Below are 57,671 nucleotides of genomic sequence, written 5' to 3'. Positions count from 1 at the left end.
GAACAGACGAGAGGTGTCGGCATGAAGGAAGAAGGGAACGGCCCGAATCGAGAACAATATCGCGCGGATAATGCTCTGACAGGAGCGGGTATATCGAGCGGGAATGCCGCGGACGGGGATGGCCATGGCCGGTTCCCCATATGGCAGCCCGGTCAGCCGCTGGCTCCGTTCATTGATCATACGCTGCTGAAGGCCGAAGCGAGGGCAGCCGACTTCGCGAAGCTGTGCGAGGAAGCGCTGGAGCATCGGTTCTATAGCGTCTGCGTGAATGGCCGCTGGGTTCGCCAATGCCGCGAGCGCCTGAGCGGAACGGACGTTAAGGTGTGCGCGGTCGTCGGTTTTCCGTTAGGCGCCGGCGCCACCCGGGCGAAAGCGTTCGAAGCGGCCGCTGCCGTCGAGGACGGTGCCTCCGAGATCGATATGGTCATCTCGCTCGGCAAGCTGTTGGATGCGGATCTAGCTGGCGTCGAGAAGGATATCGCTTCAGTTGTCCAAGCGGTGCAAGGCGGCGCGCTCGTCAAAGTCATTCTGGAGACCGGAGCGCTGTCGGATGAGCAGGTCGTGAGCGCATGCCGGATTGCCGAAGCTGCGGGGGCGGATTACGTCAAGACGTCGACCGGCTTCGGGCCGGGCGGCGCAACAGAGGCGCACGTGCGGCTCATGCGCGGCAGCGTCTCGGCGCAGCTCGGCGTCAAGGCGTCGGGAGGTATCCGCGGCGAGCAAGATGCCGTACGGATGCTGCTGGCCGGCGCGAGCCGGATCGGCACGAGCGCCGGCGTCGCCATCGTTAGCGGCGGCGCAGCAGCATATAGGCAGCCGGCAGCGCCAGCAGCGAGCAAGCAATATTGAACATCGTCTGCGCATGCGCGATCTGCGCAGCCGGATCGCCGGGCGCGATCCAGGATGCCGCGGCGAGCAGCGCTCCCCGCAGCGGATAGAACAGCAGGGCGCCGGATATGTTGAGGACGATTTGCGCTAGCGCGACGAACCGTCCGCCTCTGCCGCCGCTCAGCGATGCCAGCAGCCCGGTGAAGCAAGTGCCCACGTTGGCGCCGAGCATAATTGCGACGCCAGTCGCCGGCGACATGACGCCGCCGTCGGCCAGTCCCATGGACATGGCAATGACGGCCGAGCTCGAGTGGACGGCGGCGGTAATCGCCGCGCCGCCAAGCAAGCCCCAGACCGGCGAGCTCTCGGCATGCGTCATCATGTCCATGAACATGTCGCTGGTCTGCAGCGTCGGTCCGACCGATTGCAGCACGGCGAAGCCGAATAGCAGCAAGCCGAAGCCGGCTAGCGCCGCGGATCCGTATCGCAACGGCGGCGCGTAACGCCTAGGCAGCGCCGGAAGCGCGCGCATCTCGCCGGACAGCGCCGTCCACAGCCAGATGACGAATGCCGCCGCGAGCATCGGCAGCGCATAGCGATGAAGCCGCAGGCTCATTAACTCGGTCGTCAGGCACGTGCCGACGTTCGTTCCGAGAATGATGCCGAAGCTGTTCGCGAGCGGAAGCAGGCGGGCATTCACAAGGCCGATCGTCAGCACCGTCACAGCAGTGCCGCTCTGCATAAGCGCGGAAGAGAATGTGCCGGCGAGGAAGCCCTTGAACGGCGTCGACGTCGTGCGCTCCAACGCGGCGGGCAGCCGGCTGCCCGCCCATTGCCGGAGTGCGACCTCCATCAGCTTCATGCCGCCGAGCAGCAGCGCGAGACCGAAGACGGATGCCGAGACGATATACATAATCATAAGTCAGGCGCTCCTTTACCAAACCTTATCGAACCTAATACAAGCTCCATTCCCAAATCTATGCGATCATCGGACAAGTCATGTCCGGAAAGGCGGATCATGCCATGAACAACAACTCAGCAGCCCAAGCGGCCATGTTCCTGAACCGCTCTCGCCGTCCGCGGCTGGAGCAAGGACACCCTTGGATTTATGCGAATGAGATCGAGCGCAAGGAGGGCGAGGCAGAGCCCGGCGATCTGGTTGAGGTGCGCGACCACAAAGGGCAATACCTCGCGACCGGCTATTGGAATCCCGCATCGCAAATTACGGTGCGCATCGTATCCTACCAGCCGCTGGCGGCGATGGACGCGGACTGGTTCCGCGGGCGCTTGCGGCAATGCGCGGCGTTCCGGCAGCGCTTCGTTGGCGCGGAGAAGTCGTGCCGGGTCGTGTTCGGAGAAGCAGACTTCCTCCCCGGGCTTGTCGTGGACCGGTTCGAGGACGTGCTCGTCGTGCAGGTTCTGACGCTTGGCATGGACAAAGCGCGGGAGCAATGGCTTGAAGCGCTGGTTGACGTCTTCTCCCCGAAGGGCGTCTATGAGCGAAGCGATGTCGGCGTGCGTACGCTGGAAGGCTTGGAGGAGCGAACGGGCGCGCTGTACGGCGAGTGCCCGCGCTTCATCGAGATCGAAGAGAACGGCCTCAAGGTCGAAGTAGATATCGAAGGCGGTCAGAAAACGGGGTATTTCTTCGATCAGCGCGAGAATCGCGCTTCGATTCAGCCGCTCATGAAGGGCTGGGGCGTGCGCAGCGGCATTACGTTAGAGGAACGCGAGACGGAGGAAGGGAGCAAGCTTGTGCCCGTCAACGCGAAGGGCAACGAGGTGACGTTCCCATATTGGGACGGCGCGACGGTGCTCGAATGCTTCGCCCACACGGGAAGCTTCACGCTGCATGCCTGCCAATACGGCGCGAAGAAGGTGACGTGTCTGGATGTGTCGGCGCATGCGATCGAGACGGCTCGCCGCAATGCGGAGCGCAACGGCTTCACGGACCGTGTCGAATTCGTGACGGCGGACGCGTTCGAGTTCTTGCGCCAGCAGGTGCAAGGCCGCGAAGAGCGGGCTGCGCGCGCCGGCAGCGCTCCGGGCAAGAAGGTTGATACATCCAAGCCGCTGGCGGCGGAAGGACGGACTTGGGACGTCGTCATTCTCGATCCGCCGGCTTTCGCGAAGACGAAGCGAGCGGTGCCCGGCGCGATTCGCGGGTACAAGGAGATCAACCTGCAAGCGATGAAGCTGATCAACGAGGGCGGGTATCTGGTGACCGCGAGCTGCTCCTATCATGTGCGCCCGGATCTGTTCATGGAGACGATTCTGGAGGCGGCGGCCGACGCGGGCAAGACGCTTCGCCGCATCGTCTGGCAAGGAGCCGGCAAGGACCATCCGCAGCTGGGCGGAGTCGAAGAAGGCCACTATTTGAAATTCGGCATTTTCGAAGTGCGGAGCCGCAAGGAATTATGACATTGTTCGACACAAATCGAAATGTTAAGAAAATGTGAGTGTCGAAACCTGTAACTTTTTTAACGTCTTTCCGATACATTTGGTGTAGAGAGAGATTCCAAATGACGGAAGGAGATGTTGATGATGGATGTCCTATGCTTCGGACGGCGCGCCGTACCGCTGCAGAACAGGGCGAACAGGCTGGAGAGCCGCAAACTGCTGAACGACCGCATGAAGGAAATGGCATTGGATCTTGATTTTAGGCGCAAGTGGAAGACGGTAACCAACGTGGAGCTGATGACGCAGGCGGCGATCTTCCAATTCTCGGACGGCACGAAGCTCTATCTGAACATCTCCTGAGAGCGAATCATTTGTTCGACATATATCGACGTTTGCGGAGGGCGGGGCGCTGTTACAGTGCCTCGCTTGTTTGCCTGCAGGCGACTGACAGCGTGAACAACTCGTCCGGTTGCCTGTGGTCATTAGACAGCGCGAACAGCTCGTTGGTTGCCAGTGGGTATCAGAAAGCGCAAACAGTTCGTATGGTTGCCAGTGGTCATCAGACAGCGCGGACGATTCGCCTATGCCTGGGCTGCGTTCTGTGGAATCGCATCGCAGTTCCGCAGATACGCGACTCCGAATCAATGGGTCCCGATCCGCTCCGCCGCTGCCTTGTTGTATTTTGTACAACTAGATTTCTCGAATTAGCGGGTTTACGCTGCTCTAGTTGCAAATCTGCACTTAGTTCCTCTCCAAGCCTCCTAAATGGCGGTCCGCCTCTAAACTAAGTGTACTTATGCAACTAGCTAATCGAATCACTTCTGGATAGAGAATCTAAGTGTACAAATGCAACTAGACTATCGACCGCACGATCAACCACCGTACCATCCAACTCCCACACCATCAACTCCCTCACCATCAACCACTGCACACCCCCCGCTCTAGACCTCCTCACCTGGGCACCCTCCCCCTGCGCACCCTCCCCCTCTCGCATCATCCAGCGCCCGCACTCCGCCCCGCTCATTCTGTCTAGTCGAGGTAGAACGCTAAGCCTTCCTTCGCCAGCGCGTACCAGACGATCCGCTCTCCGTTACCGGTGGCGACGGGTCTGACCCAGCCTTTAACGACTAGACTGTTCATGTGCTTCATCGTCGTGCGATAGTTGATGCTCAAGTGGCGGGTGACGTCGACGGGGCGGAACGGCCTTGCCAATCGGATCGCCATTCGAATGATTTCTCTCTCGGCGAGCGCGTCTAACTTAACAGGAAGGACGTCCCCCTGGAATTGGCTCGGCAGCAGTCGAAGCAGGGTGATGACCAGCTCAGGCCGGCCCTCGACATCGTCATAAGCGAACGAGGCGACACGATAGCCCAGCCCCTGCAGGAACAATTCGCGGTTCAGCTCGCCCGAATAACCGTTGCGGTCCATGTCCCTTACATGCTTGGCGAAGCCTTTGATCTCCCACAGGAAGACGGGAGCCCCGGACGGCGTCCACGCGAAGTCGGCAAAGTACGACCGTCCTCGCCAATCCATGATCTCGTATTCGGGATGGAGATCCTCCAGATTCCCCTTCAAGGGCCACCACACGTTGCGTAGAAAAAGCTTCTCGGCATGAAAGTTCCGGCTTAGCAGCCTTCCTTTCCGCTCGCCCGTCCTTCTCTCGATATGACGGGTCAAGAACGATTCATAAGCCTGCTCGAATTCCATAGTCACACCTCCATGTACACAAAGCCAAAAACGCCCCGAACCCTACTGCCGCAACGGGCAAATGGGTCGGGACGTTCTTCGTCTCTTGGCTAATATGATAACTTGTCATTCGGAGCTTGTCATCCCGAATATTCGCTTGCGAGCGATTCGCCGATACCACTGCGTTCTGCGCTCGTCCAGCCAACGTTCTACGTCCAAGTTTCTTCGCTTTCCGCCTTCAATCCGCCATTGCTTCGGAGTTGCCGCCTTCATTTTTGCCAAATCGAACAAGTGTGCGCATTAGCCCGGATATGGTACAATGGAGAGACAAACAACGAACGGTCGGAGGGGTTGGAAGAATGGCGCTTAGACTCATTGTCGGCAGATCCGGAAGCGGCAAGACCAGAGCATGTCTCGACGAGATTCGCCAGAAGCTGGCGGACAATCCCGAAGGGCCGCCGCTGATCCTGCTCGTGCCGGAGCAGGCGACGTTCCAGGCCGAGTACGCGATGGCGACTACGCCCGGCCTTAAGGGCTTCATGCGCGCGCAGGTGCTCAGCTTCCGCCGTCTCGCTTATCGCGTGATGCAGGAGACGGGCGGCCTTGCGGCGGTGCCGATTAACGAGAATGGCAAAGCGATGCTCGTACATAAAGCGCTCGTGCGACGGCGCGAGGAGCTTAAGCTGTTCAAGGGCTCTGCGGAAGCCGTCGGACTGACGGATAAGCTTGGCGAGCTTTTCACCGAGTGGAGAAGGTACGGGACGGACAGCGATCGGCTGGAACGCCTCCGCTACGCGGCCGAGTCCTCCTCGGCTTCCATTCTGCTGAAGGACAAGCTGCACGATTTGACGCTCTTGTTCGGGGACCTCGAACGCGAGCTAACCGGGAAGTGGCTCGACGGAGAGGACGCGCTCGCCCGGCTCGCGGAAGGCATTCCGCATGCGCCGCTGCTGAATGGCGCAGAGGTGTGGATGGACGGCTTCCACGGCTTCACGCCGAACGAGTACGCCGTCATCGATGCGCTGCTGAAGCGGGTATCCCGCGTCTCCGCGGCGCTGTGCCTTGACCGGCCTTACGGAGCCGGCGAACGGCCGGACGAGCTGGAGCTGTTCCATCCGACGGCGGAGACATCCGTCCGCTTAAGCGAGCTGGCGCTCGCCGCAGGAGTAGAGCTGGAGCCTCCGGTTGTGCTGAATCCGCCCGTGCTTCCCCGGTTCGCCCGGAGCCCTGCGCTGGCCCATCTGGAGATGTCCTACGATAATGCCCGCTTATCGTGGAGAGGCGATCTGTCGGCGCTTACGCCGGAAGGCGGATTGTCGCTGCATGCGGCGGCGAACCGCCGGGCGGAAGCGGAAGCGGTCGCCCGCGATATGCTCCGCCGCGTAAGGGAAGAGGGCGGCCGCTGGCGGGAGATGGCGGTCTTCGTTCGGCGTCTGGAGGATTATGCCGACCTGCTCGGACAGGTGTTCGATGACTATGGCATTCCTTACTTCCTGGACGGCAAAGCGTCTGCGTCGCATCACCCGCTTGTCGAATTCGTCCGATCAGCGCTGGAGACAGTGGTATCGGGCTGGCGCACGGACCCTCTTCTGCGCTGCGCGAAGACCGATCTGCTGCAGCCGGAGAGCGGCATCGTCACACGGGAAGAAGTCGACCGGCTGGAGAATTACGTGCTAGCCGCGGGCATCGACGGCTGGCGCTGGCATGACGACCGCTCCTGGCGCCCGCTCGGCGGCGGTGATCTCGAGGCGGAGGACGACCCCGAGCGCGGCGCCCGCGCGATGGAGCGGATCCGCCGTACGCGGGACGCCTTGGCCGGCCCGCTGCGCCGCATGGAGCAGCGCTTCAAGAAGGCTGGCTCCGTGCGGGATCAGTGTGAAGCGCTCTATCTGCTGCTGGAGGAGTCCGGCGCCGCGGATACATTGGAGCGTTGGAGCGCCGCGGACGAAGCTGCCGGCGAGCCCGGCAAGGCGCGAATGCACCGCCCGCTGTGGGACGGCGTGCTCGATCTGCTCGACCAGATGGTCGAGATGGTCGGCGGCGAGAAGCCGGATGTCGCCTTGTTCGCCGGCATGGTCGACGCGGGCCTTGAGCAGCTGAAGCTGGGCGCGGTGCCGCCGTCGCTGGACGGCGTGCTCGTCGGAAGCCCGGAGCGGACCCGCTCGGACCGGATCGAGGTGCTCTACCTGCTCGGCGTGAACGACGGCGTCATGCCGATGGCGGTGCGCGAGAACGGCGTGCTGTCGGAGGAGGAGCGCGAGGACTTGGCGGCCGCGGGCATCGAGATGGCGCCGGGCGCGAAGCGCAGGCTGCTGGATGAGCGATTCCTCGCTTATTGGACGCTGACGACGCCGTCGCGCCATCTGTGGATCAGCTATCCGCTCGCCGACGAAGAAGGCGCGGGGCTTATCCCATCCGAGATTATTCGTCGGTTGAAAAAGCGTTTTCCCGGGCTGCCGGAGCATCAGCTGTCGGCGGAGCCCGTCCCCGAAGAGACGGACGACCGTCAGCTTGCTTATGCCGTTCATCCCGGACGGGCCTTAACATCGCTCGTGACGATGCTTCGCCACTGGCGGCAAGGAGGCCATCTCTCGCCCGGCTGGTGGTCGGTCTATCGCTGGATGACCGAGCGCGGCGAGTGGAGGGAACGTCTCGCCCGGCTGCTCTCCTCGCTTCAATACCGGAACGAGGAGCGCCCGCTGACCGAGCGGACCAGCCTGCTGCTGTACGGCGACCGTCTGCTGTCCAGCGTGTCGCGGATGGAGCGGTTCGTCGCCTGCCCGTTCCGGCACTTCTCCTCGCACGGCTTAAGGCTGCGGGAGAGGCAGCTGTATCGGGTGGACGCGCCGGACATCGGCCAGCTGTTCCATGCCGCCTTGCGCCAGACGACGGAGAAGCTGCTCGCGGAAGGGCCGGCTGGAGCCGATGCCGTCCGCTGGCAACTGGAGGCGGCCGCCGCTGTCGAGCGGCTGCTGCCGAAGGTGCAGTCGCAGATTCTGCTGTCGTCCCATCGCCATCAGGCGATGGCGCGCAAGCTGAAGGATATCGTCGCGCGGGCTTCGACCATGCTCGGCGAGCATGCGCGCGTATCGGCGTTCAAGCCGGTCGGGCTCGAGATCGACTTCGGGCCGTCCGGCACGCTGCCTCCGCTCTCGCTGAATCTCGGCCGTGGCCGATGGATGGATATCGTCGGCCGAATCGACCGCGTCGACGCCGCGGATACGCCGGAGGGGCTGCTGCTGCGGATCATGGATTACAAATCCGGCGATGTCAAGCTGAAGCTGGACGAGGTCGCCCACGGCTTGTCGCTGCAGATGCTGGCGTACCTGGATGTCGTCGTCAGCCATGCGCCGCATTGGCTCGGCCGTCCGGCCAGCCCGGCTGGCGTGCTTTATTTTCACGTACACAATCCGCTCTTGAACACCTTGAACGGCATGTCGCGCGCGGACGCGGAGCAGGCGATGCTGAAGGAGTTCCGCATGCAGGGCCTCGTCTTGGCCGACGGCGACGCGGTCACGCTGATGGACGGCTCGCTCGCTTCCGGCGGCAAATCGTCCGTCGTGCCCGTGGAGTTCAAGAAGGACGGCTCCTTCTCGTCCCGCTCTCAGGTGGCGGACGCCGGCCAATGGGATGTGCTGCGCCGTTCGGTGCGCGGAAGCATGAAGCGGATCGGCCGCCGGATCGCGGACGGGGACGTGGCGATCGCGCCGTACCGAATGGACAAGAAGAGCCCTTGCACGGTGTGCGAATTCCGTCCGGTGTGTCAGTTCGACGGCCAGCTGGAGGGCAATCGCTATCAGATGCTCGCTAAGCCGAGCGATAAGGATCAGGTATGGCAATGGCTGGACAATCGGGCCGAAGGGGAGGAGGAAACGCTATGACGCGCTTCGGAATGGAAGCGACCCATCATAAACCGGCGGGCAGCAAGTGGACGGACGAGCAGTGGGCCGCCATCGCTGCGGAAGGCACGAATATTCTCGTCGCGGCTGCCGCAGGCTCCGGGAAGACGGCCGTCCTCGTCGAGCGGATTATCTCCCGCATCGCGGATGAGGAGCGGCCGCTGGACGTCGACGCGCTGCTCGTCGCCACCTTCACCAAGGCGGCTGCCGCCGAGATGAAGGAGCGGATCCGCATCGCCCTCGAGGACGAGCTGGAGAAGAGGCCGGACTCCGCGCACCTGCGCCGCCAGCTGGCGCTGCTGCCGCGAGCTTCGATCACGACGCTGCATTCCTTCTGCATGGAGGTTATCGAGAAGTACGCGCCGCTCATCGGGCTTGACCCGGGCTTTCGGATCGCGAACGAGACAGAGGCCGAGCTGCTGCGCATGGATACGCTCGACGCGCTGTTCGAGGAGCGTTACGAGGCCGAAGGAGAGCAGGGTACGCTGGCGGGGCTCGCGGACCGCTTCGGCGGCGAGCGCAGCGACGAGCCGCTGCACCGGCTCGTGCTGGAGCTGCATGACTTCGCGGGCAGCCATCCGTGGCCCGAGTGGTGGCTGAAGGAGACGGCCGCCCGGTTCAAGGTGGCGGACGCGGACGAGCTGTCCCGAAGCGAATGGGTGGACAGCATGCGCAAGGACGTGCTCCTGTCGCTCGAAGGCGCGCTGCAGCTGCTGGATACAGGCATCGGCATCGCGGATAGTCCCGGCGGACCCGTACCTTACGGAGCTACGCTGGCGGACGACCGCAGGCTGATCGCCTCGCTGCTCGATGCGGTGGCCGGCGAACCATGGGAGAGCTGGAACGCGGCGTTCGCCGCCGCCCAGTTCGGCCGGCTGAAGCCGTGCCGCGGCGACGACTACGATCCGGAGCTGCAGGAACGGGTCAAAGGGCTTCGCGACGAAGTGAAGAAGACGGTGTCGCGGCTGGCGGAGGAGTGGTTCGTTCGCACGCCTGAGCAGTATGCAGCCGAGCTTCGCCGGATGGCGCCGGACATGGCCGCGCTGGCGGAGCTGGCCGCCGCCTTCGGCGAGCGGTACGAAGCGGCTAAGCGCGGCAAGGGACTGCTCGACTTCGGCGATCTCGAGCATTACGCGCTGCGGATTCTTCGCGATCCGGCTTCGACGCCGGAGCGGTCCGTGCCGTCTGCCGCCGCGCTCGATTACCGCAATCGGTTCGCGGAAATCTTGCTGGACGAATACCAGGACACGAACGAGGTGCAGGAAGCGATCGTCTCGCTGATCGCCCGGCATTCCCCGGGCAATGTGTTCATGGTCGGCGACGTGAAGCAGAGCATCTACCGGTTCCGCTTGGCGGAGCCGGGGCTGTTCCTAGCCAAGTACAAGTCGTATGACGTCTGGACGGCTACAGGCGGGAGCACGTCTGCTGATGAGCCGGCGGCGGCGGAGCGCACATCCGCATCCGTAGCCGCATCCGCTTCCGGCGGCGCTGGCGATGGTCTGCGTATCGACCTGGCGCGCAACTTCCGCAGCAGGCCTCGCGTCGTCGATGCGGTGAACCACGTCTTCCGCCTTATTCTGCGGGAGAAGGTCGGCGAGATGAATTACGATCGCCGGGCCGAGCTCGTGTACGGGGAAGGCTATCCGGCTGAAGCCCAATCCGAATCAGGCGTTCTGCCGGCGTCTTCGCCATACGCGACGGAGCTGATCTTGATCGACGCAGGAGCTAAAGTCGAGGCTGGCGCTCCCGAAGGAGGCGCGGCGGCGGAGTCCGGCGACTCCGAGACCGAGCCGGACGCGGCCGGCATGGAAGCGGCTGAAGCCGAGTTGGAGTCGGCGCAGCTGGAGGCGCGCTGCATCGCAGCCGAGATCAAACGGCTGATGGGCCAGGACGGCAGCGGCGCCGAGCCGTTCGCCGTCTATGACGGGCGCAGCAAGATGTACCGTCCGCTCGCCTACCGGGACATTGTCATTCTGCTCCGCGCGGCGACGTCTCTGGCTCCTTCGGTGCTGGAAGAATTTAAGGCGGCGGGCATCCCCGCCTATGCGGAGCTGGCGACGGGCTACTTCGCGGCGACGGAAGTGGATGTCATGCTCTCGCTGCTGCACTTGATCGACAACCCGGATCAGGACATTCCGCTGGCGGGCGTCCTTCGTTCGCCGCTGGTGGGGCTTGATGCGGAGCAGCTTGCCTTGATCCGGCTGCGCCGCCGCCAAGGCTCGTATTGGCAGGCGGTGTGCGCCGCCGCTTCGGAAGCGAGCAACGAAGCTCGCGCCATAGTGGACACGCAAGCAGGGACGCCTGCGGATGCGATGGATCCGGCCGAAGCGGCTCCTCTTGACCGGCAATTAGCCGATCGGCTGCGTGCGTTTCTGGCCAAGCTGGAGTCGTGGCGGAGCTTCGCAAGGCGGGAACCGATCGGCGAGCTGCTGAACAAGCTCTACCGTGACACGGGCTACTATGACTTCGTAGGCGGCCTGCCCGGCGGCATTCAGCGGCAAGCCAACCTGCGCGCGCTGGTCGACCGCGCGCGGCAGTTCGAACGCAACGCCACCTCGCGCGGCCTCTTCCGCTTCCTTCGGTTCCTCGGACGCATGAGAGATACCGGCTCCGATCTCGGCGCTGCCAGAGCGCTTGGCGAGCAGGAAGACGTCGTGCGCGTCGTCTCCATCCACAAGAGCAAAGGGCTGGAATTCCCGGTTGTCTTCGCGGCGGGTCTGGGCCGCGGATTCAACAAACAGGACTTGAACGGCTTGTTCCTGAAGCACAAGAAGCTGGGCTTCGGTCCCAAGATCGTCGATCCCGAGACGCGCGTCGCTTATCCATCGCTGCCTCAGCTGGCAATTCGCCGCCGCTTGAAGGCGGAGATGCTCGCGGAGGAGATGCGAGTTCTGTACGTAGCGCTGACGCGGCCGAAGGAGAAGCTTATTCTCGTCGGGACGACGAAGAATGCGGAGAAGGACCTGAACAAATGGCGGGAGCTGGCGGAGACCGGCGGCGACGGTCTGCCCGATTACGCCATTGCGGCGGCGAATCGCTACTTGGATTGGGTCGGTCCCGCTGCGGCGTTGACGGGAGCGGAATGGGATCTTCGCGAAGCTGGCGGCGCAGCGGCGGCCGATGAAGCGGCAGTTGCTTCTGCAGCCGCAGCCGCACCCTCAACAGGGGGTTCGTCTTCTGCTTCGCCATATAGTACGCCGCGTTGGCGCTGCCGCGTGCTGCCGGCTTCCGTTCTGACGCAAGGTTCTCAGGAGCCGGAGACGCAGCAGGACAGCGGGGATACGCTGTGGAATCTGGCGCTGCAGCTCTCGCCGGTATCGGTAACGGAGACGGCTGCTGGGCTGCGAGCATATGAAGCGCTGAGCTGGCAGGATCCGAACGCCGAAGCGTCGCGGCTGGCCGCCAAGACGTCCATCACGGCGCTGAAGCGGCAGCAGGCCGAGCGGGAAGCCGCCGAACGCGCGCGCCCAACGCATGCGGGCGCAGGCGGTATGGGCATGGTGGAATCAAGCGTGCCGCCGATCGAATCGGAGCCGGAATGGGATGAAGCGGAACGGACTACCCGCTTCGATACGGAGGAGCTCCCCGAGACCGCGTCACGCACGTTCCGCCTTCGCCGTCCGCGTTTCTTGGGCGACAAGAAGCTGACGCCGGCCGAACGGGGCACAGTCGTTCACTTGGCGATGCAGCATCTGCCTATCAAACCCGGTACCGATATAGGTGAAGTGGAAGAGATGCTGAATCAATTGGTGGAGCGGAGAATATGGTCGGCCGAGCAGCGCCAAAGCGTTGCTGCCGAAGCGATAGCGGCGTTCTGCCGGACGGAGCTGTACAGCCGGATGTGCGCGGCGCGAACCGTGTGGCGGGAAATTCCGTTCAGCTACGGCATCCCAGCCGGGGATGCCTATTCGGACGCCGGCGCTGCGGCAGAGGAGATCGTGCTCATTCAAGGCGTTATCGACTGTTTGTTCCCGGAAGAAGACGGCTTAGTGCTCGTCGATTATAAGACCGACCGCGTGCCGCTTGGCAACTGGGAAGAGGCGGCTGAGAATCATCGCTTCCAGATTGAGCGCTACGCGAAGGCGATTGGCGATATTCTCGGACAGCGGGTGAAGGAAGGCTATATCTACTTCATAGAAGGCGAACGAACGGTTCGTTTGCTATAATAACGAGATCGGGAGGTGAACATTTCCATGGATAAGAAACGTACTTACACCGTTCCGGTGCTGCTTATTATAGCGACGCTGCTCTTCTTCGTCATCGTGGTGCTATACTCCAAGCTGCTGCTGACCGAACAATCGGCCAAGACGGACAAAGGAATACGGCTAGCCTCAAGCTACACCTATTGCATGCTGCTAGCGTCAACCCTGAATGACGATGTCGGCCGCTTGTCCGGCACCGTATCTGCCGAAGAAAGGCTGCCGATCAAAGGCGATATAGGCAAGCTCGAGCTGGAGATGGGCGAATGCGGATCCAGCGTGATGGTGAAGGCGCAAGAGTTGAACGGTTCGACGCCTGAGCAAGCGATGCTCGCTTTGAACGGCGTTGCGCAGCCGCTTGAAGCCAAGCTGCGGAATCTAGGTGACCATGACGGTCCTCTAACGGCTGAAGAATCAGCGATTGTTCAAAAGGTTCAAACAGCCGGCGCCGAGATCCAGAAGACGCTGCAAGCGTACACCGTGCCGACCGGCGACGACCGGTATCGGCAGATGGCTTCGGGCGTCGAATGGCCCGATATCGCGCTTCAAGCATTTAAGCAACTGCAAGATTTGGCCGCTGCGCTTCAATAACCTTTCGCCCAGGAACCACTCCTTCCTCATAGGCATATGCTGAGTCAGCGAGATTCGCATATGCGATTCAGGAGGATGAACGATGGAGAAGAATGAAATGAAGCGGCTCTGCGAGAAGCACATGCACCGTTACGTGGAGCTTCAAGCGGCGGACGGCACGCGTTACGACGGTATTGTGGAATATGTCGATGAGCATACGGTATGCCTGGCAGTGCCCGGGGCTTATCCCGATTCGAGGGCATTCTTCCCGGGGCCGTTCTATCCGGGATTCGGTTACGGGTTCGGCTCTCCGTTCTTCCGGCCGCGCCGGTTCGCCCGATTCGCGTTCCCGCTGGCGGCGCTTGCCGGCTTGTCGCTGCTGCCGTATTACTGGTGATTGAATGACAGGCTGCGCTTACTGCCGTGTGCATAGGCTGCAGCCTGTTTTCGTTCTGAACAGCTGTCGGACGGGCTTTAAACGGAATGCCGAAGAACGATTTGGGATCGTTCCTCAATTTCCGTATGGGCATAAGTTGACACTCCCTTCGCCGATAACCTATAATGAGGTTTGATAACCGTGTGTTGTGGTCTGTTCCGGAGGGAGGGAAAACTGGTGTCCGAAACGAAAGTTCGCAAAAATGAATCACTCGACGCTGCACTCCGCCGCTTCAAGAAGTCCATCGCAAAAGACGGCGTTCTCGCGGAACTGAAAAAACGTAAGCACTACGAGAAACCGAGCGTCAAACGGAAGAAGAAATCCGAGGCTGCTCGTAAACGGAAGTTCTAGGAGGAGTTTGAGCAACATGAGCCTCGCGGAACGTTTGAATGATGACATGAAGCAAGCGATGAAGGCACAGGACAAGTTCCGGCTTTCCACGATTCGAATGGTTCGTGCGTCGGTCAAGAATCAAGAGATTGAATTGCGCCGGCCGCTTGAAGATAACGAAGTGCTCGATATTCTGAGCCGCGAAGTCAAACAACGCAAAGATTCCCTCCAGGAATTTACGAAGGCGGGCCGCGACGATCTGGCTAAGGATTTAGAGGCAGAGATCGCAATCATTGCCCAATATCTTCCCGAGCAGCTGAACGAAGAAGAAATCAAAGCAATTGTTACGCAGACCATTCAAGAGACCGGTGCTTCTTCTAAAGCAGATATGGGGAAGTTGATGGGGGCTTTGATGCCGAAGGTGAAGGGACGCGCCGATGGCAAGCTCGTCAACCAAATCGTCCAGCAACTTTTGCAATGATTTTCCCGAGACAACAAGCAAAGCACTCCCTTCGGGGAGTGCTTTTTGCGTTGTTTAGGCTATGATCCGGGGGCTCGTCTACTTTTTGGGGGTGCGTTATTTTCCGTGTCCCGATTGCATATGTTTTAGCGTAAAGGAGGGAGGCGCGTCATGCCGCGAGTCGTCCGCAAGCTTCGGAATTGGACCGCTCGAATCCTCGACCTGCCGCAAGATGTCGTGCTTGACCTCCCGCGGGTGACGATGATCGGAGGCATCCAATTGACGGTGGAGAACCATCGTGGCGTGCTTCATTTCGCGCCGACCTCTTTGCGTCTTGCGATGGAGAAGGGCGAATTGGAAGTGACGGGACACGAATTGGTCATTCGCAATATCGGAACCGACGATGTATTGGTGGAAGGCGAGATTACGGGAGTGCTGATCAAGAGATGAACTCTCCGCCCCGATGAAGCCGATCGGCGGCGGAAAAGCCGCGTCGGACGAGCAATTGGCGGACAAGCTTCATGCCGAAAGGATGAGTCTCATGAAGGGTAACTGGCTTCAATACATAAGGGGCATCGTAACGGTTAAGCTGATAGCCGGCGACGCGGACGTGTTCCTTCGGGATGCGGTCGCGGAGCTGGAGCTTTGGGATATCGGTTATGCGCCGGGCGGCAAGCTCGTATTCCGAGTGACGGTGCCCGACTTCTTCCGCATGCGGCCGGCTCTTCGGCGTGCGGGAGCCCGCATTCGGATCATGGATCGCAGCGGTCTCCCGTTCCAGATGGCGCGCTTGTCCCGCCGCAAGACATTCGCCGCAGGCATGCTCGGCTTCATTGTCTCGCTGTACCTTCTGTCTACTCTCGTGTGGGACGTGCAGGTCGAAGGAACGGAGCGGATTCCGGCGGATCAGATCCTTCAAGCGGCGCGGGCAGAGGGCATCTATCCTTACCAGTGGTCGTTCCGGCTGAAGGATTCGTCGGAGCTGGCGAGTCTGCTGGCGCAACGTATTCCCGGGATCTCCTGGGTTGGCATAGACAAGCAGGGCACGAAAGTCACGATTACCGTCGTCGAGTCGGCCAAGCCCGAGCAGCTGCCGCCGAACACGCCGCGCGATCTTATCGCGAAGACGGATGCGGTCGTCTCCCGGATCGTAGCCGAGGGCGGCAAACCCAAAGTCATTCGCAATGAACGGGTGCGCAAGGGGGATGTGCTGATCTCGGGCATCGTCGGCGAAGGCGACCGAACGCAAGCCGTTGTCGCCAAAGGCGAAGTGCTCGGAATCGTCTGGCACGAATATCGGATCGTCTCCCCGATGACCACCCGGGTCAAAGGGTATACCGGCCTAGAGCAAGAACGAAGCTACTTGCTGCTCGGGAACCGTGCGCTGCAGATCGGAGGATACGGCCAGCCGGAATACGATCAGTTCGAAGTGATGCCGGACACCCGTCGGCTGACCATCGGCGGCTGGACGCTTCCGTTCGGCATTTACAAGGAGCTGGAGAAGGAGGTCCAGGCGGAGGATCATAAGCTGACGGAAGCCGAGGCCAAGGAAGCCGGACTTCGGCAGGCACGCGCAGAAGTGCTTCGGAAGAGCGGCATGGGGGCCGTCATCAAGGCGGAAAAACTTTTGCATGAACAAACGGAGAATGGTAAAGTGATCTTAAATGTTCTATTTGAAGTTGAACAATCTATCGCGGTCGAACGTCCAATTGTTAACGCGGTTCCATCCGTTCCTGCGCCTCAAGCCGGCACGGAAGGGAACGATGGCCGGTAATGGGCGCTGCGGCCGGCAGGACTAGCATGCAGGGGGAATGAGGCTTTTTGGCGGAAACCAAGCAAATCATCACGATACCGCTCCGCAATGCGGCTGAGGGAATGGCGTTATTCGGACCGCAGGACAAGCACCTTCGCTGGATTCAAGAGCAATCGGAATCGCTGATTCATTCCCGGGAAGCGGAGATCGTCGTGGAAGGCCCTGAATCGGAGGTCCGCAGCTTGCAGCAATTGTTCGAGACGCTGCTGCAGTTGATCCGCAGCGGGCTGCCGCTCGGCGAACGGGACATCCGATATGCGCATGATCTGGCGCTGGAGATGAAGGCTGACCAGCTGCTCGCGCTGTTCCAGGGCGAGATCACAACGACGTTCCGCGGCAAGCCGATCGTTCCCAAGACGCTTGGACAGCGTCATTACGTGACTACCATTCGCAAGAAGGATATTGTCTTCGGCATCGGTCCAGCCGGCACGGGCAAGACCTATCTGGCCGTCGTGACGGCGGTGGCCGCGCTGAAGGAAGGCAAGGTGAAGCGCATTCTGCTGACCCGGCCGGCAGTTGAAGCAGGCGAGAGCCTCGGCTTTCTCCCCGGAGACTTGCAGGAGAAGGTCGATCCGTACCTGCGGCCGCTGTACGACGCGCTTAACGACGTGCTCGGCGCGGAAGGCGTAGCCAAGGCGATGGAGCGCGGCATGATCGAGATCGCGCCGCTCGCTTATATGCGCGGGCGCACGCTGGACGATTCGTTCGTGATTCTGGACGAAGCGCAGAATACGACCGGCGAACAGATGAAGATGTTCTTGACGCGCCTCGGTTTCGGCTCCCATATGATCATTACCGGCGACGTCACGCAGATCGACCTGCCCAAGGGCAAGAGGTCTGGGTTGATCGAAGCGCAGCGCATCCTGAAGGACATTCCGGAGATCGGCATCGTGACGTTCACCGAGCAAGACGTCGTACGCCACCCTTTGGTGCAGAAGATCATTCTCGCCTACAACCGCGACGATCAAGAACAACCAACGTAAAGGAGAGGACGCCGGATGAATCGGAAACGAAGGGGCCCGGCGGAGGCTGCGTCATCCTTTTCGGCAGGGGGCTGGAAGCACAGCGGGGCAGTGAAGCTGTTATTGCTGCTCGTGTTTGTGCTGCTTTTTTATTTCAGTCTCGCTACCAGGCTAGTGCCTGAGACTTACGATATTACGCTGGGCGGCAAGAGCCCCAGCGACATCAAAGCGCCTATACAGGTCACAGACGAGAAAGCGACGCTGGAGGCACAGGAGAAGGCGGCCGAACGAGTCGGTCCCGTCTATTCCACCGTCGCGCTGCATAACGAGGTGCTGATCGACGAGATTCTCGTGCGGATCGCCCAATTGAACCAGGACGATCAGGTGACCGAGCAGAATAAGGTCGATATCTATCGCAACGAGATTCCTTCCCGCCTGGATTCCTTCATCTCGCATTTTATATCGGCTAATGCCGGTTCCTCGACTTATTCGGCAACGCTGTTCGAGGAGATGAGGAGTGTCGTCGAGGATCAGAAGTATACGATCCCTCAGGAGACATTCTACAAGCTCCCGCAGCTAACGAGCGAGGAGATCGGCGAGATGCGGCCCGTGGCGACGAGCGTCGTGCGGCAGTTGATGAGCGAATCGCTGGCGGACGCGGAGACGGCGCGCATGAAGGTGGCCGAGCTGGTCAACGGCAGCTCTTTGTCCAAGAAGGCGCAGCGAGAGACGGTCCAGGAGCTGGCGAGATTCGTGCTGACGCCGAATCGGTTCTATGACAAGGACGCAACCGAAGCGGCGAAGCTGGAAGCGAAGCAGAACACGCCGCCTGTCGTCATCAAGCAAGGCGAGATTCTTGTCGAGAAGGGCGTAACGATCACGCAGGATTTGTACGATCGACTGGATAGCTTGGGGCTTCTGAAGGAACAGAAGAACTACCTGCCGCAGCTTGGCGTTCTGCTGCTGTCGATTCTATTCGTACTGGCGATTTACGTCTACGGCGAGATGACGAACGGCGGCGCATCCGGCGGCAAGTCGGACGGCACGTCGAAGCGCACTAACGTTCATCTGCTGATGCTGCTCATTATTTTCGCGATTAATTTGCTTATGATGCATCTGGTTGCGCTTGCGCACAATGACAGGTGGCCGGATATCGAATTCCTGGCGCCGGTCGCGCTGGGCTGCATGCTGGTCACGCTGCTGTTGGACATGCACCTGGGTCTCTTATGCGGGCTGCTGTTCACGATATTCTCGAGCATCATTCTGAACGTTGGCCAGCAATCGGTATTTGATTTTCGATACGGATTCATCGCAGCGGTCGTCTCGTTCACGTCCGTGCTTGCGATCCATCGGGCCAGCCAGCGCTCTTCGATTCTAAAAGCCGGCATCATGATCAGCTTGTTCGGTTCGGTCGCCGTCTTTGCGCTTATGCTTGTCGAGACGGATATCGACCGTGTTCGGCTGCTGGAATCGGTCGGCTTCATGTTCGCCAGCGGCCTGTTGACGGCGGTGCTCGTCATCGGCATGATGCCGTTCTTCGAATTGACGTTCGGCATCTTGTCCGCGTTGAAGCTGGTCGAATTGTCGAATCCGAACCATCCGTTGCTGCGCAAGCTGCTGACGGAGACGCCGGGAACGTATCATCACAGCCTCATGGTCGGCAACTTGTCAGAAGCGGCGGCGGAAGCTGTCGGCGCCAATGGGCTGCTGTGCCGCGTCGGATCGTTCTATCACGACGTCGGCAAGACGAAGCGCCCGAACTACTTCATCGAGAATCAGAACGGCGGCGTTAACCCGCACGACAAGCTCGATCCGAAGGTGAGCGCGTCAATTATTATCGCCCATGCGAAGGACGGCGCGGAGATGCTGAAGCAGCATAAGCTGCCGAAGCCGATCCGTGATATCGCCGAACAGCATCACGGCACGACCTTCTTGAAATTCTTCTACTACAAGGCGGCGAAGCAGGCTGAAGAGCAGGGCAAGCCGAACGAATGGACGGAAGACGACTTCCGCTATCCCGGCCCGAAAGCCCAGTCGAAGGAAGCGGCGATTGTCGGCATCGCGGACAGCGTGGAAGCCGCGGTTCGTTCGCTCGCTCACCCGACTGTCGAGCAAGTAGAGAATATTATCGGCAAGATTATTAAGGACCGGCTGGACGATCAGCAGTTCAACGAATGCGATCTCACCTTGCGCGAGATGGACCAGATCGCCCATACGCTCAAGGAGACGGTCATCGGCATGTTTCACTCGCGAATCGAGTATCCTGACGAGAAGGACATCAAAAATCGTAAAGAAATAAAGGAGCAGCAAGGATGACACTGGCGCTGGAATGGATCGACGAGAGAGAGTATTCAGATGAAGAAGCAGAGAGCGGCTGGCCGCAATTGCTGGAGCGGCTGCTCCAAATAGCGGGCCAAGCCGAAGGCGTCGAAGAAGGCGTCGTGACGGTTACGTTGACGGATGATGAAGGCATTCGCGAGCTGAACAAGGAATACCGCGGCCTGGACAAGCCGACGGACGTGCTGTCGTTCCCGCTGCGGGGCGGCGAAGAGCCGAACATCCATTATGACGACGACTTCGAGACGCTGGAAGGCGGCAATCCGGAGGACGTTGGCGGCGATCCCTTCGCAGAGCTTCTCGGCGACATCGTGATCTCGGTTCCGCGCATGCATGCGCAGGCGGATGATTATGGGCACAGCGCGGAGCGCGAGCTCGGCTTCCTGTTCGTGCATGGATTCTTGCACTTGCTCGGGTACGACCATGAGAGCGAGGAGCAGGAGAAGGACATGTTCGCGAAGCAGGAAGCGGTGCTGTCGAAAGCGGGGCTGACCCGGTGAACGCGAACGGCAGGCGCCGCTGGAATCGTACGGAGCGCGAATCGTTCCGGCACGCGACCGAAGGCATACAATATGCGATGAAGAACGAACCGCATATGCGAATGCACCTTGGCGCCGCCATTATCGTGCTGGCTGCTGCCGCATGGCTGAAGCTGCCGATCGAAGGCTGGCTGTGGATCCTCTCGGCCGTGGCGGCCGTCTGGGTGACGGAGCTGCTCAACACTGCCGTCGAACGCGCAGTTGATCTCGCCTCCCCGGATTCGAACCACTTGGCGAAGGTCGCCAAAGACGCTGCGGCCGGAGCGGTTCTCGTCGCTTCCCTCTACTCGGCGGCGATCGGTGTCCTTGTCTTGGGACCTCCCATATGGGACCGCCTGTTTGGCGGCTGACGATGGAAATTCGATGGAGAAGCACAGGGAGATTACAGGAATCTTAGGGAAACGATGAGGAGCTGGAGACCATGAGCTTAAGCCAGGGGACCCATGAACGGCTGCTGAAGGCTGCCGAAGAGGCGATGAAGCGCGCCTACGTGCCCTATTCGAAGTTCCAGGTCGGCGCCGCGCTGCTGGATGCCGAGGGTAACGTCCATTATGGCTGCAATATTGAGAACGCCGCATACAGCCCGACCAACTGCGCCGAACGAACCGCATTGTTCCGCGCGATCGCCGATGGGCACGCCGCAGGATCGTTCAAGGCGATCGCCGTTATCGGCGATACCCCAGGACCGATTACGCCTTGCGGCGTCTGCCGCCAAGTGATCTCGGAGCTGTGCTCGCCCGATATGCCGGTCATTATGGGCAACCTCAAAGGGGATATTCGGGTGAGCACGGTGTCTGAGCTGCTTCCTGGCGCATTTACGCCGCGAGATTTGGAGTATGGAAAGAAGGATAATTCAGTTGACTGAGAAGTTTAAATCAGGCTTCGTCGCGATAGTCGGACGGCCGAACGTCGGAAAGTCGACGCTTATGAACCAAGTGATCGGACAGAAGATCGCGATTATGTCGGACAAGCCGCAGACGACGCGCAACAAGATTCACGGCGTGTATACGACGGACAACGCTCAGATCGTATTCCTCGATACGCCGGGTATTCATAAGCCGAATTCCAAGCTCGGCGACTATATGGTGAAGTCCGCGCAGAGCGCGCTGCAGGAAGTAGAGGCCGTCTTGTTCCTCATCGACGTATCCGAGGAGCTTGGCGGAGGCGACCGCTTCATCATTGAATTGCTGAAGAAGGTCCAAACACCGGTCATTCTCGTCCTGAACAAGATTGACAAAGTGCATCCGGAACAATTGCTTCCGGTTATCGAGAAATACTCGAAGCTTCACTCTTTCGCCGACATCGTGCCGGTATCGGCCGTCCACGGCAGCAACGTTCAGACACTGCTTAACCAGCTCGTCGGCTATTTGCCGGAGGGTCCGATGTATTATCCGGCCGATCAAGTGACGGACCATCCCGAGCAGTTCGTCTGCGCCGAGCTGATCCGCGAGAAGATCTTGCAGCTGACGAGGGAAGAGATTCCGCATTCGATCGCCGTAGAGATCGAGAGCATGGGCACCTCGGACAACGGCGTCGTACGAATCGGAGCGGTGATCTACGTCGAACGCCAATCCCAGAAGGGGATCGTCATCGGCAAGAACGGCGCGATGCTGAAGCAAGTCGGCAAGATGGCGCGCGAAGACATGGAGCGGCTGCTCGGCTCGAAGATCTTCCTGGAGCTGTGGGTGAAGGTCAAAGAAGATTGGCGCAACCGCGAATCCGTGCTCAAATCGCTGGGATTCCGCCACGACTGAGGCAGGCGGCGTGCCGCAATCGGCGAGCCCAAACAAGATGTGTCAGGCATATCGCTGGACGGTCAGAGGCATCCTAAGGGACGGAATATGCAATTCATTTCCGTCAGGAGAGGATGAGGCGCTGTGCGGGACTTCACGTGGCACGTGTTTACGCAGACCGGCGATATCGAAGCCTACTTGCTGTATAAGGAAATGAACAAGCTCGGGACGGCCGGCGCGGAGCCGGCTGACATTCCCGATCCGCTCGAGAGCGATTCCGTCGCCGAACCGGCATCGCCTTGATCGGCGGGCTTGCGATGGACGGAGGGCAGGTCCGATGCTGTATCGGATGGAAGGAATCGTCATACGAGGCACCGATTATGGCGAAGGCAACAAGATCATCACCATTCTCACGCCGTCTCACGGCAAGCAAGGAATCGTAGTCAGAGGGGCTCGCAAGCTGAAGAGCCGCTACTCGTCGCTGGCGCAGCCATTCACGCACGGCGACTTCTCTTTCTTCAAATCCGGTCAGCTTGGCACGCTGAGCAGCGGGGAGATCATCGAGCCGTACCGCGAGCTGAGGGAAGGCATCGAGACGGCCGCCTACGCTTCTTACGCGGCCGAGCTGTGCGACCGGGGCATCGGAGAAGAAGATGCGGGAGGCTACTTATTTCATCAATTAAAAGCTTGCTTCGCGGCTCTGGCTGAAGGCAAAGATCCGCAAATCGTGATTCGCGCCTTCGAGATGAAGATCGCGGGCAGCGCCGGTTATGCTCCTCTGTTGGACGAATGCGCCAGCTGCGGGCGAACCGGCGTTCCATTTCGCTTTAGCCCCGCGGCAGGCGGCGCTTTGTGCGGCAATTGCCGCCACAAGGACCCATCCGCGATGGAGCTGAGCGATGCGACGTGGAAGCTGCTGCGGCTGTTCGCAGCGCTCGATCTTCGCCGGCTTGGGCAGATCAGCGTCAAGGATACATACAAGCTCCAGCTTCGAGCTGCTATGCGGAAGTGGATGGATCATCATTTGGGCCTGAAGCTCAAATCGCAGCATTTTCTCGATCAATGGGAGCGGTTGGCCGACCGTCCTGTACCGGAACAGCAGCCTCCAAGATCGCCGGAAGCGGCGGAAGGAACCGATTAAGGATCAACTTCCAGTGCTGCGAACGATCCCCACTCCTCTTCGCCAGACACTTGTGATAAACTAATCGTGAACTCATTCACAATCTGCAATGAGACATTGCAGATTTTTTATTGTCCGGGGATGTTTAACCGAGAGGAGACTGCGGATGAATCCATTCATGCAATTCAAGAAAGCGTCCCGCATGCAGGTGATCCCTGTCATGCTTATTCCCGTCGCGCTTGGCGCTCTAGGCGCATACGTATGGGACGGGCAGTTAAATATAGGGCTGCTGCTGCTTACGTTGGCTGGCTCCGGAGCGGCTCACCTGTTCTCGAACATGGTGAACGACCTGTGGGACTTCAAGAACGGGACGGACGGCGCGGCACAGGCTACTGAGGGTGCGATCTCCACGAATTCCGGGTACTTGACGAAGGGGATCTGGACGCTTCGAAAATTCGCAGCGGTGACGTGGGCGTTGTTCGGCGTCGCGGCGGTTTGCGGAATCGTGCTTAGTCTCATCAGCGGCTGGATGGCGTTCGTGTTCGGCGCGCTCGGAGGCTTGATCGCTTATTTCTACGTGGCGCCGCCGATCCGATTCGGCTACCGCGGCAAGGGCTATAGCGAGGTTGCCATTCTGCTCTCGTTCGGCGTCTTGCCGGTGATGGGCTCGTATTACGTCCAGACGTCCGAGCTGGATTACCGGGCGCTGCTGCTGTCGCTGCCGATTGGGCTTCTGACGACGCTGATCTTGTTTAATCATCACTTTCTGCATTGGCAAGCCGACCGCCAAGCGGGCAAGAAGACGCTGGTCGTCGTCTGGGGCGAACGCCGGGCGCTTGGCTTCTCCCGTACGCTGCTGCTGCTCGCTGTGCTGAGCCATATCGCGTGCGTCGTTTTCGGCGTGCTGCCGGTGTACGCGCTCATCGGACTGCTGGCGGCGATTCCGCTCTACTCGGTGTACGGCAAGCTGAAGGACACGAACCCGTCCCACGCCTATGGGCCGCTCATGGGCGCTTCGGTCAAGGCGACGTTCCGCTGCGGCTATGTCCTCATCTTGTCGCTGATCGTGCAGGGATTGCTGCTTTAATTAGAAATGCCCAGTGAGTAAGGAGCAGAGGCGGAAGTCGTTCTGGAGAAACGAAGTTGGTCGCCTTTGTCCCCGGATTCCGTCCCTATTATGGGGTATCTAATCAAAGGAATCTGGGGGCAACAGCGATCGGAAGAATGATTCCCGCCGTCGCTCCCAACCTCACTGGCAAATAAGGAGACGATACCATGGAAGAGAGACAACTCGTATTCGGCGATTTCCATACGATTCTGGATGAGGGCAAGGTTTGGAAGATGGGCGGCTTCCCGCTGCCGGACGGCTCGTTCTGGGAATACCGCGAGCCTGACGCCGTCGTCATCGTGCGCAACGGCATCCTGTATGTCCGCGCGAAGCTGAGCCGCCAGAACGATCGTATTCAAATTCTCGATAACGCCAAGCACATGTACTACTCCGTAGACGACGTCGTCGTGCCGGAGAACGGCGAAGTCGAGTTCGAGTTCCAACTGCGCTGCCGTACGCAGGGCACCGCGCTGAACGATCTGTACGACGGCTACGTGTCGCTGAATCTGCTCGACTTCACGACTGGCGCCGCGCTGGACTTCTTCGCGGGCAACGATAAATACGCGAGCGTCTACGCGATTCTGCCGTTCCCGGGTGTCGAGGTGCCGCCTTCGGACAAGACGCGATATTTCTGCATTTTCAAAGAAGATACCGACTTCCAGCCTCGCGAGTTCAATACGTACAAGATCACCTACAACCGCGCCGAAGATGAAGCGGTCTTCTATCTGAACGGACATGAGGTTCGCCGCGAGAAGGGCGTCCCGGTCAAGTTCAACCGGTTTACGATCGCGCTCGGCATCATGACCGAGAAGGATCTGTCGCCGGAAGGCAGCGTCTCGGTGCACGGCCAGACCGTCATCGCCGAGTATTCGCCCGTCACCGTGACGATTCGGGAGTAGGAAGCTGCTGCCGAACACATCGATCCTATTTGACATCCCCGGCATCCTTCGGCTAGAATAAGGCATATTAATGGCAAGCATGCTTGTTGAAGGAGAAAGAGTAACCGATTGACGGTCGGCAATGCAGCGAGCCGGGGGCAGTGGAAGCCCGGTGCGGCGAATCGGCGAAGGGCGCTCCGGAGAGCATGGCCATGAACGTGCAAAGAGTGGGCTGAGGCGCAAGCCGCTGAACCGAAGAACGTTCCGACGGAACGCTATATGGATTCAGCTGGATCAAGCGAGCCAAGGCCAAGTAGGGTGGAACCGCGGGACATACGCTCCCGTCCCTACGTCTGCAGAGAGCGGACGTGGAGACGGGGGCTTTTTCTATTGTTTTCGAACCGTGGCGTGGCCTAGGTGCGGCGCAGCGGCGGAACCCCTTTTCTAAACGGATGTTCGAATGCGGTAGATTACGCCATTCAGACGCTCCCCCGGGAGCAGAAGGAGTCGAAGAAGAATGCCGAAGATGAACTTTCAGCAGATGATGCTGACGCTGCAGCAGTTCTGGGCGGAACAGAACTGCATCGTTGTGCAGCCTTACGATGTGGAGAAGGGTGCGGGCACGATGAATCCGATGACGTTCCTGCGCGCGATCGGTCCCGAGCCGTGGAACGTCGCTTATGTGGAGCCTTCACGCCGTCCGGCGGACGGCCGTTACGGGGAGAACCCGAACCGCCTGTACCAGCATCACCAATTCCAGGTTATTATGAAGCCGTCGCCGGATAACATCCAGGAGCTGTACCTGGAGAGCTTGAGGCGCCTCGGCATCGATCCTCGCGACCATGACATCCGGTTCGTCGAAGACAACTGGGAGAACCCATCGCTCGGCTGCGCGGGACTTGGCTGGGAAGTGTGGCTGGACGGCATGGAGATAACCCAGTTCACTTATTTCCAGCAAGTCGGCGGGATCGAGTGCCATCCGGTGTCCGCGGAGATCACTTATGGCATGGAGCGGCTGGCTTCTTATATTCAAGACAAAGAGAACGTGTACGACCTCGAATGGGTAGAAGGCTTCAGCTACGGCGACGTGTTCAAGCATCCCGAGTACGAGCATTCCAAATATACGTTCGAAGTGTCCGATGCCGCGATGCTGTTCCAGCTGTTCTCGACTTACGAGGCCGAAGCGAAGCGTGCGATGGATGAGAATCTGGTTTTCCCCGCATACGACTATGTCCTGAAATGCTCGCATACGTTCAACCTGCTGGACGCGCGCGGCGCGGTCAGCGTAACGGAGCGTACGGGCTACATCGGCCGGGTGCGGAATCTGGCGCGTCAAGTAGCCGCAACCTTCCTGCAGGAGCGGGAGCGTCTCGGATTCCCGCTGCTGAAGAGAGGAGTGGAGATCGATGGCTAAAGATTTGCTGTTAGAGATCGGGCTGGAGGAAGTGCCTGCGCGTTTCGTGCGCGCCGCGATGGACCAGCTCAAGGAGAAGACAGAGAAGTGGCTGGAGAGCAGCCGTCTGACCTATAAAGAAGTGAAGGCTTATGCGACACCGCGCCGTCTCGCCGTTCTGGTCGAGGAGCTGGCGGAGAAGCAAGCGGATGTGAGCGAAGAAGTGAAGGGACCGGCTCGCAAGATTGCGAAGGACGAGTCCGGCGCTTGGTCCAAGGCAGCGCTAGGCTTCGCGCGCAGCCAAGGCGTAGAGCCGGAAGAACTGTTCTTCAAGGAACTCGCAGGTGTGGAGTACGTCTATGCCAACAAATCCAGCATCGGTGTAGAGACTGCATCGCTGTTGCCGGAGGCGCTGACTGCGTTGATCACTTCGCTCACGTTCCCGAAAAATATGCGTTGGGGCTCGTACGAGCTTCGCTATGTCCGTCCCATTCGCTGGATCGTCGCCCTGCACGGCGCGGACGTCGTGCCGTTCGAGATTACGGGCGTGGCGACCGGCCGCACGACGCGCGGCCACCGGTTCCTCGGCAACGACGCGGTGATCGATGAGCCTTCGCAATACGCGGCGAAGCTGCGCGAGCAGCATGTCATCGCGGACGTCGAAGAACGCGAAGCGCTTATCGTAGAGGGTATCCGCAAGCTGGGCGAAGAACGCGGCTGGCATATCGCGGTCAAGGACGATCTGCTCGAGGAAGTGCTCTTCCTCGTCGAGACGCCGACCGTCTTGACCGGCTCGTTCGATCCCGCCTTCCTCAACATCCCGCAGGAAGTGCTCATCACCTCGATGCGCGAGCATCAGCGGTATTTCCCGGTGCTGAACGCGGAAGGCAAGCTGCAGCCGTACTTCGTGACGGTCCGCAACGGCGACTCGCAGTCGCTGGACGTTGTATCGAAGGGCAACGAGAAGGTGCTGCGCGCCCGTCTCTCCGATGCGAAGTTCTTCTATGAGGAAGACCAGAAGGCGAAGATTCCGGACTTCCTCGCGAAGCTGGAGAACATCGTCTATCACGAGGAGCTCGGCACGGTGGCCGACAAGGTGCGCCGCATCCGCGTCGTCGCGGATCGCTTGGCGTCTCAGCTTCGATTGGACGATACGGCCCGCGCCGACGTCTCCCGAGCCGCCGATCTGTGCAAGTTCGACCTCGTGACGCAGATGGTCTATGAGTTCCCCGAGCTGCAAGGCATCATGGGCGAGGATTACGCGCTGAAGGCCGGCGAGAAGAGCGCCGTCGCGAAGGCGATCAACGAGCACTACTCGCCGCGCAACGCAGGCGACACGCCGCCGGAGTCATTGATCGGCGCCATCGTCGGCATCGCCGACAAGCTCGACACGATCGTCGGCTGCTTCTCGATCGGCATCGTGCCGACAGGCTCGCAAGACCCGTATGCGCTGCGCCGCCAGGCGTCGGGCATCGTGTCGACGCTGCTGGCGCATGAGCTGGAGCTGACGCTGCCGGAGCTGTTCCGGCTGGGGCTGGACGTTCACGCCGCCGCTCGCCCGCTGAAGCGGGAAGCGTTCGATATCGCGAAGGATCTCGGCGAATTCTTCTCGCTGCGCGTGAAGAACGTGCTGACCGAGCAGCAGATCCGCTACGACATCGTCGACGCGGTGCTCGGCGCTGGCACGGGCGACGTCCGCCGCACGATTCTGCGGGCGCAGGCGCTGCAAGCCGAGGCGGATGAGAGCCGCAAGGAAGCGTTCCGTCCGGCGGTGGAAGCGTTCGGCCGGGTGTGCAATCTTGCCGCCAAAGCCGGCGATTCGCGCCAGGTGGACGCCCGCCTGTTCGAGCATGCCGCCGAAGGCGCGCTGTACGAAGCATGGCAGCAGGCGCACGGACAATTCACGAAGGCGCTGGTGGAAGCGCGCGCGGTGGATGCGCTTGAGGCGCTCAAGTCGATGACGAGCGCGATCAACGAATTTTTCGACGCGGTTATGGTCATGGCTGACGACGAAGCGGTTCGAAGCAACCGCCTGTCGCTGCTCGCTAATATTGCCGACGACGTCAAGACGTTCGCCGACTTCTCGAAGTGGGTTGGCTGAGAAATCGACTAGGGGGCGATGACGATGGCGTCAGGAAGCTTGACGGTCTATGTCGTATCCGACTCCGCCGGCGATACCGGCGAGCTGGCCGTGCGAGCGGCGGCGGCGCAATTCCATCCGCTCGAAGTGCAAATTCGGCGCGTCGGGTTCATCTCGACGACCGAGGCGATCGAGGCCGTGCTGGACATGGCCTCCTGCGATAACGGCGTTCTGCTCTACACGCTGGTCATTCCAAAGCTGCGGGAATATATGAACGAGCGCGCCGAAGCGAAGGGGGTCGTCACCATCGACCTCCTCGGCCCTCTCATCGAGAATATGGAGCGGCTGTTCGGCAGGCCGTCGCGGCATGAGCCCGGCTTGAACCATGTGCTGGACGCCGACTACTTCCGCAAAGTGGAGGCGGTGGAGTTCGCCGTTCGCTACGACGATGCCCGAGATGTCACCGGCATTATGAAGGCGGACATTGTGCTGACCGGCGTCTCTCGGACCTCGAAGACGCCGCTGTCGATGGTGCTCGCGCACAAGACGTACAAGGTGGCCAATGTTCCGCTGGTGCCGGAGCTGGTTCCGCCGAGGGAGCTGTTCCTCGTCAACCCGAAGAAGGTGATCGGGCTGACGATTCGCGCCGACGCCTTGAACGCCATTCGCAAGGAGCGGCTCAAAGCGCTCGGGCTTCCGGACTCCGCCTCTTATGCGACGCAGGAGAGAATCGAGCAGGAATTGAAGTATGCAAGCCAGATCATGAGCCGTATCGGCTGCGCCGTCATCGACGTGTCGAGCAAAGCGGTGGAGGAGACCGCCAGCCTGATCATTGAGCATCTGGAGCTCAAGTGAAGGTGACCGCCGACCGCTGTCCTGTCTAATTGCCAATTAGTTCTATGACCAGTCATTCCGATTCGGAATGGCTGGTTGTTGCATGAAGCGGCATTAGAGGGAACAATTGTAATTTCTTCGACAAATTTGCACCAGAAGTCTTGACATCCCCCGTCGCAAGGTTTATCATTTTGAAATTTAATGGGGCGAAGGCAGGATTTTGCACGCGATTAGCGTATATAATAATACGGCAAACTTTGGACGGGACGAGTGGTGATGTCGGATGATCCCGTTAAGGAATCGGGTGGTAGTGGATGGAGACGCATGCCCGGTCAAAGCGGAGATTGCCCAGACCGTTCGCGATTGCGGAGCCGCCGCCTTAATGGTCTCTTCGCACAATCATCGGCTCGTGCCGGAGCCGGGCGTGGAGATCGTGACGGTAGATGCCGGCGACCAGGCAGCCGATTTGTATATCGCGAATGCGATCACAAGGTCGGATGTGCTGGTGACGGGCGATTATGGCTTGGCTGCTCTCGGATTGGCCAAAGGCGCTGCGGTGCTCACTCCTAGGGGCAAGCGAATAACGGAGGACGATATCGACGGTCTGCTCGCCCAGAGGCATCACTCCGCCAGACTTCGCCGGGGAGGCAAACGAACCAAGGGTCCGCCTCCATTCACCGAAGAAGACCGCGCCAGATTTCTACAAAAACTGACTTTTCTATTGCGGGGGATGCAGGAGAATCAGCTGCCTTAGCGAAGATTATAACGTGCCGTGTCTAACCGATCCGCCGTCCCATTAACGGAGGTTCGTCCGGGCGGATTCTGAAGAGTAGCGGCGCGTTGCGCGCGCCTTCAATCGGAAGAATCGCGTCAAGAGAAGGTGAAATAGAATGAACTACGGCATGATACCGCAGGAGACGATCGACGAGGTGCTCCGCCGTTACGACATTGCGGAGACGGTGGGGCGTTACGTTCATCTGACGAAGCAAGGCAAGTACCTCAAGGGGCTGTGTCCGTTCCACTCCGAGAAGACGCCTTCGTTCACCGTGACGCCGGAGAAGCAGATCTATCATTGCTACGGCTGCGGCAAAGGCGGCAACGTGATCAAGTTTGTCATGGAGATGGAGAATGAGACGTTCCCCGAGGCCGTGAAGCGAATGGCTGAAGAAGCCGGCATTGCCGTGACATGGTCTCATGGAGGGACGGATCACGAAGAGCTCACTCCTCGGCAGAAGGAACAGGAGAAGCTGCGCGAAGCCAATGAATTCGCGAAGAAGCTGTTCACGTTCGTTCTGCGCAACACGGCAGCCGGCAAGCCTGCGATGGATTACCTGCGTTCGCGCGGATTCACGGACAAGCTGATCGAGGAATTCGGAATCGGCTATGCGCCATCGCGTTGGGATACGCTGGAGAAGGCGCTGGCGCGCAACGGCTTCGACTTGCCGGAGATGGAGCAAGGCGGACTGCTCTTAAAGAAGCAGGAAAGCGAAGGATATGTGGACCGGTTCCGCGATCGGGTCATGTTCCCGATCAACGGCAACGACGGGCGGGCTATCGCTTTCGCCGGAAGGCTGATGAGCGACGGACAGCCGAAGTACTTGAACTCGCCGGAGACGCCGCTGTTCGCCAAGAGCCGGACGCTGTACCGGCTGTATGAAGCTCGCGGAGCAATCCGCAAGACGAGGCAGGCGGTGCTGTTCGAAGGCTATGTAGATGTGATCAAGGCATGGTCGGCCGGCGTGACGAACGGAGTCGCCACGATGGGAACGGCGCTAACCGCCGATCATGCGGCCGTGCTCAGACGGTTCGCCGACGAAGTCATCGTCTGCTATGACGGAGACGACGCGGGACAAGCGGCTGCGGCCAAGAGCTTGCCGCTGCTGGAGCAAGCGGGATTTCAAGTGCGGGTTGGGCTGCTTCCCCCAGGTATGGATCCGGATGAATATATCGGATCTTACGGCCCGGAAGCGTTCGTCCGGGAAGTGATCGAGGGGGCCGTGTCGGCCATTAAATTTAAGCTCATCTATTTAAGGAAATCCCATATACTCCTAGAAGATGATGGGAAGATCCGGTATTTGCGGGATGCAGTTAAGCTGGTGGCCCGCCAAGACTCTCCGACAGAACGGGAGATTCTGCTGAAGGAGCTGTCGCAGGAATTCAACATTTCGCTCGATACGCTTAAGCAGGAAACGGCGGATGTTCGCAGACAAGAGAAATTGGGAACATCTGGGGATATTCCGGACGGAACGTGGAATAATGTATGGAATGAATACCGATCAGGGGCCAGACACCCTCCTTTAGAGCCTGCGTACCTTCAAGCGGAACGGCGGCTCATTTCCTGGATGATGCAGGATGCGCAGACGGCCTTCCTCGTCCAGAATCGGATGGGGGACCGTTTCTACGTAGAGGATCACGCCGCTGTCGCTGCTTATTTATATAGTTATTATTCGCAAGGCAACGTTCCGGATGTCGGTCGGTTCATCTCGTTCTTGCAGGATGACCGGCTGGAACGGACAGTTACAGCCATCGCGCTTGAAGACGCTCCTTTCGACGAGAGAGCACTGGAAGATTGTCTTCGAACAGTTGGCCAGGCATCGCTCGTTCGTGATATCGAGCGCAAGAAAGAAGAGATGCTTCGAGCGGAACGAGCTGGCGACATTGCGCTTGCCGTACAGATTGGAACAGAGATTATTGCCCTGGAGAAGAAGCGGAAGGAAGGATAACCGCTGCGAATCCGGGGAGGAGGGAGTCGGAAATGGCGAACGATCAACACACCGGGTTGGAGACGGAATTAACGCTCGAGCAAGTCAAAGCCCAAATGATTGAGCAGGGCAAGAAAAAGGGAGCCCTGACCTATAAAGATATTATGGAGAAGCTGTCTCCATACGATCAGGACGCGGATCAGATCGACGAGTTCTTCGAGCAGCTGGCTGATCTTGGCATCGAAGTCGTTAACGATCATGACGAGATTGGCCGTTCGAACGATGAAGAGGGCCACGACGAGTTCAGCTTCGACGATGACCTGTCCTTGCCGCCAGGCATCAAGATCAATGATCCCGTTCGGATGTATTTGAAGGAGATCGGACGAGTACCATTGCTTGGTGCCGACGATGAAGTCGAACTGGCGAAGAAGATCGAGACCGGCGGATATGAAGGCGAAGAAGCGAAGAAGAGATTGGCGGAAGCCAACCTTCGTCTCGTCGTCAGCATCGCCAAGCGTTACGTCGGACGAGGCATGCTCTTCCTGGATTTGATTCAAGAAGGCAACATGGGATTGCTGAAGGCGGTCGAGAAATTCGACCATACGAAGGGTTACAAGTTCAGTACGTACGCGACTTGGTGGATTCGCCAGGCCATTACGCGGGCCATTGCGGACCAAGCCCGAACGATCCGGATTCCAGTTCACATGGTGGAGACGATCAACAAGCTGATCCGCGTATCCCGCCAACTGCTGCAGGAGCTTGGACGCGAACCGACGCCGGAAGAGATTGCTGAACAGATGGAACTGAGCGTGGACAAAGTTCGCGAGATTATGAAGATCGCGCAGGAGCCGGTATCGCTGGAGACGCCGATCGGCGAAGAAGACGATTCGCATCTGGGCGACTTCATTGAGGACCAAGAGGCTCTCGCTCCGGCTGATGCTGCCGCTTATGAGCTGCTGAAGGAGCAATTGGAAGATGTTCTGGATACGCTCACGGAGAGAGAAGAGAACGTGCTGCGTCTTCGCTTCGGCCTTGACGACGGACGGACGCGGACATTGGAAGAAGTCGGCAAAGTATTTGGCGTTACGCGCGAACGGATTCGCCAGATCGAGGCGAAGGCGCTGCGCAAGCTTCGCCATCCGAGCCGCAGCAAGCGGCTAAAAGATTTCCTCGAATAAGCCGATACAGGTATTAGCCTGTTTAGGGGGACCTTCTGCCGAGACGGCTCGAAGGTCTTTTTGTTCAATTGCGGCGAGAGGAGCCGGATTCATGCCAGTATCGGAAGATGAGAAGAAGAAGCTAATCGTCAAAGAAATCGAATCATGGCAGCGGGGCAAGATGCTTCCCGATCAATATTGCAACTTCTTGCTCAATTTATATTTGGACGATCTGTCCGATCGGCCGAAGAATGCGGTCGGAGCGGCGATGCGCAAAATCGGGAAAGCAACCGGCAAACAATGGTTCCTTTCATTTGGAATTTTTGTATTGATTTGTTTGGTTGTACTTCATTTTAGCGTGTTTCCCCTCGTATTGCAAATCGGGCTGATCGGCCTGGGAACCGCCGGATTCATCGCCGCAGGCGTGAGATGGCGTGCCGATCTGCCGCATCGGGCTTATTTGTTTATCGGTTCGGGCATGCTTCTTCTGCCGGGAGCCGGCATTGCGGTGCTTCGCCTTCACGGCTGGGAATCCGGAGCTGGCCCAATGGTGCTGCTCATGGTGTGTGCGATCGTCTGGATTGCATGCGGCATCGCGGTCAGATTCGGTGTGCTGCACTGGTTCGGGTGGCTTGCGATTATTGCGTTGTACGCGATAACGCTGGCCAAGCGAGCCTCGGATCCTTCCGCGCTGGAAGTGCAGATTTTCTGGCTGCCTGCATCGCTGCTGTTCGCGTGGCTTAGCTGGTTTATACACGTGAAGCTTCGTTCGGCTGGAACAGTGCTATTCGCGACGGCGCTTATCTTGTGGTTCATGCCGGAGATTTACGCGGCTCTTCTGCATATGGATGAGCAGCAGATTCAGATTGGCTTGCTGATTAAGACGGCTCTGCTCGGGTTCGGGTTATACAGGTTCAGAAAACAATGGATGGAATGGGTTGTTGGTTCATGATGCAATCGCAAAATAACGGTTCTGGCGCGAAGCTGTCAGAGCGGCTCTCCGCACTCGCGGCTTGGGTCCCTCAGGGCGCTCGCTTCGCGGATATCGGAACGGATCATGCGCTTCTGCCGGTTTATTTGGCGGAGGCGGGCAGGGTAAAGTCGGCTGTGGCCGGCGATGTGAACAAAGGGCCGGTCGAAGCGGCAAGACGGCAAGTAGCTTCAGCGGGGTTAAATGACATCATCTCGGTTCGTCAAGGAGATGGGTTGACGGTGCTTGCGCCGGGAGAAGTCGATACGGTGTGCATCGCAGGAATGGGCGGAAGCCTGATGGTGCGCTTGCTGAACCAAGCGGGCGAACGATTGGATGGCGTCCGCACGTTGATTCTGTCTCCGCATGTCGCTGAAGACCAAGTGAGACATTGGCTTGTCGGGCATGCGTATGTGCTGGAAGGCGAGCGGCTGATCGAGGAGGACGGCGAGATCTACACGGTGCTGCGGGCGGTTCAAGCCGATCGGCAAGAAGCCGATCGGCGCAACGGAGAGCTGTACGATCCAAGCGGATTGGGCTTCAAGGTACCGGCTGCGTCCGCCATACCGCAGGAGCTGCTGTACGAGATGGGTCCCCTGCTGCTTCGCAGTTCAGATGAAGCGTTCCGCCGGAAGTGGCTGGCGGAGATCGCGAAGCGGGAGACGATCATCGGCCGGCTGCGTCTGTCAACGGGCGAAGAAGCGGTCCGCAAAGCGAAGGAATGGGAAGAGACGATTCGGATGCTGAAGGAGGTGCTCGCATGCTGGCCCGCGGAGAGACTGTCATCCAACTGATGGAGCAGCTGGCGCCGAAGCATTATGCGGTGCCGGACGATCGGATCGGTCTGCAGATCGGTTCGCTGCGCAAGGAGATCCGGAAGGCGCTCGTGACGCTGGACGTGACGCCTGCCGTCGTAGAGGAAGCGGTCCGGATCGGCGCCGAGCTTATTCTCGCGCACCACGCGCCGCTGTACCGTCCGCTTAAGCACCTGCAGACGGATACGCCGGAAGGCGCCCTGATGGCGAGTCTGATCAAGAACGACATCGCCGTCTATGTCGCGCATACGAATCTCGATACGGCTGACGGCGGCATGAATGATTGGATGGCTGAAGCGCTCGGGCTGGAAGGCCGAGGCGTGCTGGAGGAAGTCCATACCGACAAGCTGTTTAAACTGGCCGTGTTCGTGCCGATCAGCCATCAAGACGCCGTTCGCGATGCGATGTTCCAGGCAGGCGCGGGCTGGATTGGCAATTACAGCCGCTGCAGCTTTAACATCGAAGGCACCGGCACGTTCCTGCCGAGCGAAGGGACGAATCCTTATCTCGGCAAGCCGGGCAAGCTGGAACGGGCTGCCGAGGTGCGGATCGAGACCGTTGTGCCGCACAGCGTTCACCGGAAGGTCATTCAAGCGATGCTGAAGGCGCATCCTTACGAAGAGGTTGCTTACGACCTGTACCCGATGGATTTGAAGGGCCGAACGTTCGGTTTGGGCCGCGTAGGCGTTCTGCCGCAGCCGGAGACGCTGGACGCCTTCGCCGAACGGGTTAAATCAGCCTTCGACGTCCCATTCGTTCGCATCGTCGGCGACGGATCCCGCAGTATCCGCAAGGTGGCGGTGCTCGGCGGCTCCGGCTCGCGCTACATCCGTCATGCCAAGTTCGCCGGCGCCGACGTGCTTGTGACCGGAGACATCGACTATCACACAGCGCATGACGCCGACGCCATGGGGCTAGCCATCGTCGATCCCGGACACAACGCAGAGAAGATCATGAAGCCGAAGACAGCGCAATGGCTGGAGGAGCGGCTGCGGGAGAAGGGCTATGCCACCGAAGTCATCGCGTCCTGTATCAACACAGAGCCGTTTAAGCTTCGTTAAGCCGGGGCGCGGCTTAAGCGATCCGCCCCATTTCCGACAATCATTGCCGTTGTGTCGAAGCGCAATTCGCGTTATACTAATCGTTGCGTATCGGAAAGTTTGACAGACAATCGCTGGCGGCACTTGTGCCGCGAGAGGAAAGTCCGGGCTCCATAGGGCAGGATGCTGGATAACGTCCAGTCGGCGCGAGCCGAAGGATAGTGCCACAGAAATGGACCGCCGATGACAATCCCCGCAAAGTGACGTTAAGCTGCGAAGCTTAATCCGATTACTTTGCGGGGGCCCCGATAAACTTTATTGGGGTTTGTACAGGCAAGGGTGGAACCGTGGTGTAAGAGACCACGAGGGGCATGGGTGACTATGCCCCTGGTAAACCCCATCTGGAGCAAGACCTAATGGAACGCAGCGGCTCTCGAAGCCGCAGCCCTTGCCCGGGGCGCGTTCGGGTTGGTCGCTGGAGCGTGCCGGCAACGGCAAGCCTAGATAGATGATTGTCGCTTCCATCCGTGGGAGGGCCGCCAGGTCCGCGGTACCACCGGAAGTACAGAACCCGGCTTACGGCAAACTTTCCGGCAAGCAACTTAAAGCCCCCAAGGCGTATGCCTTGGGGGCTTTAAGTCGTTACGGCGGCTTTACCGTGCATGCTTGCCGCAGAATGTGTTATGCGGCGGGAGTCTCGTCTTCTGGCTCTTCGCCGAATCTCTTCATCATTAGCAATAGTACGGTAATCAGGACAAAAGCGATAAGAGCCAGCAGAGGAATCGTAATGAAGCCGAACCAGTCGAGATAATCGACGTTGCAAGGAACGCCCGTCCGGCACGGGAGCAGGCTGTCCAGACCGGGAACCTTTTGCTCCATATAATGGTACAACGAGAACAGGCCGCCGATAACGCTGAGCGGCAAGACGTAGCCTGCGATGCTGCGGTCATCCTTGAGCGCTGCGCGCCCCAGCAGGAGCGCGAGAGGGTACATGAAGATGCGCTGGAACCAGCACAGATTGCAAGGGATGTAGTGCAAGATCTCGCTTAAGTAGAGGCTGCCGCCGGTCGCCGCGAGCGACACCAGCCAGGCCATATAAAGGCCGTAGTTCCGAATCCAAGCCGACACGTCGCGGCCCCCTTCGTAGTCTGTCTATTCCGCTTCCTTCAACGCTTTGTCAATCTCGGCTTTTAACCGGTCGGTGTCCAGCGCCTGCTTGTCGGTCAACTGCACGCCATTCAACAGCACAGTCGGCGTTCCCGGGAATCGGTGGCTCGATGCCAGTTCGTATTGGGCATCCACTTCATCCTTGTAGGTCTGGTTGTCGATATCCGACTTCAGCGTATCGTAGTCGATCTGAAGCTTCAGATTCTTCGCCAGATTCACGAGATACTCCGGGGTAGCCCAGGTCGTTCTCTCGTCCTGCTGATTCTGGAAGAGGGCGTCGTAGTATTTCCAGAACTCGTCCTCATTCTGATGGAAGACTGATTGCGCGGCAAGCGCCGCATAGGTGGAGTCCGACTCCGGCGAGATAATCGGATAGTTTAAGAATGAGATCGACACCAAGCCTTTATCGACGTAGTCCTTCTTGATCTCGGGCAGGATGCTCAAGCTGAACGCCTGGCAGGTCGGACACTTGAAGTCGACGAATTCAGCCAGCTTCACTTTGGCGTCGGCCGAACCGAGCGTCGGCACTTGATCATAGTCAATCGCGATCGGCTTCGGCTTCGGCTGGAAGACAAACGCGAAGACGATAAGCGCGACAACGACTACGACAGTCGACCAAACCAGAATCTTTTTATTTCTCTTTCTCTTAAGCTCCTGTTGTTGGCGAAGCTTCTTGATTTCCGCTTTGCTCTGGGCTTTCTGCAATGACCTCTTCCTTTCTCCCCATCGGTACCGATAAGTGCCTGCTGATCCACAATCTATTGTACAAGCAATTGCTTAAAAATTCATGAGAACGGCGCAGATTTCGCAAAAATGCCTCGAACGAAAACGCGGGAACGCGCTTCGGTTCGAGGCAGGCGTTGGATAACTGGATAGAGGTTTAGAGAATTATCTTGAGAATGAACGAACTCCCAGCCCGACCGGCGAAAATAATTGATATTAATTCGCGAAGAACGAGTTCCTCGCTCGCTGGGCGTATTACCGTTGCATTAAGCGCCGCCGAACAGCCTGCTCAGTTGCTGCCGAATCCAATCCGGCAGCGTCTGCGCCGGCTCCGTGAGATCCGACGGCGCTTGATCGGCGTTGGCCGCTCCTGCCGTTCCTGCGGCGTCAGTCTCGCTGCGGGTGCTGGCCGCTTTGACCGCCGCATTCACATCGATCTGCCCGTAGCCGTACTGGCTGTCCTTGCCGGCAGCGCCTAAATCTTTGGCGGTCTGACGAAGTAAGGCCATGACCTGTTCATTGCTCAGGCCGGGATTGGCCGACCGCACCAACGACGCGAGCGCCGATACGTGCGGGCAAGCCATCGACGTGCCGGAGAGGGCGGCGTAGCGGCTGCCAGGATACGTGCTGGCGATCGATGTGCCCGGCGCCGCTACGTCGATATAATCGCCATAGTTCGAATATTCGGCGAGGCTCTCGTCCGGGTCGGTCGCTCCGACGGCGAACACCTCCGGATAAGCGGCAGGATAGCCGGGTCGGTCGGTGTTGTCGTTGCCGCTGGCAGCGATAAGCACGACGCCGTGGTCGTAGGCGTACTTGATCGCCTCATGCAGGAATTGGGCTTCGGCGTAGTTGCCTAAGCTCATGTTAATGACATCCGCGCCGTGGTCCGTCGCCCACAAGATTCCTTCGGCCACGGAGTACGTCGTTCCAGCGCCTGTACTGTCCAACGCCTTAACCGGCATTATCTTCGTGAACCAGGTCATGCCGGCGATGCCTTCGTTGTTGTTGACCTGAGCGGCGATAATGCCCGCTACATGCGTGCCGTGTCCGACATCGTCGTCAGGCGGCTGCGACGGATCAATGACGTTGTAGCCCTCCACCAGACGGCCTTGAAGGTCCGGGTGGTCGGCCTGCACGCCTGTGTCCACGATAGCCACAATCATATCGTCCTCGCCGCGGGTGACGTTCCAGCCTTTCTCCGTGGCAATCTCCGGCAGGTTCCATTGATACTGGTTGTACAGCGTATCGTTAGGCACGACATTGGCTTTGACGTCGGAGCCTGTCTTCACGTCATTCGTTAAATAGAGATAGTGCGGCTCCATGAAGATCGGGTTCCATTTGGCAAAATAGGCTTTTAGCTCATCCATCTTATGCGTCTTGGAGCGGAACAAATAAATCGAATCGCGGTGCCTGACGACCGACAGGCTTAACTCCTTATGCAATTGCAGGAGCTCCCGCGGCGTCAGCGGCTCCCGGAATTTAACGACAATCTCGTCCACGGCGTAGTGGCTGGCGTTGCCGTTGTCCTCGCCATTGCGAACCGTCGTATCTTGATTCGTATTCGGCTTGACAGATTCGACGCGATAGCGGCCTTCCGCCGGATAAGGCGTCAGCCGCATATTGCGGCGCTGATGCCGTTCTACTTCCTCGATGACGTCCGTACGGACAAGAGCGGTCACGCCTTCGCCCGGTTTGCCGCTCGGCTGCGCCAGCACGAAGTGGCTCTTGCCGCCGTAACGGAATGTTGGCGATTCATAGGCCTGGCCTTGCTTCAAAGCTGCTTTGGCTTCATCCATATGCTTGGTAGCAGCCCGAAGCAGCCCTTGCGGCGCTTTGCCCTCCATAATCGTCTTGCCTCCCGAGACCCATGAGACCGATATCATATGGGGATGATCCTTTACCGCTTGCCGCAAATGGGAGGCTTTCTCGCCGTCTGCCAGCGCCGCATGTTCCTTCAAGAAATGGGACATATCGCGGGTACAGTCGATGCGGCATAGCTTCTCCGTCGCTTGCATGTCCTGGAGAACCCGGGCGTGCTTGGAAGCCGTCTCTTCGGCCACGGTCCTTGCGCGAGGCGGTGAAGCGCCGTTCCGAATGGGAGACGGAGCAGGGGAGACGGCGTATGGACTTGGAGAAGCGCCAGGCGATTTGGCAACCCGCGGAGGCACGACCAACGGAACGAGGAACAGGGCGACGGCAACCGTGAACAGCAATCCAACCCATTCGGAACGGCGCATCCGGATTGACCTCCTTCGCAAGTATATCGGGATTAAGAGCTATGATTAGGTTGAGGAGGCGGGTCAAAATTATACGGCAATTTTCTGCCCTGGCAGTACCGTTTCCGTCCGATTTATGGTACGATGATTTTGATTGTCGCCGCGTCTATACGCCGCGATGCTTTTGTGATGAACACTTATGAATATTCAGCTTGACCCGCCCATCCGAAGAAGCTCTCGGGCGCCGGAACTTCATTTGAGTTGCTTGTGGACAACGAAAGGGGAACGCATTTATGCAAAGCGCCAACGTAAAGGCGATTGCCGAATCCGCCAGGGACAAATTGAGAACAGCTATCAAAGAACTGGAATCCTTCTTGAACGCCAATGCTCTTCCGCAGCTAACGAACGAACAATCCACGGAGGAATCGATTGCCGTTCACGCGGGACTGCTCTCCGATCTGCGCCATTTGCTTGTCTTCTCCGAAGTGGCTTATGAGAAGCTCGGCGCCATTCTGCGCCGTCCGAATTTCGATCTGGACCTTGCGGAACGGACGCTTTATGAAGTTTACCATCAGTGCGTCAACTCGTTCTTCTACCCGAAGAATGAGGGGTATTCAGAAGACGGACGCTATGCCTATACAGGGCAAGATGCCATTCGTTTCCGCGCCAAGCCGGTACGAGCCGTTCGGGATGTCGTCATGAATATCTCCACGGTGTATGAAGAGCTGCGCGAGGAGCTGGCTTATTACGAGAGCGAGTACTTAACGCAACGCCGTATGCAGGGACAATCCAAGTAAGGAAGGTTCTGCGGCTGCGGCCTTCAACCCCCACCCTCCGATCCGCATACCGCAACTAGCGGTGCGCACACTACGATCGGGGGGTGAGTCATTTTATGCCGCAAGGCGTCGCTTGCAGTGTTAGCAATTGTTCGTATTGGGGCGAAGGCAACCGCTGCGCAGCCCAAGAGATCGCGATCGAGATTGATGCTCATGCGTATCGAGGTACCGGCGGCGAGGAATTCGCAGACGAGTTGTTCGGGGGACATCAAGATCAAGCGGATCAATCGTCGGAGACCTGTTGCCTTACCTTCAAGCCGAAAAGCTGATTTTCTCGATTCGACTTCCAGATGAGGGCGAATCTCCTAATCGGGTCTTTCCGAGCCTTGGGCTAATGTTGTACAATGGAAGGGATATGTACAACGATGACCCCAGGAGCGATAAGGAATGTCCGATATGAGAGTCACAACGGATCCGCGCATCATGAAGGAATTGCTTCTGTCCCAAATCATGTCGGGTATCGATCCCTTCGCCCAGTCGGTTCAAACCGCTCAGCAGGACGGAGACGGCGATAGCGTATTCGCGCAATTGCTTAGTCAATTGACGGCTCCTTCGCTCGATTCCCTCAACGGCTCGGACGACAACGATTCGCTGTTAGGCCTCGACCTGAACACAGGAGCAGCATCCTTGCAATCCATGCTTGGACTTAGCGGAGTCAGCGGGAACGCAGCCGGGCTGTTATCAAGAGAAGGCGATACATTCGCTTATGATGAACTCATTCAACAGGCGGCGGCTCAATTCGGAGTCGATCCCGCTTTGATCAAAGGCGTCATTCAATCGGAATCTTCTTTTCGTTCGGATGCCGTATCTTCCGCCGGAGCTAAAGGACTTATGCAGTTGATGGACGGTACCGCTCAAGGATTAGGCGTAACAGATTCGTTCGACCCTGCTCAGAATATTAGCGGCGGCACCCGGTATTTGTCCTATCTGCTGCGCAAATACGACGGCAGCGAAGCGGTGGCGCTCGCAGCGTACAACGCAGGTCCGGGAACGGTGGATAAGCTAGGCATCGGGGATGACCAGGAGCTTGCGTCCAAGCTGTCGTTGCTTCCGGAAGAGACGCAAGGCTATGTTCGGAAAGTGCTTCAAGCCCGCGACGCTTGGACTTCGCCAGCTTAATAGGCGAAGAGTAGAGCGAACGAGAATAAGTACGAAGGGATCAAAGCGGATGAAGCCATCTTGCTTTGATCTTTTTTATGAATAGGAGTTTGTCAGGTGAAAATTACTTATTTCGATCATTGCGCGTCCACTCCGCCTTACGAACAAGTCGTCCGCACGGTCGGCGAGCTGATGACGCTGCATTATGCCAATTCCGGCGCGCTGCATCGCGCAGGCGGAGAAGCGCTTAAGCTCGTGGAGCGGGCGCGGGCTTCCGTCGCATCGGCATTCGGAGCCAAGCCGGAGGAAGTGTTGTTCACTTCCGGCGGGACGGAGAGCAATAACTTGGCGATCAAGGGAACGCTGGAAGCTTCCCGCAAGCCCGAGAAGCATTGGATTACGACGTCGATTGAGCATGCCTCCGTCTTCAATACGGCGAAGCAGATGGAGCGGTTGGGCGTTCAAGTGAGCGTTATTCAGCCCGATGCTTCGGGCCATGTATCGGCAGCGGACGTTGAGGCGGCGATTCGGCCGGAGACCGTCCTTGTCAGCGTCATGCATGTTAACAATGAGACAGGCGCCATTCAGCCGATCGAGGAGATCGGCCGCCTGCTGTCCGCCTATCCGCAAATCCGCTTCCACGTCGACGGCGTACAGGCAATCGGCAAAGTGCCGCTGACGTGGACCACGGCGGGTGTCGACCTATACTCCGCATCCTCTCACAAGTTCCGGGGTCCGAAGGGAGCCGGCTTCCTTCTCATGAAGGACAGCATACAGCTGGAGCCATTGCTCGCCGGAGGCGGTCAAGAGGACGGTCTGCGAAGCGGGACCCACAATGTGCCGGGCATCGTGGCGACCGCCCAAGCGCTGCGGCTGACGATGGAATCGATGGAGCGCCGCGTGCTGCGCATGCGGCAGCTGCGAAGCCTTCTGATTGAGTATATTCGCGAGATGCCGGAATTGATTCTGAATTCGGGCGAAGACGATGCGCTCTTTGCTCCGCACATCTTGAACGTCTCTTATCCTGGCATGCGGCCGGAAGTTATCGTTCATATGCTGGAGGAACGCGGCATCTTGATCTCGACCCAATCGGCCTGCTCCTCGAAGAGCTTAAAGCCGAGCCGCGTGTTGGCCGCGATGGGATTGGATGAAGCGAGAGCTTCGGGCAGCATTCGCATCAGCTTCGGCGACGAGCATACGGAGGAACATATTAAGCTGCTGGCGGAAGCTCTCCGGGCGACGATCGCCAAGCTGAAGCCGCTGGAGAGGGGTTCGCGATGAAGTACGATCTGATCGTCGTAAGGCTGGGAGAACTGACGATTAAGGGGCGCAACCGGGGACGGTTCGAAGGCTTGATGCTGACGAGAATCCGGCAGTCGCTCGCTGCGTTCCCGGCGCTGGAATACGAGCGGACGTACGGCCGCATCTACATCCGGCTGGGAGACGAGAACTATGAGGGTATCGAGGCAAGGCTCAAGGACGTATTCGGCGTGTACTCGTTCAGCCCTGCGATTCGTTCGGGCCATGCGTTGGAAGAAGTGCAGGAGAAGGCGCTGGCCCTCATGAACAGTCTGGAACCCGCGCCTAGCACCTTCAAGGTAACCGTGAAGCGGGCGTGGAAAGTATACCCGCACGATTCTCAAGAGATGAATCACCTAATTGGCGCCCACGTGCTGCGGAATACGCCGCCGCTGAAGGTTGACGTCCGCCATCCCGATGTCGAGCTGAAGGTCGATATTCAGCCTGAAGGAGTCTACCTGTCATGCGAGGTTGTCCCGGGCGCCGGCGGTTTCCCCCTTGGGATGAACGGCAAGGCGATGCTGCTGCTCTCTGGGGGCATCGACAGCCCGGTCGCCGGCTGGATGGCGATGCGCAAAGGCCTCGAGATCGAAGCAGTGCACTTCCACAGCTATCCGTTCACGAGTGAGCAGGCGACGGAGAAGGTTCTCTCGCTAACCCAGCGTCTCGCGCATTACGGCGGATCGATTAAGCTGCACCTTGTGCCGTTCACGGAACTGCAGACCCGCATGGTTCAGAGCGGGCACGAGCATCTAATCATAACGCTCATGCGCCGGACAATGCTGCGAATTGCCGAACGGCTGGCTGAGAAGCACGGGGCGCTCGCCATCGTCACGGGGGACAGTCTCGGTCAAGTGGCAAGCCAGACGCTGGGCAGTATGAACGTGATCGGGCGAACCGTATCGCTTCCGCTGCTTCGTCCATTAGTCATGATGGACAAGCAAGAGATTATCCGGCATGCCGAGCGGATCGGCACGTACGAGACTTCTATTCTTCCTTACGAAGATTGCTGTACGCTGTTCGTTCCGAAGTCGCCCGCGACGAATCCGAATCTTCGCATCGTCGAGAAGGTGGAGGGCTACCTGGGTTCGGAGCTGGAGACGTTGATCGAAGCCGCGGTCCAAGGGACGGAGACCATCGTCATGACGCCGTCCGGAAGAGCGAAGCCGAAGCGGGAGGCAGCGTCTGATGAGTCTTCCGCGAGAGTCGAGCAGCCGGTTGACGCTTCTGCCGGTAAGCCCGCGAGCGACCAAGATGAAGATCGCTGGTTCTAACAGAAGGCTGCTTCTGCATGAACTGCAGACATAAGAAGACCGTCCGTTCGGCGCAAGCCGGCTGGACGGTCTTCTGTCATTCCTGTTCAGTTGCAGGTTTAGGCGCTGCAGAGTTCTTCGACTTTCGCTTGCGCGCTTTGGATACGCTGGTCCGCCATCCGCCAACGAGCACCGCGATGATCATGAGGACGATAAAGGTCCAGCTCAGCGCTTGATGATCGTGGAACAGGCCTTCGAGCTGAGGCTCGTGCGTTACCATCTTGGCAGCCGTATAGGCAAGCACGGCCGAGCCGAGATAGATGATCCAAGGGAATCTGCCAATGAGCTTGACGAATATCGTGCTTCCCCATACGATCACCGGAATGCTGATCAGCAAGCCGAGCACGACGAGCAGCACGCTGCCATGCGCCGCGCCCGCGACGGCGATGACGTTGTCTAACCCCATCGCGGCGTCGGCGATGACGATCGTGCGAACCGCTCCCCATAACGACGAGCCGCCTTGAATATCATCGTGGTGTTCTTCTTGAACGAGCAGCTTGTAGGCAATCCATAGAAGAACGACTCCCCCAATCGCGAGGAGGAACGGAATTTTGAGCAGATATACGACGAGCAGCGTAGCGACGACCCGAATGAGTACGGCGCCGCCCATGCCCAGCCATATGGCTTTCTTCTGATGCTCCTTAGGCAAGTTGCGGGCAGCGAGACCGATTACGATTGCATTATCTCCGGCGAGCAGCAAATCAATGAAGATAATGGTCAACAGCGCTGCCAAGAAGTCCAAACTTAGGATGTCCATCGATCTCTTTCCCCCCCTGTACAATCCACCTCTACATACGCGAGAAGCGCTAATTGGATTCATCTTCTCGCAAAAAAACTTTCGCATATCCGCGCGGGCCTGTACATAAATCTCATCTGAGGAGGTGTTCGGATGGGAATTGGGGAGAGCTTGATGGTATTCGCCGAGATCGTGCTGATCAACCTGCTGCTCAGCGGAGATAACGCGATCGTCATCGCGATGGCCGCCCGCCGTTTGCCGCCGGACAAGCGGCAATCCGCTGTCTGGTGGGGAACGCTTGCCGCGGTGGTGCTCCGCTGCGGCTTGACGCTTGCTGCCGTTAAGCTGCTAGGCATCCCCTTCATGCAGACGGCAGGCGCATTGCTGCTGTTCGCCATTGCTTTGAAGCTGATGCTGGACAACCACGGAGGGGCAGAGATTGAGCGCCGTTCCGCGAAGAATACCTTGATCGGAGCCGTCTGGACGATTGTCGCAGCGGACTTTGTCATGAGCCTCGACAACGTGCTGGCCATCGCTGCCATCGCCCGCGGCGACGCCGTTCTCCTGTTCATCGGGATTGCCATGAGCATTCCGATTATGATCTGGGGAAGCTCGTTCATTATGCGAATGCTTGATCGGCTTCCGTTCCTTGTCTATATCGGAGGCGCGCTTCTCGCTTACGCCGCTGGGGATATGCTGATGAAGGATCCCGCTTGGGCAAGACGGCTTCCGCAAGCAGCCGATCAGTTTACGCATGCAGCGCCGTACGCGGCGGCGGCTTTGCTGATCTCCTGCGCGCTGTGGCTGAAGCGCCGCCGCCGCGCCTGACAGCCATGAACGAAGAGGCGGCCCGGAAGGCACATTTTTCCCGGGGCGAACTGGTTTTTTCTCCCGCAATCCAGTACACTTAAAGAATAAGCTGCCATCCTACCTCGATCGGCTATCGCAGAAATTGGGAGCAGGCTTTGCAGTCTAGAGATAAAGTGGGGGAGCGTCGTGAACAAGCAATCCGCCGCGGTTGGCGTATTGATATTGGCTGCGGGATTGATCATCCTGTTGGGCAAGCTGGGAGTTTTTGCATTTATCGGAGCATTATTCTGGCCGCTAATTATTTTGATTCCGGGCATATTGCTTCATGTGTTATTCTTCGGCAGATTGCTTCCGGCTATAGCACTCATTCCGGCTGCCATCCTGACGATCGTATCTGTGATTCTGCTGATCGGCAATTGGTTCGACTGGGGCGTCATGAAGTACCTGTGGCCGTTCTTCTTGCTGGCTGTATCCGCAGGCTTGTACGAGTATTACATATTCGGGCAAATTCGTTCCCGCGGCATTTGGACGGCGGCAGTCGCGCTGGCCATCTTGTCGGTCGTCCTCTTTATCTTCACGCTGCTCTGGTCGTGGGGCATTTACATTATCGCCATCGCGCTGATTGCCGTCGGGATCTGGCTCGTATGGCGCCGGCCTCGGTTCCGCTGATCGTTGCCAGAAGAAGCTGCAGACGTTTCCGCTTGCTAAATGCGGGAAGTGGTCTATAATAGAAGGGATGTAGGTGGAAGCGCCGGCCTCGCGTCGGCGTTTTGTTGTGATACGAGGGAGAACAGGGGTTGGCGACTTTCTGCCGTCTGCATCGGGAACAAGCGCGGATGAACGAACCCTTCAAGCAGACGCCGTTATTCGCTGCCCCCTCATATAAAGATAGGAGTGGAACTATGCATCCAAGAGATCGCATTCGCAATATCGCCATTATCGCACACGTTGACCACGGCAAGACAACACTGGTGGACCAGCTGCTTCGCCAATCCGGAACTTTCCGGGAGAATGAACAGGTGCAGGAGCGTGCGATGGACTCCAACGATCTGGAGCGGGAGCGCGGTATTACGATCCTGGCCAAGAACACGGCCGTTCATTACAAGGACTACTTGATCAACATCGTTGATACCCCGGGACACGCTGACTTCGGCGGCGAAGTCGAACGGATCATGAAGATGGTCGACGGCGTTCTGCTTGTCGTCGACGCCTTCGAGGGCTGCATGCCGCAGACGAAGTTCGTGCTGCGCAAAGCGCTTGAAGCCGGCCTCACGCCCATCGTCGTCGTCAACAAGATCGACCGTCCGGCGGCTCGTCCGGCGGAGGTCATCGACGAAGTGCTGGAGCTCTTCATCGAGCTGGAAGCGAACGACGAGCAGCTCGACTTCCCGGTCGTATACGCGTCCGGCCTGAACGGCATCTCCAGCCTCGAGGCGGACAACCTGACGCCTACAATGGAGCCGCTGTTCGAGACGATCGTCGGCAACATCCCGCACCCGACGGAAGATACCGAGCAGCCGTTGCAATTCCTTGTTACGCTGCTTGATTACAACGAATATTTGGGCCGCATTCCGATCGGCCGCGTCAACCGCGGCCGGATTCGCCAAGGCCAGCCTGTTGCCGTGCTCGATCGCGAAGGCAAGCTGCGCCAAGCCCGCATTGAGAAGCTGTTCGGCTTCCAAGGCCTCAAGCGCGTCGAGATGGAAGAAGCGGCAGCTGGCGACATTATTGCGATCGCCGGCATTAAGGATATCAACATCGGCGAGACGATCGCCGATCCTGCGAATCCTGAAGCGCTGCCGGTGTTGAAGATCGACGAGCCGACGCTGCAGATGCGCTTCCTCGTCAACAACAGCCCGTTCGCCGGACGCGAAGGCAAGTTCGTCACTTCCCGCAAGCTGCGCGAGCGCCTCTTCAAGGAGCTGGAGACGGACGTCTCGCTGCGCGTTGAAGAGACGGACAGCCCCGACGTCTTCATCGTCAGCGGCCGCGGCGAGCTTCACCTCGGCATTCTGATCGAGAACATGCGCCGCGAAGGCTACGAGCTGCAGGTGTCGAAGCCGGAGGTAATCATCCGCGAGATCGACGGCGTGAAGAGCGAGCCGATCGAGCGTCTGCTCATCGACGTGCCGGAAGAGAGCATGGGCAACGTCATGGAGAGTCTCGGCACGCGCAAAGCCGAGATGGTCAACATGATCAACAACGGCAACGGCCAGATCCGTCTGGAATTCCTCATTCCGGCGCGCGGCCTGATCGGCTATCGTACGAACTTCCTGACCTTGACCCGCGGCTACGGCGTCATGAACCACGCGTTCGACAGCTACGGGCCGATGGCGGGCGGGCAAGTCGGCGGGCGCCATCAAGGCGTGCTGATCGCAAGCGAGACCGGAACGTCGACGATGTACGGCATGATGGGCGTAGAAGACCGCGGCATCCTGTTCCTGGAGCCGGGTACGGAAGTATACGAAGGCATGATCGTTGGCGAGCATACCCGCGACAACGACATCATCGTGAACATCTGTAAAGAGAAGGCGCTGAACAACATTCGGACAGCGAATAAGGAAGAGACGGTTAAGCTCAAGACGCCTCGCCTGATGTCGCTTGAAGAAGCGCTGGAATATTTGAACGACGACGAGCTGTGCGAGATTACGCCGAAGTCGTTCCGCTTGCGCAAGAAGATCTTGAACAAGAGCGAGCGCGACCGGTTCGACAAGCAGCGCAAGATGGCGGAATCCGGCGTTTAATCGCCGGTTCCGACTGGTGCGAATGCGGCGGCAAGCCGAAGCGTAGGAGGGATTCCGGATGCAGACCTGGTTTCACGACCACCCCATTATTTCCTATCTGCTTATTCTCGCGTTTACGATCTACATCTTTAACGCCGTGTTCCGCATGGGACGGCTTCCTCTGTTGAAGGAAGTGATCGTTCACATCGTCATGGCGATCGGATGCCTTGTACTGCTTGTTCTGCAGTTAGATAAGCTGCCGATCATTCAATGCATGGCGGTCGCCGTCGTCATGATGCTCATGCTGAGAGGCCGTCAGATGTATGACAAATGGAGAGGCAAGAAAGGCGGCGACTCCGCCGCTAACCAAGCGGAGCATAGATAAGGAGACCGGGGGGAACCGTTATGCGGCTCACGGACACACTATTCTATTGGCTGCAGATGAAGCTGATGACCGATCGCCGTCCGGAGGACGAGGCGGCTCGGGCATCGCTTCGCTATTTTGCGCAAATATTGTCGGAAGATCACGGTTTGCAATCGATTCGAGTCGCTTCGTGCGATCACTCGAAGATTTACGTCACCTACGAAGACCGGGAGCATGCAGAGCAGACCGTATGGTTCGACCGGGAGGCTGCCGAGCAGCTTGGCAATGACCTATATGGCGCTGCCGAAGATCCGGCCTGAGGTTGACGACTCCGAGGTGAACAGATGAGCTCAACTGCACCTTTGCCTCCGCGTTCCCGCGGCAATGCCGCCGGAACTGCGGGCGTGAAGAAGAAACCTAAACGCCGTCCAAGACGTTGGGTGAGACTATTATTTAGCTTACTAGCTCTTATTATTATCGTTCTTGCCGTTTATGCGGGAGCATTGTGGAAGCAAGCGCAAGAGGCTTTGGAAGATATTGCGTTAAAGCCCGGCGTTGGAGCCGCCGAGCCAATCGCGTCGGCGGATCGGGCTCAGGTGAAGCCGCTGGCGATGCTGCTGCTTGGCATGGACACGCGCAAGCAGACCGGAAGCATGAACACGGACGTCATCATGGTCATCGCGATGAATCCGAAGTCCAACACGGCGACGGTCGTCTCGGTGCCCCGCGACTCCAATCTGGAGATGTCCGGCTACAAGCGGCAGAAGGTGAATGCCTTCTATGCGGGGTTCCATCGCACGGCGAAGTCGGAAGAGGATCTGGAAGGCGAAGCCGCCGACGCTTACGCGCGGGATAAATCGCGGGAGATGTTCGCGGAGTTCTTCGACATCCCGATCGATTATACCGCCGTTATTAATTTCCAAGGCTTCGTCGACGTCGTCGACAAGCTGGGCGGCATCGACGTCTACGTCGACCAGGACATGAGATATAATGACAGCGCAGACGGAACGCACATCGATCTGCAGAAGGGCGACCAGCATCTGGACGGCGGCGAAGCGCTTGACTTCGTCCGTTACCGCAAGTCCAATGACGGAACCGCGGCATCGAGCGACTTCGCCCGCAACGACCGGCAGAGCCGGGTGCTCGCGGCGATCGTCGACAAGATGAAGACGATCGGCGGCGTCAGCAAGCTGCCGGGCGTCATCGGGGCGGTTGGCGACAACATGCGAACCGACATTCCGAAGGCCCAGATCACGAATATGCTCAAAGCGTACTACGATATCAACAGCAGCGACATCCGCTTCATTCCGCTCGAAGGCGTGTGGAAGAGTCCTTACGTTTATCTGAATCAGGATAAAGTAGAGGAAGCGAAGCAGGCCCTCGCCGAGGAGTTGTCGGCGGAGGGACGTTCGGCATCCCAACAATCCGAGCCCGCTGCTGCTGCTTCGCCTTCCGAAGACGAATAACCGCTCTCACCGAGCGATTCAGCAGGCTTCAAGCGATCCGGCTTCCATCGGGCGTATGCCAACCTTGGCGTTTGCCGCTTGGAATCGGAATCGGCCCTATGCTATAATAGGGCCATCGAGTAGGAGCCGAGGCCGTAATGGCTCCCGAAGAGCAAGGGGGACGGCGGATGACGGAGACGTTGGCAGCTGTTAGCCGAGAGCGATTCCGAATGCTAAGCGATGGAGGCATCGTCAAGTGCGGACATGCGCCTGCGCCTTCGGCCGTCCAAGAGGCTCGCCCCGTCACGCTCAGCGCTGTCTGCCGCGCTCGTATCGTCGGCCAAGCAATCCCATCAGCAAAGCCCAGTGAATATCTCACTGGGCTTTTATTTTTTTAATCGGAGGTGCGGTTATGGTCAATAATTTGCCCGCGATTCCACTCCATCTCGTACACGTTATGGTTGCCGGAGCCGACTGGCGGGTGCGCTGCGCCGCCCGCTCCCGTCTCGAGCATGTTGACGCCGCCGTTCGCTCCTGCTTGCTTCGCCCCGCGGTTCCATTCCATCTCGTACACGTTGTGGTTGCCGGAGCCGACAGGCGGATTCGTGGCTCCGCCGTTGGCATTCGCGTCAAGCTTATGCATGCCGGCGCCATTCCCTCGGCGCTGCGTAACGTCGTTCCCCGGAGACTGCTGAGTACCCTGCGTTCCGCGATTCGTCTGCATCTGCGGCACGCCGGCGCCGCCTCCGGCCGTCGTCCCTCCGTCCGGGGAAGCCGGCGGCACGACGCTGTGCGGCATCTGCGGCACGAGCCGCCCGACGATGTCGGCCAGCTCTTCCGCGAAGCCTGCAACGGGCCGCCCGTTGGCGACGTCCTGCCGAATCTCGCGAATCCGCTCGTCGAGATCCATGTCGGCAGTAACCAGCGCGTCAACGCCGTAAGGATCTTTGCGGAACGCTTCCGCAACCGCGTATTTGATCGTCCCGACACGGGATCTAGGCAGCGTCTTCTCGACATCGATGCCCACGATCGCGTATTTGCCGAAGACGACGCAATTCGCGTCGCTCACGCCTTTGACGCCTTTGGCCAGCTGCTCCAGATGGGCCGCGACCGCTTGCGGATTGCTGATGCCCGGCGAGGCAACGGCACGAGGTGTAACGTTCTGCGCCGTAATTCCTTGATTGTTATTGGGCGCAGGGGAGGCTTGGTTCGTTCCGCAGCCCGCTGCGCTTAACGCCAGGCTTGCGATCAGCAGGCTTGCCGCTACGCCGCGGCTTCCATTGCGGACGATCATGGTCAATCACCATCCTTGATGTTTATCCAACCTGATCTCATTGTTCCCCGTCGTCAACCTTCGATTCAGGAATGGCCAAATTCGCCAAAATCCGTCGAACCCGGGAGGTACTGCCGATGTCAAAAATCTATGTGATCGATACGAACGTGCTGCTGCACGATCCGATGGCCATGTTCTCCTTCGAAGAGAACGAGGTCGTCATTCCGTCCGTCGTCCTGGAGGAGATCGACTCCAAGAAACGTCTGGCGGACGAGATCGGACGCAATGCCAGGTTCGTATCGCGGGAGCTCGATCGGATACGCGAGGGCGGACATCTGCATAACGGCGTCGCGCTGGAGAACGGCGGCTTAGTCAAGGTGGAGTTAAACCACCGCAGCTTCATTCGCGTTCAAGAGCTGTTCGGCGAGATGACCAACGACAATCGCATTCTGGCGGTAGCGTTGAACTACCACATAGAGGAGCAGGAGAAGCAGGAGCCGCGGCCAGTCATCCTGGTCAGCAAGGATGTGCTCGTTCGCGTGAAGGCCGACGTACTCGGCATTACGGCCGAGGATTATCTGTCCGATCGAGTCGTTGCGCCGTCCGATCAATACACGGGTCATCTGTCGCTCTTCGTGCATCCTTCCGTGATCGACGAGTTCTACACATACCGGTTCCTAGGCATCAATCATCTGGGTCTGAAAATGAAGCTGCACCCGCACGAGTTCGTCATACTCCGCGACGAGATGGGGACATCCAAGTCCGCGCTGCTCAAGGTGAGCTCAGACGGCCATCGCCTGGAGCCGCTTCACTTGAGCAACGATCCGGTATGGGGCATCACCGCCCGGAACGCGCAGCAGCGGATGGCGCTCGAATTGCTGCTCAACGACGACATTCCGCTTGTCTCGCTGTCCGGCCGAGCGGGAACGGGTAAGACGCTGCTGACGCTGGCGGCAGGGCTGATGAAGGTCGAAGACGAGCATAAGTACAAGAAGCTGCTCATTGCCAGGCCCGTCGTGCCGATGGGCAAGGATATCGGGTATTTGCCGGGCGAGAAGGAGGAGAAGCTTCGTCCATGGATGCAGCCGATCTATGACAATCTGGAATATCTGTTCGATACGAAGAAGTCGGGGGATTTGGATAAAATTCTGATGGGGCTTGGCAGCATTCAGGTCGAAGCGCTCACCTATATCCGGGGGCGTTCTATTCCAGGGCAATTCATCATCATTGACGAAGCGCAAAATTTAAGCAAGCACGAAGTGAAGACAATCGTCTCCCGCGTCGGCGAGAACAGCAAGATTGTGCTGCTCGGCGATCCGGAGCAGATTGACCATCCGTACCTCGATGCGCAGAGCAACGGCTTAACGCATCTGATTGAGAGCTTCAAGGAGGAGAGCGCCAGCGGGCATGTCAAGCTGGAGAAGGGCGAGCGCTCGAAGCTCGCCCAACTGGCAGCCGACCTGCTCTAGAGGCGAGTCGAGCAGCAAGAGCCGAAGCGAATTGTGCTTCGGCTCTTGCTGCATCCGCGAAAACTAAGGACAATCCTTCCGCTTCCTGCTATCATAAATACTGTCAATGTTTGCAGAACCGAATCGGAGGGGGAATCCGCTTGGCTCGCCGCAAGACACTGCTCGTTCTCATCATACTCGGCCTGATGGCGCTCTTCCTGTCGCCTTGGACGGCCGCTCCGCTGCCAGAGCCGGAACCGTCGAGTCCGCCGGAGCAGCCGTACGAGCCGCTCTCTGTCACGGCGGCCGCTGAAGAGGAGAGCCCCGCCGATCTGTCGATCGCCGCCGTCATCGATCAAGCTGGATTTAATCAGTTGAGGAGCCAGAGCGGCGAGTACCAGACTCGCCATCCGGACGTCAGCGTGCGCTGGACGCGCATCGATCCGGCGTCAGCCACGCTTGCAGGCGACATTCAAGCAGGCATCGAGGCATCGGATATGGCGCTCGTGCCGAACGAATGGGTGCGGGATCTGGCCGTCAGCGGCGAGCTGCAACCGGTCGATTCGGCGTTCAACGGCGACGCGCTGTCGGAGCAGTTCGGCGCCGTTATCGCGCAGATGAAATGGAATGGCTATCTGTGGGGCGTCCCCCGCGGCCTCGACCCTTATGTCCTGCTATGGAATAAGAACGTGCTGTCGCTGCTCCAATCGGACACGGCCGCGTTCGCCCCGCCGCTTAGCCTGGAGCAATGGGAAGTGCTGCCGCAGCTGATGGCGGAGAAGGGGTTGATTGCTTCCTGGCTCGCCATCGACAGCGCGGATCCGCTGGCTATATTAGCCTGGCTTGGCGAGGCGACTGGGCAAGGGCAGGATGAGCTTCTCGATCGTTCAAGCGATATTTGGAGCAGCGATGCCTTCGACCGTGCGCTCAACCTGCTGGACGAACAGCGCGCCGGCATCGCAGATAGCAGAGGCAATGCGGACTTCTGGGATGCCTTCGCTGCCGGACAATACGCCGCGGCAATCGCCAAAGGTTCGGCGGCTAAGCAAGCGCTGGCGGATCTGCCAGTCGCGGCCAGATCGGGAATTGCCATCGACCGCTCCATCTGGGAGACATCCTTCGTCTGGCCTAACGGAACGAGCTTCGTGTTATCCTCCCATTCGGAGCAGGAGGAAGCCGCCATGCGGTGGGTAGCCGAGATGACGGCATCCGGCAGCCAACTGGACAACTATGAGGAGGAGGGCCTTCTTCCGGTCAGCCGTTCTATATATGGCCGTCTTGCCGGAGACGAGGGCATATTGGCTTCCTCGGCCGCCAGCCTGTTCCCGAATCAAGCGCCGCTTGCGGCGGAGCCGGGATTGCCGATTCGGATCGCCCGCTTGGGGGCGATGTGGAGCGACTGGTACCAAGGCCGATTGCCGACTGGGGAATGGAAGGAACGATGGCTCGGATCACTTGCCGATACGAAGCCGTACAATTAGCTGTCCCTGCGTCAAGCCGACGGAATCCGCTTTGACGAACGAGATCAGCTGCTGCGGGTAGAAGCCGAGATCGAATTCGCGCTCTAGATCGGCTCGCGTCGTGTCGGGCAGCTCAAGCCCGTTGAACACGAGCTTGTCGATGTGGAACCGTATGGCGTTCTCGGGCTCATTCTCTACGGTATAATGCCCTTCGATGCCGACCTGAATGGCGCCGTTGCTGCCTTCAATTCTCATGATGTCAGGCTCGAAGGTGATCGTTAGCTGCTTCATTCGTTCGTCTTGGCTGCGCAAGTAATCGTTCAACTGCGAATCCGAGACGGTGATCGTCGCCTTCAGCCCGCTCGTCTGGAGCATCTCCGGATGCTCATCGATCCACTGCGGCAAGTTGTTCATCGCTGTCGCGAGCGAATTGAACTGCTGCCGTACTTCGAATATGCCGACATTCTGCCAATACGCCTGCATCTCATCCATTAACTGCCGCAGGCGATCCGCGTCTCCGCTAGCCGCAATCGCCCGGTCAAGCTCTTGTTGCAAGGCGAGGACGCGATCGCGCTGCGCGCGCAAATTGTTCTCGACCTGCTCCAGATCCTGCTTGTTGCGCTGAAGCGTATCGTAGCCCTCCTTGATCTCCTTGTATTGGGCGCTGTATTGGTCCAGAATTTGGTCATCCGACGAGAAGATGATATCCATCATCTCCCATGTCTTCAGCAGATCCGACAACGATCGAGAATTCAGCAGGGCGGCCCACAAGATATCCTTGTCGCCCATATAATAAGATCGCAGCACGCGTCCCGCCTTCTCTCGCTGGGCGGCGATCGCGATCTCTTGGGCGGCGAGCCGCTGCTCGGCCTTGCCGATCTCGGTTTGGGTAGCTTCGCGAAGACCGGAGATCCTCTCGATCTCGCGGTCGATCTCGACGACGGACAGGCTCTTCTCCAGCAGGCGCCTCGTCTCTTCGTCGACCCCGTCGGTCGGATCCGCGTAGACCGGCGCCAGCATGCCGGCCCGAGAGAGCGGCAATAGCGCCAAGAGCAGCAGGAGCAGCGCGAACGGACGAACTCCGGCCGGGATGCGCTTCATCGGGAGTTCCCCCTTTCAAGCCGGACAAGCGGCGCGGTACTCCAATCTATGATTTCAGAGCCGCTTTCATACTTCCTAGCTATTATAATATGATTGGGAAACAGCCGGAAAGGAGAGATTTCCCATGCGCCAGCCGCAGGAACGCACGCCGCTTGCCGCTGCGATCGAAGCCGCCATCGCTTCTTCAAGCCGGCGGGGCGAGACGACGGACGGTAAGCTTCAGCGCTGCTTGACGTTTCGCGATTATATGGAGATCTGCCTCTACGATCCGGCCCACGGGTATTATCGCAGCGGATCGGCCGCAAGGGTCGGACGGGAGGGAGACTTCTACACGAGCGCTTACGTCGGCGATGTGATGGGGGAGCGGCTGGGCAACTGGCTGTTCAAGCTGGCGCAAGAGCGGTTCGGCGTCGCGAGAAGAGTGGAGCTCGTCGATTGGGGCGGCGGGACCGGCCGATTGGCCAGCCAGATGCTTGGCGGCTGGAAGGAGGCTGCCGGGGAAGCGGCGGAGGCGGAGGCGAAGTCGGTGCGCCTGACGGTCGTGGACCGCAGCCCGGAGCATCGGCGGCAAGCCGCAGCGCTGCTGTCGGAGCCTATCCGAGCGGGCGAAGCGCGGGTGATGGACGAGAGCGCAGCGATGGCTGAGCCATGGCGAGAGAGACCGGCGATCGTCGTCGCCAACGAGCTGATCGACGCGATGCCGGTGCATCGGATCTGTGTGCGGCAAGGCCGGGTGCGGGAGTGGGGCGTCACTTGGAACGAAGCGAAGGAGCGGCTGGAAGCGTGCTGGACCGAGCCGAGCACGACGCGGCTGGCGGAGGAGCTTGCGCGCATGAAGACCAGCCTTCGCGAAGGGCAGACGGCCGAGATCGGCCTCGACGGGGCCGATTGGGTTGCCGCGCTGGCGGGCAAGCTGGGCGATGCCGTCCTTGTGCTCATCGATTACGGAGATGAAGCGCGGGAGCTGACGGCTGAGCACCGGATGGAAGGCACGCTCATGTGCTACCGCCGCCATGTGGCGTCCACCGATCCGTTCGCCGCTCCGGGAGAGCAGGACATAACGGCGCACGTGAACTTCACGCTGCTCTCGGGCGCGGCGGAGGAGGCCGGCTGGCAGCGGCTGTGGTACGGAACGCAGCGCCGGTTCCTTACCGAAGCCGGGGTGCTGGAGCAGCTCGCGGCCCATGACAGCGCCGACCCGTTCCATCCGGCGGCTCGGCGCAACCGGGCCATCCGTCAGCTGCTGCTATCCGACGGAATGAGCGAGCTGTTCAAAGTGCTCGTGCTTGCCCGGACGAAGGGTTGACGTTAGGGCCGAACACCTTTCCTCACCCGAATGGTTGTTAACCAAAAAACTTTCATGCCCG

The 57,671-nt window shown here is 59.2% G+C and carries 52 protein-coding genes and 1 other RNA gene; 45 read left to right on the top strand and 8 right to left on the bottom strand.

Going from position 1 to position 57,671, the window contains the following annotated elements; all coding sequences use genetic code 11:
* Nucleotides 1-21 precede the first annotated feature (21 nt).
* On the top strand, nt 22-849 hold the full coding sequence (gene deoC, locus H4Q31_RS15805) for a deoxyribose-phosphate aldolase (RefSeq protein WP_185180018.1): 828 nt from the start codon (nt 22-24) through the stop codon (nt 847-849).
* On the opposite strand, the gene H4Q31_RS15800 is transcribed toward deoC, so the two are convergent.
* Entirely contained in the window at nt 788-1,747 is a 960-nt protein-coding gene (locus H4Q31_RS15800; RefSeq protein ID WP_185180017.1) for a Na/Pi cotransporter family protein, read from the bottom strand. The two genes, deoC and H4Q31_RS15800, sit on opposite strands and share 62 nt — an antisense overlap.
* Before the next feature lie 104 nt (nt 1,748-1,851).
* Between H4Q31_RS15800 and H4Q31_RS15795 the strand changes: the two genes are divergently transcribed.
* The gene (locus H4Q31_RS15795; RefSeq protein ID WP_185180016.1) at nt 1,852-3,249 is read left to right on the top strand and encodes a class I SAM-dependent rRNA methyltransferase; all 1,398 of its coding nucleotides are present in this window, start codon (nt 1,852-1,854) and stop codon (nt 3,247-3,249) included.
* 123 nt (nt 3,250-3,372) lie between these two features.
* Nucleotides 3,373-3,588 carry a hypothetical protein gene (locus H4Q31_RS15790; RefSeq protein ID WP_185180015.1) on the top strand — a complete coding sequence of 72 codons (216 nt, stop codon included), beginning with the start codon at nt 3,373-3,375 and terminating at the stop codon, nt 3,586-3,588.
* Between the two features lie 669 nt (nt 3,589-4,257).
* Here the strand turns inward: H4Q31_RS15790 and H4Q31_RS15785 are convergent.
* A complete protein-coding gene (locus H4Q31_RS15785) occupies nt 4,258-4,935 on the bottom strand; it encodes a hypothetical protein (protein ID WP_185180014.1) in 678 nt (225 codons plus the stop codon).
* A 338-nt stretch (nt 4,936-5,273) separates the two neighbouring features.
* On the opposite strand from H4Q31_RS15785, the gene addB reads away from it, so the two are divergent.
* The 28 genes from addB to rnpB all read left to right on the top strand — a co-directional run bounded on the left by addB (nt 5,274) and on the right by rnpB (nt 36,883).
* Entirely contained in the window at nt 5,274-8,795 is a 3,522-nt protein-coding gene (gene addB / locus H4Q31_RS15780; protein WP_185180013.1) for a helicase-exonuclease AddAB subunit AddB, read from the top strand.
* On the top strand, nt 8,792-12,979 hold the full coding sequence (locus H4Q31_RS15775; protein WP_245347462.1) for a UvrD-helicase domain-containing protein: 4,188 nt from the start codon (nt 8,792-8,794) through the stop codon (nt 12,977-12,979). Before addB ends, H4Q31_RS15775 begins: the two co-directional genes overlap by 4 nt.
* A gap of 27 nt (nt 12,980-13,006) precedes the next feature.
* Nucleotides 13,007-13,603, top strand: a complete 597-nt coding sequence (locus tag H4Q31_RS15770; RefSeq protein WP_185180012.1) for a nucleoside triphosphate pyrophosphohydrolase family protein — start codon at nt 13,007-13,009, stop codon at nt 13,601-13,603.
* Nucleotides 13,604-13,685: 82 nt separating this feature from the next.
* Entirely contained in the window at nt 13,686-13,979 is a 294-nt protein-coding gene (locus H4Q31_RS15765; protein WP_185180011.1) for a hypothetical protein, read from the top strand.
* Between the two features lie 216 nt (nt 13,980-14,195).
* On the top strand, nt 14,196-14,369 hold the full coding sequence (gene rpsU, locus H4Q31_RS15760) for a 30S ribosomal protein S21 (protein ID WP_027091135.1): 174 nt from the start codon (nt 14,196-14,198) through the stop codon (nt 14,367-14,369).
* A gap of 16 nt (nt 14,370-14,385) precedes the next feature.
* Nucleotides 14,386-14,829 carry a GatB/YqeY domain-containing protein gene (locus tag H4Q31_RS15755; RefSeq protein ID WP_185180010.1) on the top strand — a complete coding sequence of 148 codons (444 nt, stop codon included), beginning with the start codon at nt 14,386-14,388 and terminating at the stop codon, nt 14,827-14,829.
* A gap of 150 nt (nt 14,830-14,979) precedes the next feature.
* On the top strand, nt 14,980-15,258 hold the full coding sequence (gene yqfC / locus H4Q31_RS15750; RefSeq protein WP_185180009.1) for a sporulation protein YqfC: 279 nt from the start codon (nt 14,980-14,982) through the stop codon (nt 15,256-15,258).
* A 91-nt stretch (nt 15,259-15,349) separates the two neighbouring features.
* Entirely contained in the window at nt 15,350-16,582 is a 1,233-nt protein-coding gene (gene yqfD, locus H4Q31_RS15745; RefSeq protein WP_185180008.1) for a sporulation protein YqfD, read from the top strand.
* A gap of 101 nt (nt 16,583-16,683) precedes the next feature.
* Nucleotides 16,684-17,604 (top strand): PhoH family protein, encoded by a 921-nt coding sequence (locus H4Q31_RS15740; protein WP_376698258.1) that lies wholly within the window; start codon nt 16,684-16,686, stop codon nt 17,602-17,604.
* A gap of 15 nt (nt 17,605-17,619) precedes the next feature.
* Nucleotides 17,620-19,899 (top strand): HD family phosphohydrolase, encoded by a 2,280-nt coding sequence (locus H4Q31_RS15735; protein WP_185180006.1) that lies wholly within the window; start codon nt 17,620-17,622, stop codon nt 19,897-19,899.
* Nucleotides 19,896-20,420 (top strand): rRNA maturation RNase YbeY, encoded by a 525-nt coding sequence (gene ybeY, locus H4Q31_RS15730; RefSeq protein ID WP_185180005.1) that lies wholly within the window; start codon nt 19,896-19,898, stop codon nt 20,418-20,420. Before H4Q31_RS15735 ends, ybeY begins: the two co-directional genes overlap by 4 nt.
* Nucleotides 20,417-20,809, top strand: a complete 393-nt coding sequence (locus tag H4Q31_RS15725; RefSeq protein ID WP_311771744.1) for a diacylglycerol kinase family protein — start codon at nt 20,417-20,419, stop codon at nt 20,807-20,809. Before ybeY ends, H4Q31_RS15725 begins: the two co-directional genes overlap by 4 nt.
* Before the next feature lie 71 nt (nt 20,810-20,880).
* Nucleotides 20,881-21,324, top strand: a complete 444-nt coding sequence (gene cdd, locus H4Q31_RS15720; RefSeq protein ID WP_185180004.1) for a cytidine deaminase — start codon at nt 20,881-20,883, stop codon at nt 21,322-21,324.
* A complete protein-coding gene (era, locus tag H4Q31_RS15715; RefSeq protein WP_245347461.1) occupies nt 21,317-22,213 on the top strand; it encodes a GTPase Era in 897 nt (298 codons plus the stop codon). Before cdd ends, era begins: the two co-directional genes overlap by 8 nt.
* A gap of 123 nt (nt 22,214-22,336) precedes the next feature.
* Nucleotides 22,337-22,495 carry a YqzL family protein gene (locus H4Q31_RS15710; RefSeq protein ID WP_185180002.1) on the top strand — a complete coding sequence of 53 codons (159 nt, stop codon included), beginning with the start codon at nt 22,337-22,339 and terminating at the stop codon, nt 22,493-22,495.
* A 34-nt stretch (nt 22,496-22,529) separates the two neighbouring features.
* Nucleotides 22,530-23,333, top strand: coding sequence for a DNA repair protein RecO (recO, locus tag H4Q31_RS15705; RefSeq protein ID WP_185180001.1), 804 nt, complete (start codon nt 22,530-22,532; stop codon nt 23,331-23,333).
* A gap of 145 nt (nt 23,334-23,478) precedes the next feature.
* The gene (locus H4Q31_RS15700) at nt 23,479-24,399 is read left to right on the top strand and encodes a prenyltransferase (protein WP_185180000.1); all 921 of its coding nucleotides are present in this window, start codon (nt 23,479-23,481) and stop codon (nt 24,397-24,399) included.
* A gap of 188 nt (nt 24,400-24,587) precedes the next feature.
* On the top strand, nt 24,588-25,319 hold the full coding sequence (locus tag H4Q31_RS15695) for a DUF6081 family protein (RefSeq protein ID WP_185179999.1): 732 nt from the start codon (nt 24,588-24,590) through the stop codon (nt 25,317-25,319).
* A gap of 505 nt (nt 25,320-25,824) precedes the next feature.
* Entirely contained in the window at nt 25,825-26,712 is an 888-nt protein-coding gene (glyQ, locus tag H4Q31_RS15690; RefSeq protein WP_185180026.1) for a glycine--tRNA ligase subunit alpha, read from the top strand.
* The gene (gene glyS, locus H4Q31_RS15685) at nt 26,705-28,792 is read left to right on the top strand and encodes a glycine--tRNA ligase subunit beta (RefSeq protein ID WP_185179998.1); all 2,088 of its coding nucleotides are present in this window, start codon (nt 26,705-26,707) and stop codon (nt 28,790-28,792) included. Before glyQ ends, glyS begins: the two co-directional genes overlap by 8 nt.
* 24 nt (nt 28,793-28,816) lie before the next feature.
* A complete protein-coding gene (locus tag H4Q31_RS15680) occupies nt 28,817-29,626 on the top strand; it encodes a pyruvate, water dikinase regulatory protein (RefSeq protein WP_185179997.1) in 810 nt (269 codons plus the stop codon).
* 262 nt (nt 29,627-29,888) lie between these two features.
* The gene (locus H4Q31_RS15675) at nt 29,889-30,359 is read left to right on the top strand and encodes a YaiI/YqxD family protein (protein ID WP_185179996.1); all 471 of its coding nucleotides are present in this window, start codon (nt 29,889-29,891) and stop codon (nt 30,357-30,359) included.
* A 136-nt stretch (nt 30,360-30,495) separates the two neighbouring features.
* On the top strand, nt 30,496-32,328 hold the full coding sequence (gene dnaG, locus H4Q31_RS15670) for a DNA primase (RefSeq protein WP_185179995.1): 1,833 nt from the start codon (nt 30,496-30,498) through the stop codon (nt 32,326-32,328).
* A 32-nt stretch (nt 32,329-32,360) separates the two neighbouring features.
* The gene (gene rpoD, locus H4Q31_RS15665) at nt 32,361-33,485 is read left to right on the top strand and encodes an RNA polymerase sigma factor RpoD (protein WP_185179994.1); all 1,125 of its coding nucleotides are present in this window, start codon (nt 32,361-32,363) and stop codon (nt 33,483-33,485) included.
* 91 nt (nt 33,486-33,576) lie between these two features.
* Entirely contained in the window at nt 33,577-34,416 is an 840-nt protein-coding gene (locus H4Q31_RS15660; RefSeq protein WP_185179993.1) for a hypothetical protein, read from the top strand.
* Nucleotides 34,413-35,228, top strand: a complete 816-nt coding sequence (locus H4Q31_RS15655) for a tRNA (adenine(22)-N(1))-methyltransferase (protein ID WP_185179992.1) — start codon at nt 34,413-34,415, stop codon at nt 35,226-35,228. Before H4Q31_RS15660 ends, H4Q31_RS15655 begins: the two co-directional genes overlap by 4 nt.
* Nucleotides 35,195-36,310, top strand: coding sequence for a Nif3-like dinuclear metal center hexameric protein (locus tag H4Q31_RS15650; RefSeq protein ID WP_185179991.1), 1,116 nt, complete (start codon nt 35,195-35,197; stop codon nt 36,308-36,310). The genes H4Q31_RS15655 and H4Q31_RS15650 overlap by 34 nt, the downstream gene beginning before the upstream one ends.
* Before the next feature lie 94 nt (nt 36,311-36,404).
* An RNA gene (rnpB, locus tag H4Q31_RS15645) (RNase P RNA component class A) lies at nt 36,405-36,883 on the top strand.
* A gap of 87 nt (nt 36,884-36,970) precedes the next feature.
* Here rnpB and H4Q31_RS15640 read toward each other — a convergent pair.
* From H4Q31_RS15640 to H4Q31_RS15630, 3 genes are all read right to left on the bottom strand, one after another.
* Complete coding sequence (locus H4Q31_RS15640) at nt 36,971-37,417, bottom strand: disulfide oxidoreductase (RefSeq protein WP_311771743.1); 447 nt, start codon at nt 37,415-37,417, stop codon at nt 36,971-36,973.
* A 24-nt stretch (nt 37,418-37,441) separates the two neighbouring features.
* Nucleotides 37,442-38,161 (bottom strand): DsbA family protein, encoded by a 720-nt coding sequence (locus tag H4Q31_RS15635; protein WP_185179990.1) that lies wholly within the window; start codon nt 38,159-38,161, stop codon nt 37,442-37,444.
* A 284-nt stretch (nt 38,162-38,445) separates the two neighbouring features.
* The gene (locus H4Q31_RS15630; RefSeq protein WP_185179989.1) at nt 38,446-40,419 is read right to left on the bottom strand and encodes a S8 family peptidase; all 1,974 of its coding nucleotides are present in this window, start codon (nt 40,417-40,419) and stop codon (nt 38,446-38,448) included.
* 272 nt (nt 40,420-40,691) lie between these two features.
* On the opposite strand from H4Q31_RS15630, the gene H4Q31_RS15625 reads away from it, so the two are divergent.
* The 5 genes from H4Q31_RS15625 to thiI all read left to right on the top strand — a co-directional run bounded on the left by H4Q31_RS15625 (nt 40,692) and on the right by thiI (nt 44,905).
* Entirely contained in the window at nt 40,692-41,195 is a 504-nt protein-coding gene (locus tag H4Q31_RS15625; protein WP_185179988.1) for a DUF3907 family protein, read from the top strand.
* Between the two features lie 95 nt (nt 41,196-41,290).
* Complete coding sequence (locus H4Q31_RS15620; protein WP_185179987.1) at nt 41,291-41,503, top strand: DUF1540 domain-containing protein; 213 nt, start codon at nt 41,291-41,293, stop codon at nt 41,501-41,503.
* Nucleotides 41,504-41,621: 118 nt separating this feature from the next.
* Complete coding sequence (locus H4Q31_RS15615; protein ID WP_245347460.1) at nt 41,622-42,353, top strand: lytic transglycosylase domain-containing protein; 732 nt, start codon at nt 41,622-41,624, stop codon at nt 42,351-42,353.
* A 102-nt stretch (nt 42,354-42,455) separates the two neighbouring features.
* A complete protein-coding gene (locus H4Q31_RS15610; protein WP_185180023.1) occupies nt 42,456-43,613 on the top strand; it encodes a cysteine desulfurase family protein in 1,158 nt (385 codons plus the stop codon).
* Nucleotides 43,610-44,905: a tRNA uracil 4-sulfurtransferase ThiI gene (thiI, locus tag H4Q31_RS15605; RefSeq protein ID WP_185179986.1), complete on the top strand. Its 1,296-nt coding sequence runs from the start codon at nt 43,610-43,612 to the stop codon at nt 44,903-44,905. Before H4Q31_RS15610 ends, thiI begins: the two co-directional genes overlap by 4 nt.
* Before the next feature lie 76 nt (nt 44,906-44,981).
* Here thiI and H4Q31_RS15600 read toward each other — a convergent pair whose 3' ends face one another.
* Nucleotides 44,982-45,701 carry a TerC family protein gene (locus H4Q31_RS15600; RefSeq protein ID WP_185179985.1) on the bottom strand — a complete coding sequence of 240 codons (720 nt, stop codon included), beginning with the start codon at nt 45,699-45,701 and terminating at the stop codon, nt 44,982-44,984.
* 132 nt (nt 45,702-45,833) lie between these two features.
* Here H4Q31_RS15600 and H4Q31_RS15595 point away from each other — a divergent pair, with 132 nt between their 5' ends.
* The 6 genes from H4Q31_RS15595 to H4Q31_RS15570 all read left to right on the top strand — a co-directional run bounded on the left by H4Q31_RS15595 (nt 45,834) and on the right by H4Q31_RS15570 (nt 51,043).
* Nucleotides 45,834-46,508, top strand: a complete 675-nt coding sequence (locus H4Q31_RS15595; protein ID WP_185179984.1) for a TerC family protein — start codon at nt 45,834-45,836, stop codon at nt 46,506-46,508.
* A gap of 168 nt (nt 46,509-46,676) precedes the next feature.
* The gene (locus tag H4Q31_RS15590; protein ID WP_185179983.1) at nt 46,677-47,159 is read left to right on the top strand and encodes a hypothetical protein; all 483 of its coding nucleotides are present in this window, start codon (nt 46,677-46,679) and stop codon (nt 47,157-47,159) included.
* A 233-nt stretch (nt 47,160-47,392) separates the two neighbouring features.
* Nucleotides 47,393-49,234: a translational GTPase TypA gene (gene typA / locus H4Q31_RS15585; protein ID WP_185179982.1), complete on the top strand. Its 1,842-nt coding sequence runs from the start codon at nt 47,393-47,395 to the stop codon at nt 49,232-49,234.
* Between the two features lie 58 nt (nt 49,235-49,292).
* Entirely contained in the window at nt 49,293-49,598 is a 306-nt protein-coding gene (locus tag H4Q31_RS15580; RefSeq protein WP_185179981.1) for a YlaH-like family protein, read from the top strand.
* A 20-nt stretch (nt 49,599-49,618) separates the two neighbouring features.
* On the top strand, nt 49,619-49,897 hold the full coding sequence (locus H4Q31_RS15575) for a hypothetical protein (RefSeq protein ID WP_185179980.1): 279 nt from the start codon (nt 49,619-49,621) through the stop codon (nt 49,895-49,897).
* A 183-nt stretch (nt 49,898-50,080) separates the two neighbouring features.
* Nucleotides 50,081-51,043 (top strand): LCP family protein, encoded by a 963-nt coding sequence (locus tag H4Q31_RS15570; RefSeq protein ID WP_245347459.1) that lies wholly within the window; start codon nt 50,081-50,083, stop codon nt 51,041-51,043.
* A 373-nt stretch (nt 51,044-51,416) separates the two neighbouring features.
* On the opposite strand, the gene H4Q31_RS21810 is transcribed toward H4Q31_RS15570, so the two are convergent.
* Complete coding sequence (locus H4Q31_RS21810; RefSeq protein WP_185179978.1) at nt 51,417-52,316, bottom strand: YhcN/YlaJ family sporulation lipoprotein; 900 nt, start codon at nt 52,314-52,316, stop codon at nt 51,417-51,419.
* Between the two features lie 116 nt (nt 52,317-52,432).
* On the opposite strand from H4Q31_RS21810, the gene H4Q31_RS15560 reads away from it, so the two are divergent.
* Together H4Q31_RS15560 and H4Q31_RS15555 are read left to right on the top strand one after the other, a co-directional pair.
* On the top strand, nt 52,433-53,764 hold the full coding sequence (locus tag H4Q31_RS15560) for a PhoH family protein (protein ID WP_185179977.1): 1,332 nt from the start codon (nt 52,433-52,435) through the stop codon (nt 53,762-53,764).
* A 140-nt stretch (nt 53,765-53,904) separates the two neighbouring features.
* On the top strand, nt 53,905-55,224 hold the full coding sequence (locus H4Q31_RS15555; RefSeq protein WP_185179976.1) for an extracellular solute-binding protein: 1,320 nt from the start codon (nt 53,905-53,907) through the stop codon (nt 55,222-55,224).
* Here the strand turns inward: H4Q31_RS15555 and H4Q31_RS15550 are convergent.
* Nucleotides 55,195-56,304, bottom strand: coding sequence for a coiled-coil domain-containing protein (locus H4Q31_RS15550; RefSeq protein ID WP_185179975.1), 1,110 nt, complete (start codon nt 56,302-56,304; stop codon nt 55,195-55,197). The two genes, H4Q31_RS15555 and H4Q31_RS15550, sit on opposite strands and share 30 nt — an antisense overlap.
* Before the next feature lie 124 nt (nt 56,305-56,428).
* On the opposite strand from H4Q31_RS15550, the gene H4Q31_RS15545 reads away from it, so the two are divergent.
* Entirely contained in the window at nt 56,429-57,610 is a 1,182-nt protein-coding gene (locus H4Q31_RS15545) for a class I SAM-dependent methyltransferase (protein WP_185179974.1), read from the top strand.
* The last annotated feature ends 61 nt before the right edge of the window (nt 57,611-57,671 follow it).

It is taken from the genome of Cohnella lubricantis (genome assembly GCF_014212015.1).
Lineage (GTDB): Bacteria > Bacillota > Bacilli > Paenibacillales > Paenibacillaceae > Cohnella > Cohnella lubricantis.
This window is presented reverse-complemented; position numbering and strand designations above follow the sequence as displayed.

What these genes read in the sequence shown, in the direction of transcription:
- cdd (WP_185180004.1), top strand. Translation starts at nt 20,881, where the DNA reads ATGAGCTTAAGCCAGGGGACCCATGAACGGCTGCTGAAGGCTGCCGAA.
- rpoD (WP_185179994.1), top strand. Translation starts at nt 32,361, where the DNA reads ATGGCGAACGATCAACACACCGGGTTGGAGACGGAATTAACGCTCGAG.
- H4Q31_RS15580 (WP_185179981.1), top strand. Translation starts at nt 49,293, where the DNA reads ATGCAGACCTGGTTTCACGACCACCCCATTATTTCCTATCTGCTTATT.
- H4Q31_RS15660 (WP_185179993.1), top strand. Translation starts at nt 33,577, where the DNA reads ATGCCAGTATCGGAAGATGAGAAGAAGAAGCTAATCGTCAAAGAAATC.
- ybeY (WP_185180005.1), top strand. Translation starts at nt 19,896, where the DNA reads ATGACACTGGCGCTGGAATGGATCGACGAGAGAGAGTATTCAGATGAA.
- H4Q31_RS15695 (WP_185179999.1), top strand. Translation starts at nt 24,588, where the DNA reads ATGGAAGAGAGACAACTCGTATTCGGCGATTTCCATACGATTCTGGAT.
- H4Q31_RS15595 (WP_185179984.1), top strand. Translation starts at nt 45,834, where the DNA reads ATGGGAATTGGGGAGAGCTTGATGGTATTCGCCGAGATCGTGCTGATC.
- H4Q31_RS15675 (WP_185179996.1), top strand. Translation starts at nt 29,889, where the DNA reads ATGATCCCGTTAAGGAATCGGGTGGTAGTGGATGGAGACGCATGCCCG.
- yqfC (WP_185180009.1), top strand. Translation starts at nt 14,980, where the DNA reads ATGCCGCGAGTCGTCCGCAAGCTTCGGAATTGGACCGCTCGAATCCTC.
- addB (WP_185180013.1), top strand. Translation starts at nt 5,274, where the DNA reads ATGGCGCTTAGACTCATTGTCGGCAGATCCGGAAGCGGCAAGACCAGA.
- H4Q31_RS15545 (WP_185179974.1), top strand. Translation starts at nt 56,429, where the DNA reads ATGCGCCAGCCGCAGGAACGCACGCCGCTTGCCGCTGCGATCGAAGCC.
- H4Q31_RS15550 (WP_185179975.1), bottom strand. Translation starts at nt 56,304, where the DNA reads ATGAAGCGCATCCCGGCCGGAGTTCGTCCGTTCGCGCTGCTCCTGCTG.
- H4Q31_RS15735 (WP_185180006.1), top strand. Translation starts at nt 17,620, where the DNA reads ATGAATCGGAAACGAAGGGGCCCGGCGGAGGCTGCGTCATCCTTTTCG.
- yqfD (WP_185180008.1), top strand. Translation starts at nt 15,350, where the DNA reads ATGAAGGGTAACTGGCTTCAATACATAAGGGGCATCGTAACGGTTAAG.
- dnaG (WP_185179995.1), top strand. Translation starts at nt 30,496, where the DNA reads ATGAACTACGGCATGATACCGCAGGAGACGATCGACGAGGTGCTCCGC.
- H4Q31_RS15770 (WP_185180012.1), top strand. Translation starts at nt 13,007, where the DNA reads ATGGATAAGAAACGTACTTACACCGTTCCGGTGCTGCTTATTATAGCG.
- H4Q31_RS15790 (WP_185180015.1), top strand. Translation starts at nt 3,373, where the DNA reads ATGGATGTCCTATGCTTCGGACGGCGCGCCGTACCGCTGCAGAACAGG.
- H4Q31_RS15620 (WP_185179987.1), top strand. Translation starts at nt 41,291, where the DNA reads ATGCCGCAAGGCGTCGCTTGCAGTGTTAGCAATTGTTCGTATTGGGGC.
- H4Q31_RS15600 (WP_185179985.1), bottom strand. Translation starts at nt 45,701, where the DNA reads ATGGACATCCTAAGTTTGGACTTCTTGGCAGCGCTGTTGACCATTATC.
- H4Q31_RS15765 (WP_185180011.1), top strand. Translation starts at nt 13,686, where the DNA reads ATGGAGAAGAATGAAATGAAGCGGCTCTGCGAGAAGCACATGCACCGT.
- H4Q31_RS15615 (WP_245347460.1), top strand. Translation starts at nt 41,622, where the DNA reads ATGTCCGATATGAGAGTCACAACGGATCCGCGCATCATGAAGGAATTG.
- H4Q31_RS15630 (WP_185179989.1), bottom strand. Translation starts at nt 40,419, where the DNA reads ATGCGCCGTTCCGAATGGGTTGGATTGCTGTTCACGGTTGCCGTCGCC.
- H4Q31_RS15655 (WP_185179992.1), top strand. Translation starts at nt 34,413, where the DNA reads ATGATGCAATCGCAAAATAACGGTTCTGGCGCGAAGCTGTCAGAGCGG.
- H4Q31_RS15795 (WP_185180016.1), top strand. Translation starts at nt 1,852, where the DNA reads ATGAACAACAACTCAGCAGCCCAAGCGGCCATGTTCCTGAACCGCTCT.
- H4Q31_RS15740 (WP_376698258.1), top strand. Translation starts at nt 16,684, where the DNA reads ATGGCGTTATTCGGACCGCAGGACAAGCACCTTCGCTGGATTCAAGAG.
- deoC (WP_185180018.1), top strand. Translation starts at nt 22, where the DNA reads ATGAAGGAAGAAGGGAACGGCCCGAATCGAGAACAATATCGCGCGGAT.
- H4Q31_RS15775 (WP_245347462.1), top strand. Translation starts at nt 8,792, where the DNA reads ATGACGCGCTTCGGAATGGAAGCGACCCATCATAAACCGGCGGGCAGC.
- H4Q31_RS15560 (WP_185179977.1), top strand. Translation starts at nt 52,433, where the DNA reads ATGTCAAAAATCTATGTGATCGATACGAACGTGCTGCTGCACGATCCG.
- glyQ (WP_185180026.1), top strand. Translation starts at nt 25,825, where the DNA reads ATGAACTTTCAGCAGATGATGCTGACGCTGCAGCAGTTCTGGGCGGAA.
- H4Q31_RS15785 (WP_185180014.1), bottom strand. Translation starts at nt 4,935, where the DNA reads ATGGAATTCGAGCAGGCTTATGAATCGTTCTTGACCCGTCATATCGAG.
- glyS (WP_185179998.1), top strand. Translation starts at nt 26,705, where the DNA reads ATGGCTAAAGATTTGCTGTTAGAGATCGGGCTGGAGGAAGTGCCTGCG.
- H4Q31_RS15575 (WP_185179980.1), top strand. Translation starts at nt 49,619, where the DNA reads ATGCGGCTCACGGACACACTATTCTATTGGCTGCAGATGAAGCTGATG.
- typA (WP_185179982.1), top strand. Translation starts at nt 47,393, where the DNA reads ATGCATCCAAGAGATCGCATTCGCAATATCGCCATTATCGCACACGTT.
- H4Q31_RS15650 (WP_185179991.1), top strand. Translation starts at nt 35,195, where the DNA reads ATGCTGGCCCGCGGAGAGACTGTCATCCAACTGATGGAGCAGCTGGCG.
- H4Q31_RS15700 (WP_185180000.1), top strand. Translation starts at nt 23,479, where the DNA reads ATGAATCCATTCATGCAATTCAAGAAAGCGTCCCGCATGCAGGTGATC.
- H4Q31_RS15625 (WP_185179988.1), top strand. Translation starts at nt 40,692, where the DNA reads ATGCAAAGCGCCAACGTAAAGGCGATTGCCGAATCCGCCAGGGACAAA.
- recO (WP_185180001.1), top strand. Translation starts at nt 22,530, where the DNA reads ATGCTGTATCGGATGGAAGGAATCGTCATACGAGGCACCGATTATGGC.
- H4Q31_RS15800 (WP_185180017.1), bottom strand. Translation starts at nt 1,747, where the DNA reads ATGATTATGTATATCGTCTCGGCATCCGTCTTCGGTCTCGCGCTGCTG.
- H4Q31_RS15680 (WP_185179997.1), top strand. Translation starts at nt 28,817, where the DNA reads ATGGCGTCAGGAAGCTTGACGGTCTATGTCGTATCCGACTCCGCCGGC.
- H4Q31_RS21810 (WP_185179978.1), bottom strand. Translation starts at nt 52,316, where the DNA reads ATGATCGTCCGCAATGGAAGCCGCGGCGTAGCGGCAAGCCTGCTGATC.
- thiI (WP_185179986.1), top strand. Translation starts at nt 43,610, where the DNA reads ATGAAGTACGATCTGATCGTCGTAAGGCTGGGAGAACTGACGATTAAG.
- H4Q31_RS15755 (WP_185180010.1), top strand. Translation starts at nt 14,386, where the DNA reads ATGAGCCTCGCGGAACGTTTGAATGATGACATGAAGCAAGCGATGAAG.